This window comes from Collinsella tanakaei (genome assembly GCF_016900375.1).
Lineage (GTDB): Bacteria > Actinomycetota > Coriobacteriia > Coriobacteriales > Coriobacteriaceae > Collinsella.
Window position 1 is genome coordinate 1 of record NZ_JACJKB010000015.1, and the last position, 57,671, is coordinate 57,671.

Below are 57,671 nucleotides of genomic sequence, written 5' to 3' on the forward strand. Positions count from 1 at the left end.
CGTTAGGCCGAACGGGATGGTCGGCGTGCCCGCGCTCAAAGCCGAAAGTTTTTCGTGCTCATTCCCGAAAGTTCGCCACGCTCAAACCCGCAACACGGAGGCTATCAAACACAGTCGCGCCGGTCGGTCTTCCTGCCGCGGTCGGCGGCGGGCCTCTGCATCTTGGAGACGGCGCCCACGACGCAGTCCAGGCCGAGCGCGTTGAGCGCCCGGCAGAGGTGGAAGCCGGTGACCCCGGACTCGTAGACCGCCCTGGGCGACTGGAACCCGAGCGCCCACTCGGCGACCGCGGCCGGGTCGTAGCCGAACGAGGCGCGCTCGCACTCACCAGTCATGGGGTTCAGGGCGAAGGCCTTGATGCTGCGGGCGTGGACGTCGAGGCCGATGGCTGTGACATAATCGGACATGGAGCCCTCCTCCGTCGCATGTGGCGCGCGGCCACGGTTGGTGGTACGACCATTGTCGCCCGACCCACGGAGCCGCGACAGGGGGAGGGCCCAATGTTCAGCTCATATCGTCTTGTGCCCCTCCCCGCCGGATGCAGCCCGGCTCCGGACCGCGCCGGCGGCGCCTGGCGAAAAGTACGACAGTGGGGGCACGTCCTAACTGTCATAAAAGGGGTCCCGAGGGACCCCTTCGTCGTGCGCAATACTTTTGGGATAGGCTATTTGATTTCGACCTCGATCTCCTTTGAGGTTGCACCTTCGAGACCGATGACCTCACCCGTGAACTTACCCGACGCATCGACGCCGATGCGCGCGATGCGCGTATTACCGGCCTCGAGCTCGATAGTCTCCTCGCAGGAACCCGAACCCTCGAACAGCGTCTCCACGTCGCCTTCGGGCGTGATGGACACGAGCTTGAAGTCGCCGTCCTCGATCTCGGCATCGCAGTTGAGCGTCACGCTGCCACCCGCCTCAGAATCAAAGTTCCACACGACGTACTTGCCCGTGAAGCCCTGGAAGCTCTGGCTCGTCGTTTCGCCGCCGCCCTGATCGCCGGTAAACGCCTCGTGGGTGTAGTTTGAAGTCTGCTCAGCGATGAGCTCGTCGTTGTCCCAATACTCGGCGTACTCGGAATTCGCAGCACCGCCGCATCCGGCAAGCGCCAAAGCAACCAAACCCGTGCAGATAACCGGAATGAACTTCTTCATGTCGACTCCGTTCCGATTATGCGATGGATTATTCCGCCGCGACACCATAGTAGCGGCAAACAAAGGCCGAACTTCCGCAAGAGGCGCCATCGGGCATCTGACGGCACGAACGAGCGTCACGCGCCCCTATCGCAACCGCTTACCGAGCGGATGGGACATACCGCGGAATTGTCGCGCGCAATCGATCTACGCCGCTGCAACCGGAGCCTGAAGCAGCTTGATCAGCCGCACGAGCGTGCCTTGCGCATCCGTGCGCCGACGGACCTCGACGCTATCCACCAGCATGCGCATGAGCCTGATGCCGCGCCCGCGCTCCTCGGACTCGTCGGGCTCCTCATCCGGCGCGATCTCGTAGCCGCAGCCGTTGTCGCGCACCTCCACCACCACGCGGTCGGGGTACGCGATGACCATCATCATGCAGCCCACCGCCCCGTTCGCATGGTCGTAAGCATTCGACAGCGCCTCGCCGGCAGCGAGCGCCATGTCGAAGCGGTCGCTGTCGCTCATAGGCAGCGTCGACACCATGTCCGCGATGCGGTGGCGGTAGTACCCCAGGTGCTCGATGCCCTGGCGCACCGAAAAGCTCTTGCTCCACAGGGGCATCGCCCCGGGCTTGAGCACCGGCACGGGAGGACGGGTGGCGGCGGTCACGTGGAGCACCTCGAGCAGGCGCGCGATCTGCAGTGTGCGCGTCACATCGGCAGACGTGTTGACCAGCGAGAGCAGGCCGCCGTTCTGGCTCAGATGGCGGGCACGCGATATCAGGCACGCAAGTCCCGAGGAATCGATGAACGTCACGTGCTGACAGTTCACCATCACGCGATACACACCCGACGCGACCAGGTTGTCAATCTGGTCGCGCAGCTCGCCCACCGTCGAGATATCGATGTCGTGGGCCGGGGAGATCACCGCTATGTCGTTCCACTCGTTCATACGCTCATGGTTCCCTGTCCGCGCCGCTCTATTCACACGCCCCGTTGCCCGCCGGCGCATGCGCCGCCTCACCGGCGACCGGCAGCCTCATCGCGCCTCGCCCGCCCTGTCGAAGCGCAGGGCGACCAAGGCGATATCGTCGTCGAGCGCCGATCCGCTGAAGGTGTCGAGTGCCGAGAGCACTGAATCGCACAGCCCCTCGACGCCCTTTGACGAAGCCTGGAGCAGCACGTCGAACAGGCGGCGCTCGCCGAAGAACTCGCGACCGGCATTGCGCGCCTCCACGGCGCCGTCGGTGTACATGAACAGGATGTCGCCCTCGCTGAACGCGAAGCTTCCCCCTTCGTACGCCATCGTCTCGAACGCGCCCACCACGCCCGACTGCACCGTGAGCAGCTCGATCTCTGCAGGAGCCCCCTCTTCGGCATCTCCCCGACCTGCTCGCGCAGGGTGAATGAGCGCCGTCGGGGGATGGCCCGCCGAGCAGTATTCCGCCGTGCCCGTGCGCAGGTCGATCTTCGCCACGAACATGGTGGCGAACGTCTCGACACGCGAGAAGCTCATGAGCATGCTGTTGAGGGAGCGCACCATGGCGGCCGGCGCCGCGCCTTCCCAAGCGTAGGCCGTGAGCGCCGTCTTGACGAGGGCCGACATCGAGGCGGCCTCGACGCCCTTGCCCGACACGTCGCCCAAGATCATGACCGCACGATCGTCGGGCAGGCGAATGAGCGTGTAGAAGTCTCCTCCCACGAGCGCCTGGCGCGTCGCCGAGGAGTAGAGCGAGTCGGTCGTGATGCCCGGGACGCTTCCCAGGTCGTTGCGCAGGCCGATCTGCAGCGTCTGGGCGATGCGCCGCTCGGAGCTCGCCTTGCGCATGCCGCGCATCATGATCTCGAAGTCGTGTGCAAGACGCACGAGATAGTCGTACTCGATATCATCGATGGGCTCCTGCGTGCTATCGCGCAGCAGCAGCACCATGCGCGGAATCTGGTCCGCGGTGTCCGTCGCATCGGCCGCCTCGCCCTCGCCGTCCTCGGCGCCCGGCATGCTCTTGCGCATGTCGAAGAACACGCCCTGGCTGGGCATACCGCGCGAGGCGAGCCACTCCCCCGCCCATGTCGTCTGGTCCACGCGCACGAGACGCACGGTCGTCAAGTCGTCCGGAGAGCACGACCACGCGCTCTGCCCGTGCGCGAACTGCATGGCAGCCATCGGATCCACACGGGCCGCGGGAGCGGTTGTCGAGAAGAACATGTCCTCGATAGATCCGGGCAGGCACACCCGGCTGCCGCCCTCGAAGTCGATGACGTAGCAGCCGCGGTCGGGGTCGTGCAGCACGGCGCAGGTGCGACATTGCAGCATGCGGTGCGCCTCGTTGGACACGGCCCGCCAAACCGCCCCATGGTCGTCGGTCTGGCCGTACATGAACTCGCGCATGCGGTTGAGCGACCGAGTGAGCTCCTCGGTGCGCTGCGCGCGCAGGCTGCTTACCAGGCTCACCAGCTCGATCGACAGGTAGTCGCAGATCACCTCGAGCACGCGGGCGTCGAGCGGCCGGGGTCGGCGTGGACGCTTCCAGCCAAGCTCGAGGATGCCCAGCACCTGCGTGCCGAAGAACACCGGAACGGCGATGAGCGTACGGTAGGGCGGCACGTTCTCCACGCGCAGGCGCGTGCTCACGTGCGTATCGATATCAAAGAAGACGCTCGATTCGATGCCCTTCCCATAGGCCGCCGGCACAATCGTCAGGCTGCACGAGCGCTGCTCGCGCAAAACGTAGGTCGGGATGCCCGAGCCGTACGGGATGAACTCGGGCACGTAATCGCGCGCAAGCCCGTAGCTGATGCCGCGGAGCTTGAAGCCGCCGCTTTCAGAGAAGTAGATCGACGAGCCGTCGGCGTCGAGCGCCTCCACGATCTTGTTCAGCACAGCGTCGAGCAGCGAGGGCAGGTCCTTCGACCCCGCAGCGGTCATGATGACCGAGAGCGTGCCCGACAGGCGGCGGTTCACCGCCTGGAGCTCCGAGAAGAGCCGCCGCGTCTGGCGGTCGCGAGCGTGTTGCTCCTCGAGGCTGTTGATGACCACGAGCATGCGGTCCGCGGTTCCCCGCTCGTCGTCCATAGACAGCGTACGGGGCGACACCCGCTGAGCGCGCACGCGAACCGGGATGAACGAGCCGTCGGGCAGCTTGAGCTGACAGACGCTATCCGTACCGTCGAGCCCGAAGGGAGGCAGATGGTCCCCGGAGCGCTCGAAGCGCTCGCTGTAGACGAGGTCCTTGATGTCGGCGCCCACGATATCCTCGCGCGACGCGGCGGCGAGCGCGATCAGCTGATGATTGACGTGCAGCACCGTGCCGTCGATATCGCACAGGGCGACCGCGTCGCTCGTAAGCTCGACGAGACGTGCCAGCTCGGCAAATCGCTCGCTTGCCATGGATTCCATCGCAGCACCTCCGTAGCCGTCGCCCGGACCTCGTGTCTGGCATCGTCTGAAGTATATCCAACTTGTACGCGCTCGGCGAAGCGGCAACCGCGCGCAAAAACCGACGGCGCCGTCATCGCTCGGGAATTGTGCCCGCGGGTTTTGACCACTGGGGCTCCCTCGCGTGGACCAAACCCACGGATACAACAAGGAGCCATCGAGGGGCGTGCCGTATCGAAGATATTCGCCGCAGCCCCAATAGGTATGAAAAAAGCCTCCCGATTGGGAGGCCCTTGGTTCCGATGGTGTCGGAGGCGGGACTTGAACCCGCAAGTCCGAGAAATGGACACTAGCACCTCAAGCTAGCGCGTCTGCCAATTCCGCCACTCCGACTTGCCTTTCAGCGAGAAAGATATTAACCCAGGCCGACCTCTCGATGCAAGCACTTTTTTCAAAAACTTTTGGACAGGTGCAGGAGTATCGCATTTTCCCTGCTCAGGGAGGGCGCAGCTCGCAAACCTCCGCCATGCCTACGCAAGCTCCGCCTCATAGAAGTGCGCGTAGCCCAACGGATCGATCAGCAGCTTTGCGATCCTCCGCGTGCCGACGACGGCATGGGCCCCGAAGATATACGGGATCACCGGCATGTCCGCCGCGATGATGCCCTCCGCGGTGCGCAGGCGCTCCAGCCGCTCGGCGTTGCTCGCAATGGAGCGCGCCTCGTCGATCAGCTCGTCCACGCGCTCGTTGGCATACCGCGCGTAGTTATGCCCCCCGATCGACGAGGAGTGGAACAGCGGGAACAGCACGTTGTCCATAACGGGGACATCGGGCTCCCAATCGATGCGCGCCAGCTCGAAGGTGCCCGCCTGCAAACGGTCGTACAGGTCCTCGAAGACCACCTCCTCGAGCTCGCAGGAGATGCCCACGCCCTCAAGGTCGGAGGCGATCTCCTCCATCGCCTTCTGGTGCCCGCTGTCCGAGCTGTACAGCAGCGTGAGGGAGATATCGCGCTCCCCTCCCGCCTGCTTGGGATACGCAGCGTCGAGCAGCTGGTTGGCGTTCGTCAGATTATGAGCCGCGGCCGACCACCCCTCTTCGCGATATCCCGGCACATCGGGCGGCACGATGCCGTACGCGGGCATCCGCACGTCGCGAAAGACGCGCTTCGACAGCCCGTCGCGATCGATCGCCATCGAGATCGCGCGGCGGACATCAGGGTTATCGAGCGGGCCGACCTCCGTGTTGCACACCAGATACGAAACGATGGGCTCGGTGCCCAGCACCGTATGGCGATTGATGCCCAGCTGCAGGCGCTCGTCGTCGCTCGACTTCCAACTTGCCGCATTCGTGTCGACGTTCTCGATCGGGCAGGCGGACACCGTCAGGTCGCCCGACTCAAACGCACGGAACGAGTCGGTCACGCTCTCCTGAAACCTCATGCGCACGCGACCGACCGTCGCCGGCGTGGGGGCGTAGTCCTCGAAGCGGATGAGGTCCAAGGTGTCCTTATCCGGCGAGAGCGCGCCGTCGACCATGAACGGGCCGTTGCCCACGGGATACAGGCCGAACGTCTCGGAATCGTCCTCGGCCTGAGCGGGCACAGGGGAAAGACGCGGGTCGGCAACGACGCACGGGAAGTCCGCATACGGAGCGGAAAGCTGGACCACGAGCGTGTGCTCGTCGGGGCAGCTCACGCCTGAAAGGCTGGCTGCAGAGCCATCTCGCACCGCCTCGTAACCCTCCACGAGCGCCAGCAGATGCTCGCGGGACGGAACACTCCATACGCTCGCCGCCCCGCTGTCGGGGCTCACCAAGCGGTCCCATGCCCGCTTGAAATCGATGGCGCGCACCGGCTGGCCGTCGTGGAACGTCGCCTCCTTGAGGGTGAAGGTGAAGGTCCGCTGGTCTTCAGACACCAGATAGCTTTCGGCGGCAAGGCAGGTGAGCGCACCGGTCTCGAAATCAAAACGCGTAAGCGCATCGAACACCTGGAACACAATCTGCGCGGCGGCGGGGTCGGACGCGCCATACGGATCGAGGCATACGGGGCGCTCGATTCCTACATCGACCGTCGTGGCATCGAGCGGATCTTGACCCAAGGCCTCAGAGCCCTCCGGAGCGGCCGCATCCATCGAGCAGCCCGCCAAGACGAGCGACCCGAGCGACGCCGCCGAGGCGCACACGAACGACCTTCTATCGAGCAGACGAGCATCCAGAGCCATAGCGAACCCTCTCATAAGCCTCAGACGATTCCAGGGGCCGTGCAGGCCCCGCAAACGGGAAGAATGCGCACCCCTGATATCCGCCCATCATTGTCCCGCATGCGCACGCATCCAGACACCAGAACATCGAGGCACTGCTTTTCCATATAGGAAAAAAGAAGGGACCGTCCCGAAAAGGACGGTCCCTGAAACGCATATGCTGCGCAAGAGTTTAACGCAGAGGCCTAGAGCTCGATGGAAGTCTCCCTGATGGGGAACTTCTCCGCGAAGTGGCAGGCGCAGAAGTGACCGGGAGCGACTTCCTTGAAGTCGGGCTGCTGAGAGCCGCAGATCTCCTTGGCGATCGGGCAGCGCGTATGGAAGCGGCAGCCGCTCGGCGGGTCGATCGGCGAAGGCGGATCGCCGGCGAGGATGATGCGGGCACGCGTCTTCTGCACGTCCGGATCGGGCACCGGCACAGCCGAGAGCAGCGACTGGGTGTAGGGGTGGTGCGGCTCGGTGTAGAGCGTCTTCCAGTCGGAGAGCTCGACCATCTTGCCGAGGTACATGACGGCCACGCGGTCGGAGATGTGCTGCACGACGGAAAGGTCGTGCGCGATGAACAGGTAGGCGGTGCCGTACTTGTCCTGAAGGTCCTTCAGCAGGTTCAGAACCTGAGCCTGAATGGACACGTCGAGGGCCGAGACGGGCTCGTCGCAGATGATCAGCTTCGGTTTCAACGCGAAGGCGCGGGCGATGCCGATACGCTGGCGCTGACCGCCGGAGAACTCGTGCGGGTAGCGGTTGATGTGCTCCGGGTTCAGGCCAACGACATCGAGCAGCTCGCGCACGGTCTTCATGCGCTCTTCCTTCGTGCCCACGTTGTGGATGGTCATCGGCTCGGAGATGATCTCGCCGATGGTCATACGCGGGTTCAGACTCGCATAAGGGTCCTGGAAGATGAACTGCATCTCGCGGCGCAGGTCCTTGAGCTCATGCTTGCTCATCTTCGAGACGTCCTTGCCCTCGAAGAAGACCTTGCCCGCGGTGGGGTTCGTCAGGCGCATGATGGTGCGACCGGTCGTGGACTTGCCGCAGCCAGACTCGCCCACGAGACCGAAGGTCTCGCCGGCGTGGATCTCGAACGAGACGTCGTTCACGGCGGAGACGACGCGCTTGGAGAAACGGCCCGCGAGCATGCCCGCCTCGGCCGGGAACTCCTTGGTCAGGTGCTCAACCTTGAGCAGGGGCGCACCGGTGGTGTTGGAGGCCATTTACGCCTCACCTCCCGTGGGCTTGGTTTCGATCGTGTCGGGCGTGCCCGTGGCGATGTTGCCGCGAGAGCGCGACGTATCGGGCGCGAACTTGAGGAACTCGGGGTCGTCGGCAAAGTGGCAAGCCGAATAGTGCCCGGTCTCGGTGGTCATGTGCACCGGCTCCTTCTCGTGGCAGATGTCCACGGCATACGGGCAGCGCGGGGCGAAGGGGCAGCCGGCGGGCAGGTTCACGAGCGACGGCGGGTTGCCGTGAATCGGCGTGAGCGGCTTCTTCTCGTCGATCGCCTGCTCTGGGATGGAGCGGATGAGGCCCCAGGTATACGGATGACGGCTGTCGTAGAAGATCTCGTCGGCGGTGCCGAACTCGACCGGGCGGCCGGCGTACATGACCATGATCTTGTCGGCCATATCGGCGACGACGCCCAGGTCGTGGGTGATCATGATGATGGCGTTGCCGTTCTTCTCCTGCATCTCCTGCATGAGCTCGATGATCTGAGCCTGGATAGTCACGTCGAGAGCCGTGGTGGGCTCGTCGGCGATGAGGATGTCCGGGTCGCAGGCGAGCGCCATGGCGATCATAGCGCGCTGACGCATGCCACCGGAGAACTGATGCGGATACTCGTTCACGCGCTTCTCGGGATTGGGGATGCCAACCAAGCGAAGCAGCTCGACGGCGCGGTCAAGCGCCTCCTTCTTAGAGTAGCCGCGATGCAGGCGCAGGCCCTCGCCCACCTGACGACCGATCTTGTAGACCGGGTTCAGGGAGGTCATGGGATCCTGGAAGATCATCGCGATGTCGTTGCCGCGGATGTGCTGCATCTGCTCCTCGGTCATATCGAGCAGCGACTCGCCACGGTAGTAGACGTGGCCGCCCTCGATCTTGCCCGGGGGCATGTCGATGAGGCCCATGATGGTCATCGCGGTCACGGACTTGCCGGAACCGGACTCGCCCACCACGCCGAGGGTCTCGCCGCGGTCGAGCGTGTAGGACACGCCGTTCACCGCGTGGACGATGCCGTCCTCGGTATGGAAGAACATCTTGAGATTATCGACCTCGAGCAGATGGCGGCCCTCAGGAATGGGCTTTTCCTTGAGGTCGGTGTGGTTCGTAGTCTTCTTCGCCATTATGCATCCTTCATCTTGACATCGAGCGCGTCGCGCAGGCCGTCACCCAGCAGCGTGAACGCAAGCACCGTCGAAAGAATCGCCAGACCGGGCATGATCATGAGCCACGGGGCGGTCATGAGGTACGCCTGGCCGTCCTGGATCATGATGCCCCAGGAGGGGTTGGGCGGCTGGACGCCCATGCCGAGGAACGAGATGGAGGCCTCGGTCAGGATGGCGGAGCCGATGTTCATCGTGGCGTAGACGACGATGGAGGCAACGGAGTTCGGGAAGATGTGGCGGGCGATGATGCGCGCGTCGGAGGCGCCCATGGCGCGGGCGGCGTCCACGTAGTCGCTCTCCTTGACGGAGAGGATGGCGGAGCGGAACACGCGGGCGATCGACGGCCAGCCGAGGATACCGATTGCCACGAACACGTTCGTGATGCTCTGGCCCAGCGCCGCGATGAGGCACAGGACGAACAGGACGTACGGGAACGCGAGGAAGATGTCGGCAGCACGCATGATGATGGTGTCGAAGATGCCGCCGTAGTAGGCCGCAAGCGCGCCCATGATCAGGCCGATGACGGTCGAGATCGCGGTGGCGAGCAGGCCGATGGTCAGCGAGATGCGGGCGCCGTAGATGACGCGCACGAGGATGTCGCGGCCCGTGACGTCCGTGCCGAACGGGTGCTCGAGCGACGGGGGCAGCAGCGACGAGGTGGCCATGGCGGTCGTGTCGGCAGCCGTCGGGGAGCCGAGCCACTGCTGGGCCCACAGGTCGGCCGTGATGGCGACGAGCGCCACGAACACGATCCAGATGGCGGCGATGATGGCCAGCTTGTTCTGGCGCAGACGCTTCCAGGCGTCACCCCACAGGGTACGCGACGCGGCGCCGGACACGGCGGCGTCGGTCTTGGGCGCCTCGGCGACGGCAGCAGCCGCACCGGCACCCTGAGTGGAAAACGGGTACTTCATGTTGCGCCTCCTTATTTCTCGCTCTTGCTGCCAAGCCTGATGCGAGGATCAAGGAAGGCGTAGCTGATATCGACAAGCAGGTTGATCACCATGACGACGACGATGATAATCGTGACGCCGCCCATGACGAGCGGCCAGTCGCGCGACGAGATGGCGCGGTAGATCTCGGAGCCGACACCGGGCCAGTTGAAGACGGTCTCGGTGAGGATGGCGCCGGCCATCATGGCACCGAAGTCGATGCCGATGTAGGTGACAACCGGGATGAGCGCGTTCTTGAGCGCATGGTGGATGATGATGGAGCGACGGGACAGGCCCTTGGCCTTGGCCGTGCGGATGTAGTCCTGGTTCAGGACGTCAAGCAGCTGCGAGCGCATGATGCGCGCGGTGTAGGCGGTGGACACGGCTGCGAGCGTGAACGCCGGGAGGATGTAGTGCATCCAGTCCTGGTAGGGAGAGTTGGGACCGCCGGCACCGGAGATGGGCATCGAGAACGCCCCGCCGGTCAGGTCCTTGATCCAGATGCCGAATATCAGCTGCAAGATCATGCCGAGCCAGAACGCCGGGACCGCAACGAGGACCGAGGTGACGAGCGTCACCATGATGTCCCAGAACGAGTAGCGCTTGACTGCGGAGATGAGGCCCGCGCCGATACCCATGATCGCCTCGAGGCAGATGGCGCATGCCGCGAGCTGGATGGTATAGGGGTACTTCTCGGCGAAGATGTCGGTCACCGGGCGCTTCTTGGAATACGAGGTGCCGAGGTCGCCATGGAACAGGTCGTCCATGTAGCGGGCGTACTGCTCCCAGATGGGAACGGGAATGGTCTCGCCGTTCTCATCGTAGATGGGCTGCCCCTTCTCGTTGCCGTAGATCATGTTGTTCTCGACCTCGAGCTGAAGGCGCGTCTGCTCGGGCACGGAGCGCCCGCCGGTGATCATCGAAATAGGATCGCCGGGAACGATTGCCTTCATGGCGAACAGAATGATCGTTACGCCGATGAAGACAGGGATGAATTGAAGCACGCGCTTCAATATGTATTTCCCCATGATTCTCTCCCCTATTGGTTGGACACAAAAAAGGGGCGCCTGCCCCGGAAGGACAGGCGCCCCACACAGACATAGCCGCTAGTGTAGCACTAATCTGCGGTCTTCACCGAATATCTTAGGCCTCGACGAGCTGAGCCTTGGAGAGGTCAGCCTTCTTCTGCGGGTCGAGGTACAGGGTGGCGACGTTGGCACCACCGACAGCGGTGTGGGTGTAGAACATCAGCGGGATGACCGGCATGTCCTGACCGATGGTCTTGTTGACCTCCTGCAGGGCAGCCTTGCGCTCGGCGTCATCGACGGTGGAGCGGGCAGCCATGAGGGCCTCGTCGACCGCGGTGTTGCTGTAGCCGGCGCGGTTGTCGCCATTGCCGGTGTAGAACAGCGGGTACAGGAAGTTGTCCATGATCGGGTAGTCGGCAACCCAGCCCAGACGGCCGAACTGGTAGTCGAGCTTCTGGTAGCGATCGAGGACGGTAGCCCAGTCGGGGGTGTCGGCGACGCAGGTGATGCCCACGGCGGCGAGGTCGGAGATGATGGAGTCCATAACCTCCTTGTGGCCACCATCCTGGTTGGAGGTGATGGTCAGCTCGAGACCGCGGTTGCCGTCGGCGTCAGCGGGATAGTACTCGTCGAGGATGGCCTTGGCGGCGTCGACATCGTACTTGGAGAACTCCCACGCGCCCTCCTCGTAACCGTCGATTCCGGGCGGGACGATGTTGTCGGCCGGGGTGCGCGAACCGTGGAACAGGGTGTCGCAGATGGCCTGACGGTTGATCGCCATGGAGACGGCGTGACGCAGGTTGATGTCGGTGAACGGACCGTCAACAACGTTGCAGGTCAGGTAGTAGGTGGAGGGCTCGGTGCCGTTGAGGAACTGGTGGCCCGGGGTGATGGTGTAGCCATCCTCAGAGGTGCCGTACTCCTCGGCAGCGGTGGCGAGGGAGGCCACGGGGACGTCGGAGACGTCGAGGTTGCCGGCCTGGAACTCCTTGTAGGCGGTCTCCACGTCCTTCTGGATCATGAAGTTGACGCCGTCGAGGATGGCCTTGTCGCCATAGTAGTCATCGAAGCGCACGATGTTGATGTACTGGCCGTCGACCCACTCGCCGTCCATCTTGAACGGACCGTTGCCCACGGGAGCCAGGCCGAACTCGGTCTGGGACATCTCCTTGGCGCAATCGGGGATAGGCGCCAGAGCGGGGTGGGAAGCGACATAGGGGAAGTCAGCGTAGCTGTAGGAGAGCTTGACGACGAGGGTGGAGTCGTCGGGGCAGGTGATGCCCGTCATCTCCTCGGCCTCACCGGCGGCGAGGGCGTCGTAGCCCTCGATCATGGCCAGGTGGTAACCGATGACCGAGGGGCTCTCGGTGTTGGTGTTGGGGTTGACGATGCGCTCCCAGCCGTACTTCCAGTTGGCAGCCTTGACGTCGGTGCCGTCGTGGAACTTAGCGGCCTTCAGGTGGAAGGTGAACTCGGTGGCGTCGTCGTTGACGTCGTAGCTCTCGCAAGCGAGGCACTCGAGCTTGCCCTCCTCGAAGTTGTACTGGGTCAGCGAGTCGAACAGCTGGAAGCCGACCTGCGTGCCCTGATCCTCCTGCAGGTTGAACGGTTCGATGCACACCGGGTTGTTGATGTAGTAACGAAGCGTGCCGCCGGAAGCGGAGCCACCAGCAGAAGCGCTACCGGCAGCGGTGTCGGTGCCACCCTTCTGGCCGCAGCCAGCGAGAGCAGCGAGGACGCCCGTAGCCAGAGCACCGCCGACGAAGGCGCGACGGCCAACCGGCTTGTTCAGGAATTCAGCCATTCCATCCTCCTTAATACAGAACCTGTGCGAGCCGAGCGGCTCGCCCACGTGACGAGGCGCGATCTGAAGTCCAGGCTGACTGACCTCGATCGTCGCGACGTTGCGTACTACCTTAACCTAACTTGAGCGCGCTAAAGCGCTCTATTTTGAGTAAAGAGCGCTTTTTTCTTTATCTGATGAAAGCGATTCCACGGTAATTATTCCGGTCCCATGCATAACCGCTGCGTAATTGCGCCGTTCTTTGATGCGTTAGAATTCCTGACGCGGCGCCGTTTCCGACCGATTTAAAACAGAAACTGTACGGATTGTTTACACTCACGCAACAATTCCGACAAGATGGTGCCAGGTCCAAACTTGTCGCTTCACAAAACAGGGGCCGCTGTGGCGACCCCTGACAAAAACGCTTGGTTTTGCAGCGTTGTCCGCTTAGATGCCCACGATGCCCTGCGGGAAGAAGAACATGGCGAGCACGACGCAGACGGCGAACACGATGGCGACGACGACGGTCAGCTTGTCGAGGTTCTGCTCCATGATGCCGGTGGCGGCAGAAGCGTTATAGAGCGAGCTGGCGATCATGTCGGAGACGCCGGTGCCCTTGCCGGAGTGCATGAGGACGAGCGCAACAAGCGCGATGGTGGACAGCGCCCACACGATGAAGAGGATAATCTGGAACGGACCCATAGGATGAGACTCCTTTGTTGTACGTACGAACAGGCAATATGGTACCACACCGCAGGCCGACCCACCCAATCGCCACACCGACAAGATGGGGCCAGATTCATTCTTGTCGCTTCGACAGGGCGCGCCTGATGGACGAGACGCCTATCCCCGTAAGCATCTCGATCTGCCTCCACGACAATCCGATTGCCCGCAGCTTTGCAAGCGCCTCCACGCGCTCCTCCTGAGGCATCGATTTGATTTCCAGCGGCGAGATTTCTCCAAGGGCATCCTTAGCCGCCTTCCGGACATCCCTATCGGAAATCCGTCTCCCTGTTCGGAGGTAATTCACGGCATGCGCCCCGCTGCGACTGAATTCCAGAAAGCCTTCCACGCCCCCAAGCATCTCAAGCAAGACGGACACATCCGAAATGGCAAACGGGCTGTTGCCGACATATTCCCCGAAGCTGTTCCACTCGTATTCATCAGCAGCGGCAATTCCCGCGCGCACGGGATTATCGTGGACATATCGCGCTGTTTGCAGCAGCTGCTCCTCCGACGTTATGGCAACGCTGTGGAACCTTCCTTGATAGACCGACCCCACATGGCCGGTCTTTGCATTGAAATGCCGCGCGTAGGCACCCGCGAAGTCGTGAACCATATCGCTCAGCTTCGCCTGGGGATCATCGATCACAACGTGAACATGGTTGCTCATCAGGCACCACACGATAATGCGCCCGCCTGCGCTGCGAACGGACTCCGCCATCAGATGAAGATACTTCCTCCGATCCGCATCGTCCTCGAACAGGATCTGCCGTCCGTTTCCCCGCAGCGTCACGTGGTAGTAGCCTGTGGGAGAAATCTCGCGCTGAACCCTCGACATATCCGGTACCTCCCAATGACAAGAATGGACGTGGCGCCATCTTGTCGTACCCAGAATATCCGCAGGTGAAGTGGCGTTTTTATGTGTTGGGTTCAGGTAAGGATCGCGATAGACAAGATTGTACCTGGCCCCATCTTGTCGAAAAAAGAAGCCCCGACCCGAAATGGGCCGGGGCTTTGCAAACCCGAAGGGGCTATGCGGTGAGGATTACTCCTCGACAGCCAGCACGCGGCCGGTCATCTCGGCGGAGGGCTCGAGGCCCGCCAGCGTGAGCATCGTCGGGGCGATGTCGGACAGGCGACCGTCCTCGATGCCGGTGAGCTTGGCTACAGGATCGACCACGATGAACGGAACGCGGTTCGTCGTGTGGGCCGTGAACGGGTGCTTATCACCCTCGGCGTCGACGTCGAACATGTGGTCCGCGTTGCCGTGATCGGCGGTGATCAGCGCGAAGCCGCCCTTGGCGAGAATCGCCGGGATCACCTTGGACAGACCGTCGTCAACAGCCTCGACGGCCTTCACGGCCGCGTCGAACACGCCGGTGTGGCCGACCATGTCGCAGTTGGCGTAGTTGACGATGTAGAAGTCAGCGCGGTCCTCGTTGATGGCCTCGACGAGCTTCTCGGTAACCTCGGGCTCGCTCATCTCGGGCTGCAGGTCGTAGGTGGCAACCTTCGGCGAGGGCACGAGCACGCGCTCCTCCCCCTCCTTGGGCTCCTCCACGCCGCCATTCAGGAAGAACGTCACGTGGGCGTACTTCTCCGTCTCGGCGGTGTGCAGCTGCTTGAGACCGTTCTGGGCGATGACGTCGGCAAGCACGTTCTGCGGGAACGTCTTGGGGAAGGCCACCTCGACGTTGGTGAACGTGTCGTCGTACTCGGTCATGGACACGAAGTGCGAGAGCTTCGGGGCGACCTTGCGCTCGAAGCCGTCGAAATCGTCCTCGGTGAAGGCGCGGGTCATCTCGCGCGCACGGTCGGGACGGAAGTTGAAGAACACCATCGCGTCGCCGTCATGCACGCCCTCGTTGTGGCAGGCGAACGGCTCGACGAACTCGTCGCCGCGCTCATCCTTCTCGTAGTAGGCCTTGACGCCCTCGACGGGGTCGCACTCGGTCTCGGAGGGAAGGGTAATCACGTCGTAGGCGCGCTCGACGCGCTCCCAACGGTTGTCGCGGTCCATGGCCCAGTAGCGGCCGGAGACCGTGGCGATGCGGGCGTTGACGCCGGCAAAGGTCGACAGCGCCTCGAGGTTCTCCTTCAGGGTCTGGATGTAGCCGGCACCGGAGTGAGGGTCGACATCGCGACCGTCCATGAAGCAGTGGAAACGGATGCGCTTGACGCCGTGGATGGCGGCGATGGCGGCGAGGTTCTCGCCATGGCGCTGCATGGAGTGCACGCCGCCCGGGGACACGAGGCCCAGCAGGTGCAGGGTGCGGCCGTTCTTGGCCACATCGTCCATGGCGCGCGCAAGCGTCTCGTTCTCCTGGATGGAGCCGTCCTTGATGGAGTTGTTAATACGGGAGAGCTCCTGGAACACGATGCGGCCGGCACCGATGTTCAGATGGCCCACCTCGGAGTTACCCATCTGGCCGTCGGGCAGGCCCACGTCCTCGCCGGAAGCGCCCAGCGTGGTGTGGGGATACTGCTCGTACAGGCTGTCGAGGAACGGCGTGTTGGCAGCGGCAACGGCGTTATCGGCACCCTCGGGCGCCAGGCCGCAGCCGTCCATGATGACCAGAAGTGCAGGAAGATGCTTGGTCACTGTCTACTCCCCCGCCTTCTCGACCATGGCCGCGAAGCTCTCGGCGACCAGGGAGGCGCCGCCCACGAGCGCACCGTCGACATCCTCCTTCTCGAGGAAGCCAGCGATGTTCTCGGGCTTGGCGGAGCCGCCGTACAGAACGCGGATGCCCGCAGCGGTCTCCTCTCCGAAGATCTCGACGAGCGTGGCGCGGATGGCGCCGCAGACCTCCTGGGCGTCATCGGCCGTGGCGGTCTTGCCGGTGCCGATGGCCCAGATGGGCTCGTAGGCGATCACGTACTTGGACGGATCGGAGATCTCGAGGCCCTCAGTGTCCTTCTTGATCTGGTCGACGACGAACTCGACATGCTTGCCGGCCTCGCGAACCTCAAGGGACTCGCCGCAGCAGCTGATGGGCACGATGCCCGCAGCCATGAGCGCCTTGGCCTTCTTGTTGATGTCCTCGTCGGTCTCGTGGAAGTAATCGCGACGCTCGGAGTGACCGATGATGCAGTACTCGGCGTTCACGGACTTCAGCATGGCGCAGGAGGTCTCGCCGGTGTAGGCGCCCTTCTCCTCCCAGTACACGTTCTGGCCGCCCAGCTTGATGCTGGAGCCCTCGAGCTTATGCGAGGTGCAGGCCAGATCGATGGTCGGCGGGCAGACGACGACCTCGACGCCATTGACGGGAACCTTCTCGACGAGACCCTCGGCCAGCTCCTTGGCGGCGGGGACGTCGTTGTTCATCTTCCAGTTGCCTGCGATCAGGCGAACGCGGTTACTCGGCATCGTTCAGAGCCTCCACTCCAGGAAGGGCCTTACCCTCGACGAGCTCCATGGAAGCGCCACCGCCGGTGGAGATCCAGCTCATCTTGTCGGCCAGGTTGAACTTGTTGATAGCGGCCACGGAGTCGCCGCCACCGATGATGGACGTGCAGTCGGAGTCGGCCACGGCGCGGGCGACAGCCTCGGTACCATGAGCGAACTGATCCATCTCGAACACGCCCATGGGGCCGTTCCAGAACACGGTCTTGGCACCGGCGATGGCCTCGGCGTACAGAGCCTCGGTCTTGGGGCCGATGTCCATGCCCATGCGGTCATCGGGAATCTTGTCGGAGTCGACGACCTCGCCCACAGCGTCCTCGCCGAAGTGGTCGGCAACGATGTTGTCGATCGGGAGCAGGATCTTGACGCCCTTGTCCTCGGCCTTCTTCAGCATCTCGCCAGCGCGCTCGACCCAGTCCTCCTCCTTGAGGGAGGTGCCGACGGTGTAGCCCTTGGCCAGGAAGAAGGTGTAGGCCATGCCGCCGCCGATGATCAGGGTGTCAGCGGAGTCGATGAGGTGATCGAGGACGCCGATCTTGGAGGACACCTTGGAGCCGCCGACGATGGCGACGAAGGGGCGCTCGGGCTCGGCGAAGATGCCGGTCAGGGTGTCGACCTCCTTCTCGAGCAGGAAGCCGGCGACCGCAGGCAGGTACTCGGCCGGGCCGACCACGGAGCCCTGGGCGCGGTGAGCGGTGCCGAAGGCATCGAGCACGAAGATGTCGCCGTAGGACGCGAGGGTCTTGGCGATCTCGGGGTCGTTCTTCTTCTCGCGCTTGTCGAAGCGGACGTTCTCGAGCACGAGGATGTCGCCGGGCTCCAGGGCGGCAACGGCCTCGGCGGCCTTCTCGCCGTAGGTGTCGTCGACGAACTTGACCTCATAGCCCGTGAGCTCGGCGAGCTTGTCGGCAGCCGGCTTCAGGGAGAGCTCGGGCTCGGGACCGTCGCCCTTGGGGCGGCCGAGGTGGCTCATGAGGATGATCTTGGCGTTGTGCTCCTTGAGGTACTGGATGGTGGGGATGGCGGCACGGACGCGGGTGTCGTCGGTCACGACGCCATCCTTCAGGGGCACGTTGAAGTCAACGCGCATGAGAACGCGCTTGCCGTCGACATCGATGTCGCGAACGGTCTTCTTGGTGAAAGCCATGTGCATCTACCTTTCGTAACGCTTGCGCCACGAGGGCGCAATGAAAACGAGGGCGCGACCCTGGGGCATATGCCTTGAGGCCGCGCCCTCTCACATCAAGACGCTAAAAGCTCGATCCCGAGGATGGGACTAGCCGATGAACTTCTCGAAGTACTTGATGGTACGGACCATCTGAGAGGTGTAGGAGTTCTCGTTGTCGTACCAAGAGGTGACCTGAACGAGGGTCTGGCCGTTGCCAAGGTCGGCGCACATGGTCTGGGTGGCGTCGAAGATGGAGCCGTGGGTCTCGCCGATGATGTCGGTGGAGACGATGTCGTCCTCGTTGTAGGCGAAGGTCTCGGAGATGGTGGCGGCGTAGGCCTTCATGGCGGCGTTGACCTCGTCGGCGGTGACGGTCTTGTCAACGACGGCGTAGAGGTTGGTCAGCGAGCCGGTCGGGGTCGGGACGCGCTGGGCGGCACCGATGAGCTTGCCGTTGAGCTCGGGGAGAACCAGGCCGATGGCCTTGGCGGCACCCGTGCTGTTGGGGACGATGTTGACGGCGCAGGCGCGGCTGCGGCGCTTGTTGCCCTTGCGCTGCGGGCCGTCGAGCGGCATCTGGTCGCCGGTCCAGGCGTGGATGGTGGTCATGATGCCGGACACGATGGGAGCGAAGTCGTTCAGACCCTTGGCCATCGGGGCGAGGCAGTTGGTGGTGCAGGAGGCGGCGGAGATGATGTCGTCCTCAGCGGTCAGCTGCTCGTGGTTGACGTTGTAAACGATGGTGGGCAGGTCGTTGCCAGCGGGAGCGGAGATGACGACCTTCTTGGCACCAGCGTTGATGTGGGCCTGAGCCTTCTCCTTGGAGGTGTAGAAGCCGGTGCACTCGAGCACGACGTCGACACCGAGCTCGCCCCACGGGAGGTTGTTGGCGTCGGCCTCCTTGTAGATGGTGATCTCCTTGCCGTCAACGGTGATGGAGTTCTCACCAGCGACGACCTCGTGGTCACGAGAGTAGTTGCCCTGCGTGGAGTCGTACTTCAGGAGGTACGCGAGCATATCGGGGGAGGTGAGGTCGTTGATAGCGACGATCTCGGAACCCTCGTGGCCGAACATCTGGCGGAACGCGAGACGACCGATGCGGCCAAAGCCGTTAATCGCAACCTTTACTGCCATGCTTGTCTCCTTTCGCGAGGCCCCCGCAGGTTCCCTTGCCTGCCGCTGAGGCCTACAAACAAACCTCTTGTAATATTACCGGTTTTCCGCCTTTAATTTCACGACAATGCACTCATATTTGAGATTTTTGCCCTCTTGATTCGTTTCAAAACCCCAGCGTAGGGGCCTTTGAATCGTTTCAATCGTTCAATTTCGCAGCTTCCACGAGCTTTTCCAAACGAAGCACGCGGTGGTACAGCGCCGATTTGCTCAGCGGTGGATCCGCCACCTCTCCGAGGTCCCTGAGCGACAGATCGGGATAGGCGCGGCGCAGCTCGCAAAACGAGCTGAGAGCCTCGGGGATATGGTCGATCAGGCCCAGCCGCTCCACCTCGTCGATGAGCTCGAGCTGCTTCTGGGCGGCACCCGCGCTGCGCCCCTGGTTGGCAAGCTCCGCGTTTACGCGCCGGTTCACCTCGTTTTTGACCGATTTGACCGCACGGGCCTCCTCGATCTCCGCAACGGAGCGCTTGGCGCCCACGAGCCGCAGAAGGCGCAGGATGTCGTCGGCGCTCTTGACGTAGACGGCGAACGCTCCGCGCCGGCGGTTCACGCGCGCCCTCACACCCACCTGACCGATCAGGTCGGCAAGGCCCTGCGCGAGGTCCTCCCCCTGCACGGTGATCTCCAGATGGAAATCCCCGCGCGGGTCGGCAACGAACCCGCCGGCGATGAGCGCTCCGCGGATATAGGCGAGCCGACAGCAATCGCGCGCCACCACGTGATGGGGCACGCCGCGGACAAGCGCCCCGCTGCGGTCGAGGATGCCCAGCAAAACGAGGGCCTTCTCCAGGTCGGGTTGGTCGGGCAGGGCGATCAGGTAGTTGCGAACGCGGTGCAGCACGCTGCGCCGGACGGTGAACTCCGTCTTGAGCTTGAGGATCTGGTGCGTGAGGCCGATCATAGTGCGCGCGACGGCGCCGGTCTCGGTTGCCACCTGCAGGCGGTAATGGCCCCTACCGGCAAGGCTCAGGGTGCCGCAGACGCGGGTCAGCGCGGCGAGCGTCGCCAGGTTGCAGTACTCGCACGTAGGCGCACAGCGTGCAAGCTCATCGCGGACCTCCGCGGTAAACGACATGGCGGCTCACTTCCCTTGATGGCTCGCGTCAAACAGTGCAGATGCGGTTGCGATACCGCGCTAGTGGGCGTCGCCCTCGGCCGTGAGGTTCGCGCGATGCAGGTCGCGATGCGAGATGCTCACGTGGTAGTGCTGGCGCTCTAGGTAGCGCGCCGTCGCCTCGGCGATGGCCACGCTGCGGTGCTGGCCACCCGTGCACCCGATGGCAATCGAGAGCTGCGGCTTTCCCTCGGCAACATAGCCGGGCATCACCGCGTCGAGCAGACGGTACCATGCGTCCAAGAACTCCTTGGTCTTGGGATGATCGAGCACGAAGGTCGAAACCTTCTCGTCGAGACCGGTGAGCTTGCGCATCTCGGGGTCGTAGAAGGGGTTCGGCAGGAAGCGCACGTCGATCATGAGGTCGGCCTCGACCGGCATGCCGTGCTTGAAGCCGAATGAGAACACCTGGACATCCATGAGCTGCTGGTCGGTGAGCTCCGAGAACGCATAGCGCAGGCGGTTGCGCAGCGCGCTCGTGCGCAGGCGGCTTGTATCGATAATCATATCCGCGCGGTCGCGGATGCTCGCGAGCTGCACGCGCTCGCGCTGGATGGCATCGGCAGTGGTCTCCCCCGCCATGGCAAGCGGATGGCGCCGCCTGTTCTCGTTGTAACGGCGAATGAGAACCTCATCCGACGCCTCGAGAAAGACGATCTTGCAGCTCATCTCGTGATTGAGCAGGTCCTGGATGGCGTCGAGCAGCTCGTCGAACAGGCCCTGGCTGCGCAGGTCGCACGTCACGGCAAGATGGCGGCCAATTCCCGCGTTGATGCCCACGAGCTCGGCGAGCTGCAAGATCAGGCGCGGCGGCAGATTGTCGATGCAGAAGTAGCCCATATCCTCGAACACGTGCATGGCCTGGGTGCGGCCGGAGCCGCTCATACCCGTGATGACGACGATGTCGGGCACGCGGTCGGCGAGCTCGGCTGCGGTTATGGTGCTGTCTTCGTTCGCGGGCATGCGGATCCCCTCTCTGCAGCGTCTTGGCTACGCAACCCAGTATACCCGCGCGCCCGGACATCTCCGCCTCCAAACCGATGGCGAACACACGCGCCGCAACCGGTTCACAAGAAGAAGGGCCCGCCCCCGGAGAGGACGGACCCTGCTGCAACGTTTGCCCAAACGTGATAACTTAGGCCTCGAGCTCAGCCTTGAACCAGCTCGTGAGGCTCGTGGGATGCGTGATGGCAGTTCCCACGACGACCGCCCAGGCGCCGGCATCGATAGCGGCGCGGGCCTCGGCGGGCGTGTGCACACGGCCCTCGCAGACCACGGGGAAGCCGGGGAACTCCTCGGCCGCCTGGCGCAGCAGCGGCAGGTCAGGGCCATCGGCCATCGTGCAGTCGATGGCGGCCACGCCGTGGCTGAGCGTCGTGGAAACGATGTCGAAACCGAGGTCGACCGCACGGCGGATATCGTCGATGGTCATGCAGTCGGCCATGGTGAGCACGCCCTCCGCCTTCAGCGGCTTGAGCGTATCGGCAACCGTCTTGCCGTCGGGACGCGGACGGTCGGTGGCGTCGATGGCCACGATATCGGCACCGGCGGACACGCAGGCGCGCGCATGGCGAAGCGTCGGGGTGATGTAGACGCCCTCATGGCCGTCCTTCCACAGGCCGATGACAGGGATCTCGCAGCGCCCCTTGATGGCGGCGATGTCGGAGAGACCCTGGCAGCGGATGGCGGCGGCGCCACCGAGCTCGCAGGCGCGAGACATCTGGGCCATCGTCTCGGGATGGCGCAGCGGCTCGCCGGGATACGCCTGCACGCTCACGATGAGCTTGCCCTTAAGCGATTGGATCAACGGATCGATAGCCATATCGTCCTCCTAGCAAACAAGAAATCATGAAGTCGAGGAAACCGAATTCGACGAATCCAACAAAGACGACGTCTTCCCCGGAAGCTCAACGACGGAGACGGCTTTTCCAGGTGCCCGAGATTCGCCTGAAAGAGGAGGGCGCACGCCTAGCGTGCGGCGCCCGACGATTGAAGGCGAAGGTCGGGTGCCTGGGAAAGCCGCAGGGATCGAAAGGCCTACAACGGAGACGGCTTTTCCAGGTGCCGCAGATTGCCCTGAAAGAGGAGGGCATAGGCCTTCGCGCCATGCCCGACGATTGAAGGGCAAGGTGCGGTGCCTGGGAAAGCCGAAGGGATCAGTCAACCTCAATATAAGCGGAGCGCATAAAGTGCTCCGCCGCGCCGATGAGCGGCGCGTCGCCGCCCAGCTCACCGCCGATGATCGGGGTCTTCGCCACGGGAGGCATCGCCTGCTCGGCAAAGGCCGCGGCCACGGCATCCGACCAGTCGGGGCCGCACTGGGCCACCGAGCCGGACAGGATCACGCAGGCGGGGTCGAGCATGTTGCACATGCTGCCCATGACCTCGCCGAGCGCGCGGCCGGCGCGCTCCTCGGCGCCCTTGGCCGCCTCGTCGCCCGCAGCCGCGCGGCGATCGATCTCGGCGCCATCCATCGGCTTGCCGTCGTAGGTCTCGTCTCCCCCGCGGCGGATGTACTCGCGGATGATGCCCGGGCCAGCGCCGATCGGCTCGAGATGGGCCGTCGCGCCGCAGGAGCAGGGCACGCCGACAGCCGCCGGGCAGCAGACATGGCCGATGTGGCCCGCCTCGTCGTGAGCGCCGAGCATGATGTGCCCGTGCTCGACGAATGCTCCGCCGATACCGGTGCCGACAGCCACCACCAGGCAGCTCGAGGCATCGCGGCCGCCGCCCCAACGCGCCTCGCCCAGCGCATGGGCGTGCACGTCGTTCAGGACGCGGCACGGAAGCCCGCAGGCAGCCGTGACCTCGGCGGCAAGATGTGTGCCGCCCCAGCCAGGCATGAGCTCGTTGGCAAAGGTGATGTCACCCGTGCGGGGATCGACCACACCTGCGGAGGAGATGCCCACGCCGACCGGCGCCTCATCGGCGCGCTCGATGGCCGCGCGCACGGCGGCGATCACGCGCGAGAGCACGTGCTCGCCGCCCTGGGCGGCCTCGGTGGGCATCTTCTCGACCTTGTCTGCGCGCGGAGCGCCATCGCCCAAGGTCACGATTCCACAGGCGATCTTGGTTCCCCCGATATCGACGGCAACGATAGTCGTGCGCTCCATGGCAGACTCCTTCACTCGAATTTAGAACTCTTACGCATCCAGCAGGCCGTTGTCGACCAGCACCTTGCGGATGGCCTCGACGTTATCGCCCTTCAGACGATGGACCGGGCGCGGCATCTGGTTGGTCTCGAAGACGCCGAGCAGCTGCAGGGCGGTCTTGAAGGCGCCGACGCCGGCACCGAAGCCCTGGACGCCCGTGGTCACCGCGGTGATCTCCATGATGCGGGCAAGACGATCCTGCTCTGCCTTGACGGTGGTCCAGTCGCCCTCCTGCGCAGCCTTCCACTGGCGCACGTAGCCCCAGGGCTCGACGTTGGCGAGGCCGGGCACGGAGCCATCGGCACCGGAGAGGTAGGCGCCGTCGACGACGACCTCGTGACCGGTCAGGATCGACATCGGGTGGCCGGCGTCCTCGTTCTTGAGCACGAGGTAGCGGAACGAGATGTCGTCGCCCGAGGAATCCTTCACGCCGGCAAGGACGCCGTCCTTGCCCAGGCGAACGAGCATGTCGGTGTTGAGCTTGTTGTGGACGCAGACCGGGATGTCATAGGCGAACAGCGGCAGGTCGAGCGCGTCGTGCAGGCAGCGGAAACTCCACTCGATCTCGTCGATGCCCTGCAGCGCGTAGAACGGGCAGGTGGCGACGAGCGCGTCGACGCCCATCTGCTGGGCGCGCTTGCCGTGCTCGATCATGCGCTCGGTCTCGGTGTCGATGATGCCGGCGAGCACGGGCACGCGGCCGTCGACGAACTTGACGGTGTTCTCGATGACGGCGGCACGGCGGGCGTCGGTGGAGAACACGACCTCGCTCGAGGAGCCGAGGATGAACAGGCCGTCAACACCAGCGTCGATCATGCGGTTGATGCTGCGCTCCATCGACACGAGGTCGAGTGTACGGTCCTGCTTCAGCGGGACGACGACGGGCGGGATGACACCGGTGAATTTCTTATCAGCCACTTGTGGTAACACTCCTTCAAATAGTGGTGATGTGGTCGGGGCGTCGGCACCCCGAACCCTATGGCGATTGCCCCTGTGGGCGCACCCATGGTAGCGCGCCGCCACGACGGCGGTGCGCACGCGCGCAGCTCCATAACCTTAACGTCTGGCGGCTGTCGACAAGGGATGCGCGAGAGCAGGGGCGCTCTCAAAAGGCGCGTCCGAGAAACCTCGGACGCGCCTGTGGAAACTCTGTCGCGTTACTGCCCGAGCTTCGGGTGGAGCAGCGACGGCGCGGCGGCTAGGAGCATCTTGGTGTAGGCGTCCTGCGGGTCCTCGAAGACCTGCTTGGCGGGGCCCTGCTCCATGATCTGACCGTGGTTCATGACGATGATGCGGTCGGAGATGTAGCGCTCCGTCTGGATATCGTGGCTGATGAAGACCATCGCCAGGCCGAGATCCTTCTTGAGGTCCGTGAGCAGGTTCAGAATCTGCGCGCGGACGGAGACGTCGAGCGCCGAGGTAGGCTCGTCGGCGATGATGACATCGGGCTTCAGCGAGAGCGCACGCGCGATGGCGACGCGCTGGCGCTGGCCGCCGGAGAGCTGGCCGGGCAGCGCGTACATCGCCGAGGACGGAAGGCCGACGATGCCGAGAAGCTCGCGGACGCGGTCCTCGCGCTCCTCCTCGCTGCCGACCTTGTGCACGATCAGCGGATCGAGCAGCTGGTCGTGAACGGACATGCGCGGATTCAGAGCCGTCGCGGGGTTCTGGAAGACCACGGAGACGACACGGCCGATCTTCTTGCGCAGGTCGGCGGTGCGCTTGGTCACGTCCTCGCCCTTGAAGTACACGTGGCCGTCGGTCGGCGACTGCAGGCCGCACATGACGTTTGCCGTCGTGGACTTGCCGCAGCCGGACTCGCCCACGATACCGATGGTCTCGCCGGGCATCAGCTTGAGCGTCAGACCGTTCACGGCGTGCACGAGGTTGGGATGGAACAGCGAACCGGTGCGCGACTTGAACGTAACCGAGATGTTGTCAAGGAAGATGATGGGTGTCTGCTCGGCCATCTACCTCACCTCCAGTCGAGAAACGAGGCCGCACTTTGCCAGCTCCGCATCCGGGATCTCGGAGACGAAGTGGTGATCGGCGCCGGGGACGGGCTTCAGGATGGGATGGACGTCGAGGCCAACCGTAGGATGGCTCGAGCGCGGCGCGAAGCGGTCGCCCTTGGGGAAGTCCGCCGGGCTCGGGACCGAGCCGGGAACCTGGTGCAGGCGGCTGCCGTCGTGCGCCTCGATGGAGAGCACGGCGCCGAGCAGGCCCTGAGTGTACTCGTGAATCGGGTTGGTGAGCAGTTCCTTGGTGGGAGCGGACTCGACAACCTGACCGGCATACATGACGGTGATCTCGGAGGCGACCTCGGCGACGAGCGCCAGGTCGTGCGACACGAAGATCATCGCGAAGCCGAGCTTCTTCTGCAGGTCGTTCAGAAGCTTGATGACCTGCTTCTGGACGGTCACGTCAAGAGCCGTGGTGGGCTCGTCGCAGATCACGAGCGACGGGTCGCGGGTAAGGGCCATAGCGATGATGACGCGCTGGCACTGACCGCCGGACAGCTCGTGCGGATAGCTCTCGAGCGTACGCTTGGGATCGAGGCCCACGAGCTCGAGCAGCTCCTCGGCGCTGCGGGTGCCGCCGCGGCTGGTGAGCTGCTTCATCTGCGCGGAGATGAGCATCGAGGGGTTGAGCGACGACAGAGAGTCCTGATAGACCATCGCGAGCTCGTGGCCGAGCAGCTTGCGGTGCTCTTCCTTCGAGAGCTTGAGCAGGTCCTGGCCCTTGTAGAGGATCTCGCCGGAGATGCGGGCGGAATCGGGCAGCAGGTTCATGATGGTCTTGGTGGTGATGGACTTGCCGCAGCCGGACTCGCCCACGAGCGCCATGCACTGGCCGGGGCGCACGTCGAACGAGACGTTGTCGACGACGTGGACGTCGCCGTGGCGCGGGAAGCCGATGGAGAGGTTCTTGACCTGAAGGATCGGCTTGACGTCGTAATCGGGCACGCGGCGGTCGGTACGCGCGAGCTCGACCTCGCGCAGGGCGCCGAGGCGACGGGCCAGGGAGTCAGCCTGCTCCTTGTAGGCGCGGACGGGGTCGGCGACGAGCAGGTCGGCCTCGCGACGGCTCTCGGAGTTCTCGTTGGAGACGGGAGCGGACGGGGCGGCGGCCATGGCGTCGGTAAGGCCCTCGGACAGGATGTTCAGCGCAAGGCAGGTGATCATGATCGCGATGCCCGGGAACAGCGCCTGCCACCAACGGCCGGCAAGCACGCCGGCGCGGGCGTCGGCGAGGATGTTGCCCCACGTGGCGGTCGGCTCGGTGATGCCGGCGCCGATGAAGGTGAGGGAGGCCTCGAAGATGATGGCGTCGGCGACGAGCGTCACGGTGAACACCATGATGGGCGCGATGCAGTTGCGCAGCACGTGCTTCATGAGGATCCACGGAGCCTGGGCACCGGAGACGATGACCGCGCGGACGTAGTCCTCACCGTACTCGGACACGATGTTGGCGCGCACGATACGGGCGATCTGCGGCGTGTACATGAAGCCGATGGAGAAGATGATGGCGGGCACGGAGTTGCCCAGGATCAGCACGAGGACCGCGGCGAGGGCGATGCCCGGGATGGACATGATGACGTCCAGCACGCGCATGATGACCTCGGAGATCCACTTGCGGGACACGGCGGCAAGAGCACCGATGACCGAGCCGAAGATCAGGGCGAACAGGGTTGCGCCGAAGCCGATGACCAGCGAGTACTGGCCGCCGTAGAGCATACGCGACAGGATGTCGCGGCCCTTGTCGTCGGTGCCGAACAGGAAGTCACCGCTGGGCGCCTGGCGCGCGGTGAAGATCTCCGTCGGGCTGTGGGGAGCGATGAGCGGAGCCAGCACGGCCAGCAGCGCGACGACCAGAAGCAGGACGAGCGAGATCTTGCTCGACATGCTCATCTTCTTGAGGCCGCCAAGCTTCAGGCCCTTGGCGGCAGCCTGCTCAAGCTTGGCAGTCTGCCCTTCACGAATCTTAGCCATGGCCTACACCGTCCTAATACGCGGGTTGATGAGCAGGTAGAGCATATCAACCACGATGTTGATGATGACGAACGCGAGAGCGACCACGACGACGACGCCCTGGACGAGGTTGACCTCGTTGCCCTGGATGCCGTTCAGGATGGCCGTGCCCATGCCGGGGAGGTTGAAGATGACCTCGATGACGACGGCGCCGCCCATGAGGTAACCGATCTTCAGGCCGAGCGTGGTGACGGGCGTGATCAGGGCGTTGCGCAGCACGTTCTTGGCGATGACGACGTTCTCGGGGATGCCGCTGCCGCGAGCCGTCTGCACGTAGTCCTTATCGAGCTCCTCGACCATGGCGGTACGCACGATACGCGTCATCTGGCCGGTCAGCGGGAAGGCGAGCGCCACGGCGGGCATGAACATACGGGCCATGTAGCCAGCCGGATTGGTGAAGAAGTTGGGCAGCGGACCGGAGGCGGGCAGCACGCCCAGATACGAGGAGAACACGAGGATGAGCAGGACCGCCAGCCAGAACGACGGGGTGGCGATGCCCGCGATGGATATGACGCGGATCAGCTGATCCGGCCACCTATCGCGGTACAGGGCTGCGATCACGCCGAGGATGAACGACACGATGGCGCCCAGGATGAGGCCGATGAACGTGAGCTGCATCGTGACGGGCAGCGCCTTGGCGATGCGCTCGGCGACCGGCGTCTGCGAGGCGCCGTAGGTGCCCAGGTCGCCCTGGACGAGGCCGGCGATGTAGTTGACGTAGCGGACGGGCGTCGGGTCGTTCAGACCGTGCTCCTCCATGTACTGCTCGATGGCTTCCTGCGAAGCGCCCTCGCCCAGCGCGTTGCGCGCGGGGACGCTCGGGTCGGTGAACGACATGAGGAAGAACACGAGCAGGGTCACGCCCAGCGCCATGATGGGCAGCGCGATGACGCGCCTGCCGACAAGGCGAAGAAGATTATTCATTCCCTCTCCCTTCTTGTGCCTTGAGCGAAGGGGCCCGACCACGCGAGCGTGTTCGGGCCCCGCACGTGACGATTAACGTAGTGAGAACCGAGCTGTCATAAGGGTTCTCAGGCAACCGGGTCTTAGGCGGTGACGGTCGCGCAATCGATGAACGACATACCGGTCGTGCCGATGCCGGCGAAGCCGGTGATCGAGACGCCCTCGCCGTTGGGGGTGTCGCCCCAGTAGCCGGTAGCGGTCTGGACCTGGAGGACCGGATACAGGACGCACTGCTCGGCGATGAAGTCGAAGCACTGGTTCCAGGTCTCCTGCTGCTCGTCACCCTCCTGGGTAAGAGCCTTGTTCATGAGCTCGGTGAGCTGAGCCCACTCAGCGGAGTCGGACCAGCGGGCACGGGACTGCATCCACACGTTGTCGCCGTACCACCAGTTCATGAGCAGGTCGGGGTCGGCGCCGAAGCAGGACGGGTCACCGGGGGCCAGCAGCAGGTCGTACTCGCCGCCGCCGTCGATGTAGGTGTAGGTGTTGGCAGAGGTCTGCTCGTTGATGGTGACGGTGAAGCCGAGGGCGTCGAGGTCCTCCTTGACCTGGGTGGCCATAGCGGTGACCTGCTCGTTGTCGGTGACGCAGAGCTCGATCTCGCCGGGGGTCACGCCGGCCTCCTCGAGCAGGCTCTTGGCCTTGTCGGCGTCGTACTCGTAGACGACGGAGGCCTCATGGTAGTTGGGGAAGTTCTCCGGCAGGTAGCAGGTCGGCTTGGCGGCGAGGCCGGCGAACGCGTTCGTGATCATCTGATCGTAGTTGAGCGCGTACATGACGGCCTGGCGGGCCTTGGCGTTGTCCCACGGAGCCTTCTTGGTGTTGAACATCATGAAGCGGGTGCCGAAGCCCTGGACGGTGTCGACGTTGCAGCCGGAGGCCTCGAGCTGCTCGATGGCGTCAGCGGTGGCCATCTCCATGACGAGCGTGGTGCCCTCCTGCTGAGCGGTGATACGGGCGGTGGCGTCGACGAGGATGTCGTAGTGGATCTTCTCGTCCTTGGCGGGGTGATCGCCGTTGTACTCGGGGTTCGGGACCATCTCGACGACGTCGTCGGAGATCGTCTCGTACATCCACGGACCGGAGCCGATGGGCTTGGCGGTCATATCCTCGGTGGTGGAGGAGGCGGGAACCACGCGGATGATGGCCAGGCGCTCCTTGAGCAGCGAGAAGTTCGGGATGGTGGTCTTGACGGTGACGGTGGTGTCGTCCTTCTTCTCGATGGACGCGATGGGGGTCAGCATCGGGATGTAGATGTTGCCCTCGGCGGTGCAGCGGGCGAAGGACTCGATGATGTCCTCAGGCGTGACGGGGTTGCCATCGGAGAAGGCGGCACCCTCGCGCAGCGTGATGTCGTAGGTGGTGTCGTCGACCTGGGTCGGATCGCCGGTGGCCAGCTCCGGGAAGGTGCTGTAGTCATGGTAGTCGATGCCGTAGAGGCCCTCGACGACATGCCAGTTGGTGCCCAGCGAGAGAGCGGAGGACGTGCTGGAGGGGTCATAGTTCTGCGTCGCGTAAGCGGAACCGGCGGTGATGGTGCCGCCACCCTCGGTGCCGCCGGAGGCGGCGGTGCCGGAACCAGCCGCGGTGTCGTCGCCACCGCCGCCGCAGCCGGCCAGGCCGAGGCCCGCAACCGTCGCGGTAGCCCCGGTGACTCCCAGGAACGCGCGGCGCGACAGGCTCTTGTTCTTGATATCCATGAGCACTCCAATCATTGTGCCCGCGCTACCGTCTCGCGACAGCAGCGCGCTTATACTAGACGCATTTCACGATAACGTGGAAACCGTTTCGCAACATCCACGCGGCGGCGAACGGCCAAAGCGACGCGCAGCCGGTTTTTTCGACCGTTTACGTTTTTCTTGACCTTTGCTTAATTTGGTGGTAACCACCATACCAGTTAGGACCATGCCGTCTACGCTGCGCCGTTTCGCCCTGTGGTCCATACCATCCCAACAAGCCACCCCCTCATTCAGCAGGCGCGAAACCGTTCGTCATGAACCCATGGTAGCCATGTGGCGTATGGGCAAAATGGATTCGCTTGTCCGTTTTGTCTTTTTTTATGATATGGAAATCTGTGCGACATGAAGCGGCGGGTCGAACATGGCCCGTCGCTTCATCTGTTCGCTTGAAATGTCGCTTCGGTCTGAAGCGACCCTACTCTTCCGGCACGGGGTTCTGCCGCTCGGCCTCCCAGGCGCGCAGCGTGTCGTAAACCGCCTGCGCCACCTGCTCGGGCACGCCCTTGACCTCGGCGATCTCCTCCGCGCTCGCGGCGCGCAGCCGCTTCATCGAGCCGAAGTGCCTCATGATCGCCCGCTTGCGCGTGGGGCCCACGCCCTCGACCTCGTCGAGCACGGACACCGTCATGGCCTTGTCGCGCAGCTCGCGATGGAAGGTGATGGCAAAGCGGTGCGACTCGTCGCGCACCTGCTTGATAAGGTAGAGCGACGCAGAGCCGTTCGGCAGCACGACCGGTGTGTCGTCCCAGGGGACGAACACCTCCTCGTCGGCCTTCGCGAGGCCGCATACCGGGATGTCGAGGCCGAGCTGCTCAAGCTGGTTCATGGCCGCCGTCAGCTGCGGCTTGCCGCCATCGACCACGAGCAGGTCCGGGCGGCTTCCGAAGCGCTCGTCGGCCATGCGCTCCGGCGCGTAGCGACGCCCGAGCACCTCGGACATCGACAGGAAGTCATTCGCCTCGGTAAGCGGCGTCTTGATCTTGAACCGGCGGTACTGGCTCTTGTCGGGCTTTCCGTTCGTGAACACCACCATCGAGGCGACCGTGAAGCGGCCGTGGATGGTCGAGATGTCGAAGCACTCGATGCGCATCGGAGGCGCATCGAGCGCAAGGGCGCTCTCGAGCTGCAGCAGCGCCTGGTTCGTGCGGTCGTCGGCGTAGCCGGTGCGCATCATGTAGCGCATGAGCGAATGGCGCGCGTTGCGCTCGCACGTCTCGAGCAGATGGCGCTTCTCGCCGCGCTGAGGACGGTGCAGCATGCACTTTCGCCCGCGCTTCTCGGTAAGCCACGCCCCGATGAGCTCGGCATCCTCGAGGTCGACCGCAACGTCCACCTCGGCGGGGATGTCGGCAGTCTCGTCGTAATAGCGCTTGACGAAGCCGCCGACGAGCTCCTCCTCCGAAACGTCGAGACCCTTATCCAAGATGAAATCGCAGGTGCGGACCGTCCTGCCCTCGCGCACCACGAACACGCAGGCGCCCGCGATGGTCTCCTCGCGGTAGAAGCCGATGAGGTCGATGTCCACGCTCGTGGGGAACACGACCTGCTGGCGGTCGTCGAGCCCGTTGATGACCTCGAGGCGGCGCTTGATGCGCCCGGCTCGCTCGAAGTCGAGGTCGGCGGCGGCCTCCGCCATCTCGTCGGTGAGCTCCCCCACCAGCTCGCGGCGCTGACCGGAAAGGAAGCGCTCCACCCGGCGCACGTTCACGGCGTACTTCTCGGGCGAGACCATGCCGGCGCACACGCCCGGGCCGCGGCCGACATGGTAGTCGAAGCACGGCCGGCCCTTCTGCGCGCACACGAGGCCGATGATATCGGCGTCGTCGGGGCGCTTTGCCAGAAGGCGGCGGACGCGCTTCCACTCCGCGCAGGTGGCCGAGCAGATCGGCGTCACCTTGCGCAGGGTGTCGATGGTCTCGCGCGCGGCGCGCGCATCGGTATAGGGACCGAAGTAGCGCGTGCCCGGCTTGTGCTTCTCGCGGGTGTACTTGATGGCGGGAAACAAGTCGCCATGCGTGACGGCGATATAGGGATAGCTCTTATCGTCCTTGTAGTCGACGTTGAAATACGGGTGGTACTGCCCGATGAGGTTGCGCTCGAGCACGAGCGCCTCGTGCTCGTTGTCGACCACGATGTAGTCGAAGCTCGCCACGATCTGCATCATGAGCGGGATCTTCTCGCGGTCGTCGGTGAGCTGCACGTACTGCTTCATGCGGGCGCGCAGGTTCTTCGCCTTGCCCACGTAGATGACCTCGCCGGCGGCATCCTTCCACAGATAGCATCCCGGGCTGGTGGGCACCTGGGAAACCTGCTCGGCGATCGAGGGGGCGCGCCCCTCCCCCTCCTCGGACACATGGCGTGCCGCGGCGCGCGTGTCGAGCGGCGACACGGGAACGCTCGAGCCGGGAAGGCCCGCATGCGACAGCGGACGCGGCATGTTAGTGCGTGTCCGCGCGGCGCACGTCGCCCACGTAGCGCTTGAACTTCTCGATCTGGTTGTACAGGCGCACGGCGGCCCAGAAGCGATGGGCAAGCGTGTCGGCCGACGAGCCGAACGGCGAGCCGCTGCGGTGGCTGCGGTAGTATCCCAGCACGCGCTCGCGCAGGGCGGCGTCGGGCACGCTGCGCTCGATCACGCGGCGCGGAACGAGCGTGAACAGGCGGTCGGCATAGGCCTCCTGATAGGGAATCTCGCGGTGCAGCACGAACTGGTCGACTATGAGGGCGGCGAAGTTCACGCCGCCGAGCGCCATGTAGTAGGTGTTGGCACCCGGACGGGCATTCACCTCGAAAAACTTGTACTTCCCGTCGCGCTCATCGTACTTGGCGTCGAAGTTGGCGAAGCCCACGTAGCCGGTATGCTCGCAGAAGCGCTTGGCATCCTCGACCACCTGGTCGTGGCGCTCCAGCAGGATCGTCACCGGGTTGCCGATGCGCGCAGGCGAGTGATCCTGCAGGACCACCGTGCCGCCCGACACCGCGCGCACGCGGCCCCGGTCATCGGAAAACGTGGTGAGCGAGCAGATCGCGGCATCGTCGCCGGGGATGAAATCCTGCACGACGAGCTCGCGGTCGTAGCCGGCATCGCGCAGCAGGTTGAAGACGCGCGTGAGCTCGGCGGGCTCGTGCACCTCGTAGATCTTCTCCTTGCCGGGGAAGTCCATGAGGTCGTAGCGAGCCGAGTTCGACGGCTTGGCGATCACCGGGTACGTAAACGAATCGGCGTCGATCTCGATGCTCGGATCGGAGCAGTCGAACGTGCGCGTAGCGGGGTACGGGATGCCCAGCTGATCGCAGATGGCGTAGAAGCGCCCCTTCTGCGTGATCTCGTCGAACAGCTCGAAGTCGTTGTACGGCACGACGAACCAGCGCGAGAGCTCCTCCTTGTTCTTGGAGATGATGCGCACATGCCAGTCGGCGCTGCCCAGCAGCACGGCGACCTTGCCCGCTGCCACGAGCTCTGCGCCCAGGCGGCGCAGCAGGGCCACGATGGCCTCCTCGCCCTCGCCCATGGCGGCGTCGATGCGGTAGTCGGTGAAGCGGCTCGCAGACGTCACGCGGACGTCCACGGAGGAGTACACGACCGTACGGATGCCGTAGGCCTCATAGAAGCAGCGGCCATAGGAGTACGCAAGGATCTCGCCGCCCAGCACCACGGGCACCAGACGGTCGGCGATCTCGCTTTCGGTGATGGCGGGGACCTCGGAGACGACGCTCACGGCTAGTCCTCCTTCCGGCTGCGCAGACGGGAGCGCAGGCTCTTCGCCTTCACGAGGGCACCGTAGAACGCGCCCTTGATGGGAACATCGCGATCGGGGGCGATGGTGACCACGCCCTCCTTGGCGAACTTCGTCTTGAACTCGTTGAGGTTCATGGTCTCGGGCGCGAACTCGCTGCCGATGCCCATGAGGTCGTACTCGGTGCAGCCGAGCTCGGCGACGTGCTGGCACTCGAAGAACATGAGCGCATCGGCCACGCGTAGGCGGCCGGTCCCCTGGGCGGTCGCGGCGTAGTAGCGCGTCGCGCGCGTCCCCGAGATGGTGACGAGCGACCAGGCGACGAGCACACCCTCGTTGCGCGCAGCGTACACGCGGCAGTGCTCCGGGCCCAGGATGCTCACCATGCTCTGGAAATCGGACATCGGCGCGGGCGTGAAGCCGTCACGAGCACCGGTCTCGCACATGATGGTGTAGTACTCCTCGAACGAAGCGGCGGCGCGCTCCGTCTCGTCGGCCATCTCGCAGGGGCACTCGCGCAGGGCCTTGCGCACATCGCGGCGGCCGCGCGGCTTCATCCGCGAGAGGATGGCGTCGTCGCCGCCGGTGACGTCGATGATGACGGTGGTATCGTAAGGCAGCGTCGACAGGCAGGGGCGCGTCGCGGAAAGCTCGTGCTTCACCGCGAGGCGCATGAACACCTGGCGCTTATCGCGGCCGCGCACGAACGAGACGAGGGCCTCCATGGCCTTTGCCTCCTGCTCGGCGGTGGGTTCGCTCGCCCACACGGGAGCATGGTGCGCGCGCAGATAGCGGTAGCCATGGGTCTCGTACTGGACGAACGAGACGAAGGCGAGCGCCTCGTCCCCCTCGCTCACCACAGCGTATCCCCACGGGGAGCGCCCGGGGATCGTGGCCTCGAGCTCCTGCCACACCGGCAGCTGCTCGATAGGCACCGGGACGTCGAGTCCGGCTATACCCAGCTCGTATTCCTTGCGCGAGAGCTCATGAACCTGCATCGCGTCGTGCTCCGTCTTCTATCGTCGAGTCGTTACCAGCAGATTATGGTATCGCAGCGGACGCGGCCTCATCGACGCTCCACGTCCATTCTATGAAGAGACCACGCTCCGCACGATATCGGCCACGGCGCGCGCGGCCTCGGCGCCCTGGTCGGTGGGAAGCGTCGCCACCGTCTCGACGATGCGCATGCACGACGGGATGCCGCTCTTGTCGGCGGGAACGCGGTAGGCGGCCTCGTCCAGCACGCCCGGACCCAGGTAGGGGCGGTACCACGTGGAGGTGTAGTAGCCGGCAACGCAGGCCTGCTCGGTGATGCGGTCGGCCGTCGCGCGATCGCGCACGAGGATGGGGAACTTGAGCAGCGGTTGAGCCGGGTCGGCGCACGCGCTCGAGAACAGCTCGACGCCGGGCACGTCGGCCAAGGCCTCGGCGTAGGCCGCCGTCGCCTCGGTGCGCAGGCGCATGTCGCCGTCGAGCTCGGAAAAGGCGTCGATGACGCGGGAGCACATCTCGGCGCTCGGGCGCATCGGCTCGCGCGACACCTTGCCGCGCCGCTCGTCGTCGGACACCGCGGGCTCGAACAGGCCCACCGCGGTCAGGCCGCGGCGCAGGGCACGCGCGCAGGCAAGCGGCAGGTGGTTGTACACGCGGTTCCAGAATACGAAGGTGCGCGTGAGCGAGGTCAGGTGCGCTCCCGCGACGGGCAGCGTCGCCAAGCGCTCACGGATGCGCGCCGTGACAGCGGAAAACGGAGAGGCCGGGTTGACCCAGATCGCGCCGCCGAACTGCGTGTGGAGCATCTTCTCGACACCGAACGAATGGACGGAGATGTCGGCGACGGGCCTGCCGCCCGCGTCGCACGCCATGCGTGCCAGGCCGTGGGCGCAGTCCTCGATCACGCAGGCCCCCGCCTCATGCGCGATGCGCACGAGCAGCGCGCTGTCGCGCTCGTCGATGATGCCGTAGGTGTGCTGGAGCATCACGACGCGGGCGTCCGCGGGCAGGCGCAGCTTCTCGGGGCAGATGGACGCCGCGCAGCGCGAGACCTCCGCATAGACCGGCGTGAGGCCGGCGGCGATGATGGGGTCGACGGCGGTGCAGCAGGTGAGCAGCTGCGTCACCGCGCTGCCCTCCCCCAGCCCAGCGCGAATCTCCTCGCAGGCGACCAGCATGCCGTGGCGCGCCTTGTACGTCAAAAACCAGTCGGCGGGATCGGTTCCCGTGCGCTGCGCCATGATGGTGGCGATGCGCTCCTCCTCGGGCGTGCGATTCATATGTCTGCCTCCTTCAGGTCAGAACGGGCACTGCGCGCTCGCGCTAGCGGCGCGTGAAGCGCGCGACCATCGAGCTGATGAACGACACCTCGGGGAGCTTCATCTTGATGGCGACCCCGAACGTCACGATGAGTGCCGGGATGCCGCCCGCCATCGCGTACAGCAGGGAGCGGACCATGCCGCCGCCGGCAAGCGGGCCGAACGCCGCCTGCAGGCCGGTCAGGATGAGCCAGCCCACCCCGGCGCCCGCGGCGCCGAGCGCAAGCGCGCGCACGCCGGCCACCGCCATGGAGGTAAACCCGATGTGCCCGAGCTCATGGCGCAAAAACAGCAGGGTCACGAGGTCGATCGACACGAAGAAGAACGTCGAGCTGAAGCCGACCACGTTGAAGCCGAACACGGGCGTGAACACGAGGCAGATGATGATCTGGATCGCACCGGCGATGCACTCCGCCACCGCGAAGAGCTTCATCTTGCGCAGCGACGAGCAGGCCTTCTGCAGGTAGGTGCACACGCCGTAGCCCGGAAGCGAGATGGACAGCCACACGATGTACGTTGCGAGGATGTCGACGTCCCCGGCCGACATCTGACCGCCCTTGAGCATATTCGCCAGGCAGGGCGAGAAGACCATCAGGTACAGCGCGAAGGGCACGAGCAGAAAGAGGATCTGCCCCGACCCGCGCGAAAGGCCGCCCACGAATTCCTTGAAGCGGCCACCCGCCACGAACGACGAGAGCTCGGTGAACATGGCCGTCGTGATGGGGATGGCGAACACCGAATACGGCAGGATGTACCAGATACGCGCGTAGTAGGTGATGGAGGCGCCGCTCGGGTTGACCGAGAGGGCGCACGAGCTCTGGACCGACGTCGTGGCGAACGAGACGATCGTCACGACGAGGGTGGGGATGCCGATCGAAAGCGTCTCGCGGATGAGCGGATCGTGGATATCGATACGCGGCGTCAGGTGCACGCCGTGCCGCTTGAGCGCCGGCACCTGCATGAGCACCTGCACGAGCACGCCGAGCGGATTGGAGATGGCGAGCACGAGGATGCCCGCCGTGGGGTTGGTGTCGGCGAGCATGCCGTACAGGAAGAACGCCGCCGTGATGACGATGTTGTTGGCGATGGGCGCCGCCGTCGACCAGAAGTAGTCGCGCTCGGCGTTGAGGATACTCGAGATGACCGACGACAGGGCGTACAGCACGACCTCGATCGCGAAGAAACGGAAGAAGTAGGTGGCGAGGTCGAAATCGAACTCCGACGACGCGTTGAACGCCTGGGTCCAGATGATCTGGCCCGCGAAGATGAAGGATATGACCGAAAGCGCGCCCATGAGCAGCGTGACGAGCGAAAGCAGGTTCGACGCGTAGGCGCAGGCGCCCACGCGGCCCGCCTTCTTCTTCGTGGACACGTACACCGGCAGAAACGCGGTGACGAGCATGCCGCCCATCACGAGCTCGTACAGGGCATTGGGCAGGTTGTTGGCGACGGTGAACGCGCTCGCCACGAGCGTGGTGCCCATGCCGTAGGCCTGCGCCCACGTGCGGAAGAAGCCGGTGATGCGGCTCACGATGACAAGACCACTCATGAGGGCGGCGGAGCGCCCCACGTCGGCCTCGCTCGCCTCGTCCTCATCGTCGGCAGGAACGGCCTTAGGCTCGGAAGCACCGGCCCCCTTCGCCTGCGGGGGCAGCTCGGTCTCGATGGCCTCGGGCGACGACCCGGCGAAGACGTCGGCATCCCAGCCGTCGGTCGACTGGGCGTCAGCGAGCGCGAACTGGGCCGTCTCGTCGGGACGGACGGAGTTGTAGCCGGCAGCTGCTGGCGACGCGTACTGCTCGGCTGCCATGAGGGCCGCCGTCTCCTCGTCGGTGGGAAGTGGCGATGCCACGAAGTCGGCTTCGTCCAGCGTCGCTATCCTGCCAGGATCGATTCCGGCAGACAGCAGGAACGCCGTGGTCTCATCGGGGGCGGCGCGATGTCCGTCGGAGATGGCGGCGGGCACGCGCTCCCCCGCCTCTCCGACACGCTCAGGCGCCTGCTGCTCAGCAGGTACTTCCTGCTGCTTGAAGTGCGCGCCGCGCGGACGGCGTTCGTACTCCTCGTCGCTCATTCGTTCTTTACGCCCTTTCTGCACAGATGGAGGCGACCGTCGCGCCCGTATGCGCGATGAGGTCGTCTGGGGCAAGCTTCAATTGTATGCCGCGCTTGCCCCCCGAGATGAAAATCTGCTCATAGCGCATGCAACGACCATCGATGAGCGTCGGGAAGCGCTTCTTCATCCCGACCGGCGAGCAGCCGCCGCGCACATAGCCCGTCGTGGGGAGCAGGTCCCGTACGTGCATCATCGCCAACGACTTACAGCCCGCGGCGCGGGCTGCCGCCTTGAGATCGAGCTCCTCCGCAACGGGGATGCAGCACACGACGTGGCTGCCGTCGGGCGCCTGCGTCACCAGCGTCTTGAAGCCCTGACCGGGATCCTCCCCCAGCTGCTCGGACACATGGATGCCCGACAGGTCGCTTTCGTCGACCTCGTAGGTCAGGACCTCGAACGAAACGCCCGCGCGCTCGAGCTCGCGCATGGCATTCGTCTTCTGCACCTTCTCCTTGCGGGCCATGGCTATCCTCCCTGCATAGCATACGGCCCCGGAGCGTTACGCTCCGGGGCCGCTGAAATCACTTCCGCACGTCGACGGACTAGACGATCGGGCCACCGCCGATGAAGCCGCCGATGTAGTCGAGCGTACGGTAACCGACGCCCGAACCCGGGATGGAGTCGATCATCTCTCCACCGCCGATGTAGATGCCCACGTGGCCGCACCAACGGCCACCGGTGGCGAAGAACACCAGGTCGCCGTACTGCAGCTGGCTCACATCGGTCGTGATATAGGCGACCTTGCCGTAGAGCGACTCGGGGCTGTTGGACCAGGGGCCGAGACCGAGCGCGTAGTCGATCAGGCCGGAGCACGTGAACCAAGAGGTGCTGGTCGAGCCGGTCCAGTTGTAGCCGGTGTAGGAATAGCCGGAGCCGATCACCGACTGGGCGCGGGCGACCAGGTTGCTGGCGCTCGACGTCGGGCCGCTCGGGGTGATGCTGCCGCCGGAACCGGAGCCGGAATCGGAATCGTCCTCGTAGTCGTCCTCATAGCTGTCGTCGTAGTCGCTGCCGGAGTCGGAAGACGGCTCGTCGGCCTCGTCGGAGCCGGTGCTGGTGTCCTCGGCGGGCGCCTGCTCGTCGGTCGACTCGGAACCGCCGTTCTCGGTGGTCGTCTCGCCCTGCTCGCCCTGCTGCTCCTGCTCGGCCTGGGCGGCCTGCTGGGCAGCGAGCTCGGCGGCGCGGGCCTCGGCGGCTGCGCGGGCAGCCTCCTCCTCGGCGGCGATCTGCGCCTTCAGCTCATCGGAGAGCTGGTCGTAGTAGCTTTGGGCCTCGTTCGCGGCTGCCATGGCGGCCTCGGTCTTGACCTGCTGGTCGGCGACGAGCTGCTCCTGCTGGGTCTTCTGCTCCTCGAGGGCCTTGCGGTTCTCCTCGAGCGACTCCTTGAGCTCACGGGCGTTCGTGATGACGCTCTGCTTGTGCTGAGCGGCCTTATCGGCGTAGTGCAGGTTCGAGATGAGGTTGGTGAAGCTGCCGGAGTTGAGCAGCACCGAGACGATACTCGCGCTGCCGCCCGACTTGTACTGGGAGCTCACCAGATCGCCCAGCTCCTCCTGGTAGGCGGCGAGCTGGACCTCCTCCTCGGCGATCTGAGCCGTGGTCTGCTCGATCTGGGCGTTGGTGTCGTTCAGGTTGGAGGTGACGGTGGCGAGGTCGTTGCCGGCCTGCTCAGCCTGGGAATACAGGGAGTACAGCTGCTCCGACACGCTGTCGAGCTGCTGCTGGAGCTCGGCCGAGGTCTCTGCCAGGGCCGGCGCGGGGCAGAGGCCCGCGGTGAGCGCGAGGCCGAGTCCCAACGTGGGGATGGCGAAGAGGCTACGTTTGAAGTGCGCCATAGATTACATCTCCTAACGGTGCGCGCCGCGAGGCGGAGCGCTCGTATCGGTCTTCGTCCCGCTCTGCGGGAGATCAAAGGTAGAGCCATTCTAACAGCCCGCGTCGTTCGAACCCAACCGATTCATCCCCCCTCCATAGGTCTTTAAGCTTCAACCTGAGCTTAAAGGGAGGCGATCTCATGTTGTCTGTGCCGCATGTTACCTGCGGGTTTAGTCCTCTTCGGACATTGCGGACACCCTGTTCGCATGCTTCTTCCCGCTTCGCGGAAACCGACCGCAACGGTCGTCGAGAGGTATGGATTTGCTCACGAGCGGCTTACCCGACGGTGTCCGTCTTGTCGAATTCGAACGTGCTTTTCCAAAATACGGGGCCGCCCGAAGAGGACGGTCCCGTATCGGTAGCAAACATATGTCGAGGGGATGCGCTACGCCATCTGCCCCGCCTGGCGGGCGCGGTCGCGCTCCAGGATGGGCCCCAGGAACCTGCCCGTATAGCTCTCCTTGCAGGCAGCCACCTGCTCGGGCGTGCCCGACACCACGATGGTGCCGCCGCCGTTACCGCCCTCGGGACCGAGGTCGATGATGCGGTCGGCGACCTTGATGACATCGAGGTTGTGCTCGATGACGAGCACGGTGTTGCCGGCGTCCACCAGGCGCTGCAGCACGTCGATGAGCTGGCGGACGTCCTCGAAGTGCAGGCCCGTCGTGGGCTCGTCGAGAATATAGAACGTGCGGCCGGTCTGCTTGCGGTGAAGCTCCTTGGCGAGCTTCACGCGCTGCGCCTCGCCTCCCGAAAGCGTCGTGGCCGGCTGGCCCAGGCGCACGTAGCCCAGGCCCACGTCGTAGAGGGTCTGCAGCTTACGCTTGATCTGCGGGATGTTCCCGAAGAAGGCGAGCGCCTCGGTTACGGACATATCGAGCACGTCCGAGATGGACTTGCCGCGATAGAGCACCTCGAGCGTCTCGCGGTTGTATCGCTTGCCCCCGCAGACCTCACAGGGAACGTAGATATCGGGAAGGAAGTGCATCTCGATCTTGATCTGGCCGTCGCCCTTGCACGCCTCGCAGCGTCCTCCCGGCACGTTGAACGAGAAGCGGCCGGGCGAGTAGCCGCGCGCCTTGGACTCGGGCACGCTCGCGAACAGCGCGCGCAGGTCGTCCCACAGGCCGATGTAGGTCGCCGGGTTCGAGCGCGGCGTGCGGCCGATGGGCGACTGGTCGATATCGATGACCTTATCGATCTCCTCGATGCCCTCAATGGCGCGATACGGCCCCACGGGGCGCGCCGAATGGTGGATGGCGTTGGTGAGCGCCGGCGCGATCGTATCGGTGACCAGACTCGACTTGCCCGAGCCCGACACGCCCGTCACCACGGTAAAGGTGCCGAACTCGATCTTTGCCGTCACGTTCTTGAGGTTGTTGGCCTTCGCCCCGCGCACCACGAGCGCGCCGCGCCCGGGCTTGCGGCGCTCGTCGGGCAGGCGCACCATGCGCTTGCCCGTGAGGTACTGGCCGGTCAGCGATGCCGGACAGGCCATGATGTCGTCCGGCGCGCCGGCACACACGACCTCGCCGCCGTTCTCGCCCGCACCGGGGCCCATGTCGACCACGAAGTCGGCCGCGCGGATGGTGTCCTCGTCGTGCTCGACCACGATGACCGTGTTGCCGAGGTCGCGCAGGCGCTCGAGCGTGGCAATAAGGCGCTCGTTGTCGCGCTGGTGCAGGCCGATGGAGGGCTCGTCGAGAATATAGAGCACGCCCATGAGGCCCGCGCCGATCTGCGTGGCCAGGCGGATGCGCTGTGCCTCGCCGCCCGAGAGCGTGGCCGAGGCGCGGTCGAGCGTGAGGTAGTCCAGGCCCACATCCACCAGGAAGCGCAGGCGCTCCATGATCTCCTTGACGATGCGGCCGCCGATGAACTGCTGGCGCTCGGTGAGCTCGAGCGCCCCGAAGAACTCGAGGGACTCGCGGCAGCTCATGCAGCACACGTCGTAGATGGACTTGTCCCCCACCGTGACGGCCAGCATCTCGGGGCGCAAGCGGGCACCATGGCAAGCGCGGCAGGGCTCCTCGCGGATGTAGCGCTCGAGGCGCGCCTTGGTGTTCTCGTTCGTCGTCTCGATATAGCGTTCGTACAGGATGTTGCGCACGCCGGAGTACTTCGTGAACCAATGCGTGTCGCGGCCATCCTGCGTGTGGTAGTCGACGCGCATCTTCTTGTCGCCCAGGCCGTCGAGGAAGATCTTCTTCACGCGCGCGGGAAGGTCTTTCCAGGGCGTGGCGGGATCGACCTTGAGGTGCTTGGCGAGCGCACGGAAGATCTGGGGATAGTAGTTGGACTTGCCGAAGAAGCTGCCGAACACGCCCTCGTCGATGGAGAGGTTCGGATCCTCGATGAGCGCTTCGGCATCCACAACCTTCTTGAAGCCCAGACCGTCGCACTCGGGGCAGGCGCCATAGGGCGCGTTGAACGAGAAGTCGCGCGGCTGGAGGTCGTCGATGGAGTGGCCGTGCTCGGGGCAGGCGAGGGCGAGCGAGTACGTCAGCACATCGCCCGGCGTGCCCTCGGGCGCGTCGCGGTCGGGCAGCAGGTAGACGGCGACACGGCCATGCGCGAGTTTGGTGGCCTGCTCGACCGCCTCGGCGATACGGCCCACACTGCCCTCGCGGATGACGATGCGGTCCACCACGACCTCGATGGTGTGGCGGAACTTCTTATCGAGCTCGATGGGATCGTCCAAGCTGCGGACATCGCCGTCGATGCGGACACGCGAGAAGCCCTCGCGGCGCAGGTCGTCGAGGAGCTTGGCGAACTCGCCCTTGCGGTCGGAAACCACCGGCGCGAGCACGAGGGCGCGCCGCCCCGCACCCGCCTCCATGATCTTGTCGGCAACCTGGTCGGTCGTCTGGCGCTCGATCACGCGGCCGCACTCGGGGCAGTGCGGCGTGCCCACGCGCGCAAAGAGCAGGCGCAGGTAGTCGTAGATCTCGGTGACCGTACCCACCGTGGAGCGCGGATTCTTGCTCGTCGTCTTCTGGTCGATGGACACGGCCGGCGACAGGCCGTCGATCGAATCGAGGTCCGGCTTGTCCATCTGGCCCAGGAACTGGCGGGCGTAGCTGGACAGGCTCTCCACGTAGCGGCGCTGACCCTCGGCGTAGATCGTGTCGAAGGCGAGGCTCGACTTGCCCGAACCCGACAGGCCGGTGATCACGACGAGCTTGTCGCGCGGAATCTCGACGTCGATGTCGCGCAGGTTGTGCTCGCGCGCACCGCGGATGACGATAGAGGAATCTGACATGGGTGCCCTTTCGGTTATGCCAGCGGTATGCATGCTGTCGACCAAGTCTAACCCCAAACAGAACGGACACGTGTTCGTCTGCAAGCGCGCCACGGGATATCCAATCCTTGTTCGATATGTGCCGCATTTGACTGCGCAGGTGGGTCGTGGGATTCTTTATTTATCTGTAAACGTATGGTAAAGAGCCCCATGACCGAAATCCTTCCCCTGACATTCGCCATCATCCCCCTTGCCGCGGCGATCGCCCTCGTCGTGTTCACCATCGCGATGATCGTCCACACGCGCCGCGAGGGGCGCCGCGTCACGCCGGGCGCCATCCTGTGGCCCGTGCCCTTCATCGCGATGCTCGCGGGCATGGCGTGGATGTGCTCCGCGGAGATGTGCATCTTCGAGCCGACCCTGCTCGTCATCTTCTCGCTGGCGGTCGAGGCGCTCGGCGCGCTCACGCTCGCGCGCACCTATATCGTGACGTGGCTCGACCAGCTCGACCCGGCCAGCGGCCGGGTGATGCGCCCCGTCCGCGACGTCGGCATCCTCGCCGCCGCCTCCGTGCTGTCGGTCTGGTCGCTCGAGCGCGCCTGGAACGCCTCGTACGCGAGCATCCCCATCCTCTACTTCGGCACGGCGGTCTTCCTCGTATTCGCCGTCATGCTCGCCCTGTACTTCTTCGGCCAGCGCTCCGGCGTGCTCCCGGCGCTGGTCGTCCTCACCTGCTGCGGGTTCGGCGTCGCCCAGTACTTCATCGAGCAGTTCAAGTCCGCCGCCATCCTGCCGAGCGACCTGCTCGCCCTCGAGACCGCGGCCGCCGTGAGCGGCGGGTACACCTACCAGATCGACGCTGCGGTCACGGAATCGATCATCGCCGCCTGCGTGGCGCTCGCCCTGCTCTCCTTCGTGTGGCCCGGCCGCCCGCGCGATGCGCGGCGCGGGGCCATCGGCGTGGCCGCCAACCTCTGCTGCGGAGGCGCCATCGTCGTCGCGCTCGCATCGGCCTACAACGGCGTGCGCATCGAGGAGGCGCTCGAGTTCACCTACGACCGCTGGTGGCCCATCTCCACCTACCAGGCGACCGGCTTCATCCCCTCGTTCATCGCCGTGGCTCAGGACCTCCCCATCCCCGAGCCCGAGGACTACAGCGACGAGGCGGCAACCGACTCCCAGGCCGAACTCGTCGCCCAGTACGACGCGACCCTGGCCACCTCTCCCGAGCGCGTTGCCGCCGAGCAGCAGTTCGCCGAGGTCCAGCCCACCGTTATCGCCATCATGAACGAGAGCTTCTCCGACCTCTCCGTGTACGAGGGGCTGCGCAACGCCGGCTACAACGGCCCGTCGTTCTACAACTCGCTGGGCGATACCCTGCAGCGCGGCACGCTCATGGTGTCGACCAACGGCGGCGGCACCGCCAACACGGAGTTCGAGTTCCTCACGGACAACTCGATCGCCTTCGTCGGCAACGGCAAGTACCCCTATCAGCTCTATAACTTCTCCGATGTGGACAGCCTGCCCAAGCAGCTCGCCGCCGCCGGCTACCGCGCGCGGGCCATCCACCCCATGCCGCCCAACAACTGGAACCGCTCGCTCGTTTACCGTCAGCTCGGCTTCGAGGACTTCATCTCGAAGGATGAGTTCGCAGATGCGCCCCGCTACCACTCCGGCGCGACCGACCGCGCGACCTACGAGAAGGTTCTCGAGCTTCTGGCTGAGGACGGCAACCCGCAGTTCGTCTTCGACGTCACCATGCAGAACCATAGCGGCTACGACGCCGGCTCCGTTCCCGAGGGCGACATGACGTCCTACGCTCCTGAAGGCGTCGGCGACCAGACGCTGCTCAGCCAGCTCAACACCTATCTCGCCTGCATCGAGGCGTCCGACAGCGACCTCTCGTGGTTCATCGAGCAGCTGCGCGGTCTCGACCGCCCCATCGTCCTCGTGTTCTTCGGCGACCACCAGCCCAATTTCACGACGGCCCTGAACGATACGCTCCATCCGGGCGAGGACACCCTCACCCACCAGTGGCGCCTGTTCGAATCGACCTATTTCGTCTGGGCGAACTACGACGTCGCCGGCAACGACCAGGTGAGCCTGCAGGCCGAGCTCAGCGCCAACGAGCTCGCGGCGCAGATGATGTACCTGATCGGCGCTCCGCTGAGCGACTACCAGAAGGCGCTGCTTGCCAGCCGCTCGCAGATCACGTCCATCAGCGCAAACGGCTACCGCGGCGCCGACGGCCTGTGCTACGAGCTGGAGGCGAACAGCCCCTACGCCTCGCTCGTCGACGACCTGCGCAGCATCCAGTACCTGAACTTCGCCCGCAACATCCGCTAGGCGCGAATCCTACAGGAGCTCACGGCGGATCGCGGCAGCCGCCCGGGCAACAAGCGCATGCCCCGCCGCGTCGCCCGCGCGCGACGCCACGCCGGCAACGAGCTGCTCGCCCTCGCAGAGCGCGGGGAAGAAAAAGGTGCATTCCTGCGGGGCATCCGCCACCGACACCGGGATACGAAGCCTTCGGCAGCGCTCGGCGACCATATGGTTGACCGCACGGTTATCCGTCGCGGCCACCACAAGGGCGCACCCCGCCTCGTCACCGGCAGCGTAGGCGCGCCGGCACACCGTGATTCCCTCGCCTTCGAGGTCTTCGGCCTGCGGATCGATAACGGACACCATCGCATCGAAGCGCGCGAGGGCGCGGGCGCGGCGCTCCCCCACCTTGCCGCAGCCCACCACGAGGCATCGCGCTCCCGAAAGGTCGACGAACAGCGGGAACCGCGCGTGCTCGTTCCGCGTCATCGGCAAGGCGGGCACGCCGCACTCGACGACCTGCGCATTCTCGAGATGCGAGGCGGCGAGCCGCTGCACCTCGGGCCACGCACCGAGCCCCATGGCAACCGTGCGGACGGCGTATCCCGCCGCCTCGAACCTGCTGCGCCAGCTCGCGCTCCCAACGCCTAGGATATCGCGCTCGGCATGGCCGGCAGAGGCGATCATGAGCGGTGCGAGCAGAAGCTCGCACCCGGCCTTCGAGTGCGCCTCGACAACGCGGATCACCTTGTCGAACGGCGGCTCTCCACGCAGCAGCCCGATGTGGATATCGGAGCGTCCGAGCGCATCGAGCGCACCCTGCAGAGCCAGGTAGGCGAGCTGCCCCACCCCGGAAGCTCCGTGGCCCACCAGCACGATTGGACAGCCGGGCTCAAGGGGCAGGTGCGCGTCGATGGCCCGGGCGAGCACGTGGGCATCGGACGCCGACGACAGGAGGGGCGCCGAAAGCCGCACGGTATCGAACAGGGGCGCCTTCGCCGTCACGGCTCTCCGAAGCCCAGCGTAGGCGGTGCCATCCACGAGATGCGTCGAGACGACCGTAACGTCGCGGACTCCCGCGTCCCACAGCTCCTCGAGGGCAGAGGCGGGATCGAGCACGCATTCCCCGCGCTCGGCAAGCGCACTTCGGGCGCGTGCGCTCGTATAGGCCTCGCGCACCGGGGCGCCGGCGTTGCCGGCATCGGCGCGAAACGCCGAGACGACGGCCGATACCAAGGGCTCCACGAAGCATCGACGCGCCTCGTCGCGCGATGTCCCGTATGCTGTGACCAGCAATCCTCGCATCATCCGCCCGTGCCCTTCACTCCGCAATCTCCGCACAACCGTTGCCCTTATGATACCGTCGCCGCGCTGCGGGCAGGCATCGGGCGTGCAGCCGGGACGCCGGCTCATTTCGGGCCGATTGCCGCCGATCCCCGCCCGCGCGCACGGGGACGAGTCGGCGTAAACTGCATCTCGTTACCCGAAGACAGCAGAGGAGATACCCATGGAGCAGCGCAACAATCTGCCAACGTTCGGCGCGGCATCCTTCGAGGCGGTCGCCACACCCGAGCAGGTGCAGCAGCTTGCAGAGCTTGCCGGCGCGATCTGGCGCGAATACTGGCCGGCGACGATCGGCGCGGCGCAGACCGAGTACATGATCGAGCACTTCCAGAGCCTGCCCGCCATCGAGCGCGACATGGCCGAGCACGGCTACGAATACTGGTTCGTGCGCGCCGCGGACGACGGGCGCATCGTGGGTTATACGGGCGGCCATGTGGAGCCCGAGACGAACCGGTTCTTCGTGAGCAAGATCTACCTGCTGGCATCGGAGCGCGGCAAGCACTTCGCCAGCGCCGTCATCGCGTTTTACGAGGACCTCTGCCGCACGCGCGGCCTTCGCGCCATGTACCTCACGGTCAACAAGCACAACGAGCTCGGCATCCGCGCCTATGTCGCCAAGGGCTTCGAGACCATCGACGCCGTCGAGACGGACATCGGCAGCGGATTCATCATGGACGACTACATCATGGAGAAGGCCGTCTAAGGCCGCCCGCCCCGCCTGCGCTTCCCCGCCGCACGCTCCCCACCTCGAGGCGGGGATATGCTCTCTGAAAGGCCTATCATGGATGCATACGCCCGCACAGGACGCGACCGCGTCCCATGCAAGAGAGGGGATATGCGCATGAAGTACCTTATCGTCGGAGGCGTCGCCGCCGGCACCAAGGCGGCAGCGAAGATCAAGCGCTGCGACCGCACTGCAGACGTGCTGGTGATCTCGAAGAGCCACGACATCTCGTATGCCGGCTGCGGCCTTCCCTATTACGTGGGTGGCGATATCGAGACCCGCGAGGAGCTCATCGTCAACACCCCCGCGGCCTACGCCGGCCTCACCGGCGTCGAGGTCCAAACCGGGCAGGAGGCAATCGCGCTCGACGCCGCGGCGAAGACCGTGACCGTCCGCTCCGAAGACGGCTCCGAGCGCGCCGAGACCTACGACAAGCTCGTCATCGCCACGGGGGCGTCGCCCTTCGTGCCGAACGTGGAGGGCATCGACCTTCCCGGCGTCTTCTGCCTGCGCACGCCGGATGACGCCACCGCCATCCGCTCCTACCAGAAGGATGCCTCCTGCCGCCGCGCCGTCGTCTGCGGCGCGGGCTTCATCGGCCTCGAGGTCGCCGAGAACCTGCTCGCCCAGGGCCTGCAGGTCACCGTCATCGACGCCATGCCCCAGATCCTGCCCGGCGTCTTCGACCCCGAGATGGCCGACTTCGCGCGCCGCCAGCTCAAGGCCGCCGGCATGCGCGTGCTCACCGGCACCTCGTTGACGGGCATCGCTGGCACCGAGCGCGCCGAGGGCGTGCAGACGGCGACCGGAACCATCCCCGCCGACATCGTCGTGGTCGCCATCGGCATCCAGCCCAACACGGCTTGGCTCGAGGGCTCGGGCATCGCCCTGACGAAGGGCACTATCGACACCGATGAGTTCTGCGCCACGAATCTCGCAGACGTCTACGCCGCCGGCGACTGCGCCATGGTCCGCAACGCCATCACCGGCAAGCCGGCCTGGAGCCCCATGGGCTCGACGGCGAACATCGCCGGCCGCGCGCTCGCCCGCACCCTCACCGGAACGCCCACCGCGTACCCGGGCGTCCTCGGCACCGGCGTGGTGCGCCTGCTGCCCACGCTGAACGGCGGCCGCACCGGTCTCACCGAGGCTGCAGCCCGTGCGGAGGGCCTCGACCCCGCGTCCATCGTCGCCGTCCTCGACGACAAGGCGCATTACTACCCCGGCTCGTCGAGCTTCTTCATCAAGCTCATCGCCGACCGCGCCAGCCACCGCCTGCTGGGCGTCCAGGTGCTCGGAGCGGGTGCCGTGGACAAGGTTGTTGACGTTATCGTCGAGGCGCTCTACAGCAAGCTTAAGGTCGAGGACCTCGACCTCATGGACTTCGCCTACGCGCCGCCGTTCTCGACGGCGATCCACCCGGTCGTGACGGCCGCCTACATCCTCGAGAACAAGCTCGCGGGTGCCCTCGAGACCTTCACGCCCGCCCAGTACGCCGCCGGCGAGGCGAAGGACTACACCGTCATCGATGCCCTACCCGCCCCCACCATCCCCGGCGCCGAATGGGTCGACCTCGCGAAGGTCGTAGGCGAGCTCCCCGGCCACGCCAAGGATGAGAAGCTCCTGCTTGTGTGCGCCAAGGGCAAGCGCGGCTACTTCATGCAGAACCGCCTGAAGGCCGCCGGCTACACCAACACGCGCGTGCTCGAGGGCGGCATGACCTTCAACGAGGTCAAGGTGCCGCGTCCGGCGGGCAAAAAGCTGCCAGCCGCCGAGATCAAGCGCCTGAAGGGCCTGGGGTGCCTTCAGGACAAGCGCTGCGACGACGTGTTCAACATCCGCGTCATCACCCGCAACGGCAAGCTGACGAGCGCCGAGCAGAAGACCGTGGCCGACGCCGCCGAGCGGTTCGGCTCCGGTGAGGTCACCATGACCACGCGCCTGACGCTCGAGATTCAGGGCGTGAAGTACGACAACATCGACGCGTGCATCGCCTTCCTGCAGGACGCGGGCCTCGACGCCGGCGGCACCGGCTCCAAGGTGCGCCCCGTGGTGAGCTGCAAGGGCACCACCTGCCAGTACGGCCTCATCGACACCTTCGGCCTCTCCGAGAAGCTGCACCAGCGCTTCTACGTGGGCTACCACGGCGTCGAGCTGCCGCACAAGTTCAAGATCGCCGTCGGCGGCTGCCCCAACATGTGCGTCAAGCCCGACCTCAACGACCTGGGCATCGTGGGCCAGCGCGTGCCGCAGATCGATCTCGACAAGTGCCGCGCCTGCAAGGTCTGCCAGGTCGTGAAGGCCTGCCCCATGGGCGACGCGCAGGTGGGCCCGGACGGCAAGATCACCATCGCCGAGGAGCTCTGCAACCACTGCGGCCGCTGCATCGGCTCCTGCCCATTCGATGCGGTGAGCGAGAGCCTTGTGGGCTACAAGGTCTACATCGGCGGGCGCTGGGGCAAGAAGACCGCCCACGGCCAGGCACTGGACAAGATCTTCACCACCGAGGACGAGGTCATGGACGTCGTCGAGCGCGCCATCCTGTTCTTCCGCGACGAGGGTATCTCCGGTGAGCGCTTCGCCGACACCCTGGCGCGCCTGGGATTCGACTACGTGCAGGACAAGCTGCTCTCGGCCCCCATCGACAAGGAGGCCATCCTCAACAAGAACGTGGTGGGCGGCGCCACCTGCTAGTACAAGAACCGACGCCGCAGCGCATGCGCCCGATGAAAGTTTGGGGCCTGTCCCCGAACTTTCATCAGATGGGTACAATGAAGCCGTGTCAACCATCGATGCCCAGCCGCGGCGCCCGTCGCGCATGCCGCTGGGCGCAAATCCCGAAAGGACTTCCCATGGCCTCTTGTGAACACGCACAGGCCGCCGGCGGCCAGACCGCCCCGATGCAGTTCGAGGAGAACAACCTTTCCGAGGTCAAGCGCGTCATCGCCGTGCTTTCCGGCAAGGGCGGCGTCGGCAAGTCGCTCGTCACCGGCTCGCTCGCCGTTGAGCTCGCCCGCGGCGGCGCGAAGGTCGGCATCCTGGATGCCGACATCACCGGCCCCTCCATCCCCCGCATGTTCGGCATGGGCGACCGCCGCGCGCACGGGTTGGGCAAGCTGCTGCTCCCCGAGATCTCCGCGACCGGCATCAAGGTGATGTCGTCCAACCTGCTGCTGCAAAACGAGACTGACCCTGTGCTCTGGCGCGGCCCGGTCATCGCCGGCGCCATCAAGCAGTTCTGGAGCGATACATCTTGGGGCCCGCTCGACTATCTGCTCGTCGACATGCCCCCGGGCACCGGCGACGTCGCGCTCACCGTGTTCCAATCGCTGCCGGTCGATGGCATCGTCGTCGTCACGAGCCCACAGGACCTGGTGTCGATGATCGTCGCCAAGGCCGTGAACATGGCCGACAAGATGAACGTACCCATCCTCGGCATCGTCGAGAACATGAGCTACGTGCAGTGCCCCGACTGCGGTCGCTCCATCGAGATCTTCGGCGCGAGCAAGCTCGACCAGGTCGCCGAGACCTATCACCTGAACGTCCTCGACCGCTTGCCCATCGACCCGGCGCTCGCCGCCGCCTGCGATGCCGGCACGATCGAGACGGAGCTTCAGGCAGGCACCCTGCCCCTGGCTCTCGCAGCCGCTAAGGCCGTCGAGCCTCATGAGGGCGACGATGCCGAGGACCAGGCGTAAGTGACCAGTCGCCCCACATACGACGTAGCGATCATCGGCGGCGGCGCCTCAGGGCTCGCCGCCGCCGTTTCTGCAGCGCGCACGGGAAGAAGCGTCGTCATCATCGAGCGCGACGTCGAGATCGGCCTGCCCATCCTGGCGACCGGAAACGGGCGCTGCAACCTGTCCAATACGGACCTCGACCCCGCGCGCTACCGCCATCCCGACATCGTGCGCGCCGTCATGGGTGAGCATCCGGAAGCGGAGCTCGCAGCGTTTTTCGATTCGCTCGGCCTTATGACCTGCGAGATCGACGGGCGCCTGTACCCTTACAGCAAGCGCGCCGACTCCGTGCGCGAGGTCCTGCTCATAGCGGCGCTTCGCGCCGGCGCCCAAACACTTACCTGCGCCGAGGTCGAGCGCGCGACGTACGATGCCGGCGAGGGCATCTGGCATCTTGAGGTCTCAAAACCTGCCAAGCCCCTACCGATGCCGAAAAAGCCCCACGATTTCAAGGCGCTCATCCGCGCACAGCGCAAAGAGCTTCGCCGTGCGGAACGCGTAAGCGAGACCCTCTCGGCCCGCCGCGTCGTCATCGCCTGCGGCGGCGCGTCGGAGCGCATGGCCGTGCTGTTCCACCTGCCGCATATCCCCGAGAAGCCCGTGCTGTGCCCTGTGGCCTGTCAGCCCCCAGACGACCGCCACGTTCCCTTGCGCCCCTTCGCGCTCGAGCAGCTCGACGGCTTGCGCGTCGACTGCCGGCTTTCCCTTATTCGCAACGGTGCGACCATGTGGAGCGAGGACGGCGAGGTCCTCTTCCGCTCGTATGGCATCTCGGGCATCGTCGTGTTCGACCTCTCGCGGCGCTGCTCCGCCGGCGATATCGTGGAGGTCGATCTGTTCCCCGCCTATGGCGAAGATGAGCTCACCGAGCTTTTCGAGGCGCGCGCCGCCGTCTTCGGCAATCCCGCGCGGATGGCCGGCACCTGGTTTTGCGGGGTGCTCGACAGCAGCCTTGACGCGCATATCGCCACCCTCGCCGAACCGATCGGCCACACCTGCGGCACGTACGCGCATCTCGCCAAGCACCTCGCCTTCGAAGTGAGCGGCACCACCGAGCACGCAAGCGCGCAGGTGCGCCGCGGCGGCATCCCCTTTGACGCCGTCGAGCTGCCCTCGCTCGCGATCAAGCCCGACATCGCACCCGCGCTCTCCATCTGCGGGGAGGCGCTCGATATGGACGCCGACTGCGGCGGATTCAACCTTGCCTGGGCATGGCTCTCGGGCATCAGGGCGGCAACCTTGGGAAGCACCACGCACTGAAAGGCCCATCATGCTCGAGATCAGCCAGATTCCCGTCACGCTCGACAACGGAGCCACCGAAGAGGGATGCCTAGATGCCTGCCGCCAGGCGGCGCGACGCGTGCTCGGATGCAAGCCCTCCGACATCGCGCACATCGAGCTCCATCGCAAATCGGTCGATGCGCGGAAGAAGCGCGACGTGCACTTCGTTCTGAGCGCACGTCTCCGGCTCCGCAGCGAGCAGGCCGAGCGCACGGCCCTTGCCCGCGTCCCATCGCGCGACGCCGCGCACGTTCGCCCGGTCGACGACGAACCGACGAGCTTCCCGGCACCCCTGCACGCCTCGCTGCGCCCCGCCAAGCGGCCGGTCGTGGTCGGTGCGGGCTGCGCCGGCCTGTTCTGTGCGCTCACGTTGGCGGAAGCGGGCCTGGCGCCCCTCCTTATCGAACGCGGAGACGACGCAGCCACGCGCACCGAGACGATTGAGCGCTTCTGCCGAACCCGCATACTCGACCCGGAGAGCAATATCCAGTTCGGGCTTGGCGGCGCGGGCACCTTTTCCGACGGTAAGCTCAATACCGGAACGAAAAATCCCGCGCATCGGCTCATCCTGAAGACGATGGTCGACGCTGGCGCCCCGCGCGACATCCTCTGGGATGCAAAGCCGCACGTCGGCTCCGACATCCTTCCCACCGTTGTCACCCACATCGTGCGCCGCATCGAGCAGCTTGGCGGCGAGGTCCGCTTCGGCTGCAAGCTCGTGGATATCGAGCGATCCGATCAGGGATCGCCCGTCGCCATTCATGTCGAGCGACGCAGCCAAGGAGCCCACGCGTCGTCAGAGCGCATCCCCGTCACCCATCTTGTGCTCGCCTGCGGCCATTCGGCTCGCGACGTTTTCCGCCTTCTCTGCGATCGCGGCTTCTCCGTCGAACGCAAGACCTTCGCCATGGGCGTGCGCATCGAGCACCTGCAGGCAGATATCGATCGTGCGCAATACGGATCTGCCGCCGGGCATCCTGCGCTCGGCGCCGCCCCGTACAAGCTCGTCACCCATCTGCCGAACGGCCGCAACGTCTTCACCTTCTGCATGTGCCCCGGCGGCGAGGTCGTGGCCGCGGCAAGCGAAGAAGGCGGCGTGGTCGTCAACGGGGCGAGCCTCTATGCGCGCGCCGGCCGAAACGCCAACGCCGCCCTGCTGGTCAACGTGAACCCCGACGACCTGCTAGGCGCCGATCCGCTTGCCGGCATCGACCTCCAACGGCGTTGCGAGCAACGCGCATTCGAGCTCGGTGGCGGTAACTACCGCGCGCCCGCTCAGCTCGTGGGAGATTTCCTCTCCGGCCGCCCCAGCACCGCCGGGGGCCGCATCGAGCCCACCTATCCCCTTGGAGTCACCTGGACCGCTCTCGACCAGGCGCTGCCCTCCCATATCATCGAAACGCTCCGCGCCGGCATCCCCGCTCTCGGTCGCAAGCTGCGCGGCTACGACGACCCGGAGGCGGTCCTCACCGGCGTGGAATCGCGCTCGAGCTCGCCCGTTACCGTCGTGCGCGACCGCTCCTGCACCGCGCTCGGCGCGCCGGGTCTCTTCCCCTGCGGCGAGGGTGCGGGATACGCCGGTGGCATCATGAGCGCGGCGACCGATGGCATCCGCTGCGCCCAGGCGCTCATCGACAGCCTTTCAAGCTAACCTGGGTCGATGCCGGGAACAGTCCTTCCGGCGTGGCAGATCGACAAGAAAAAAGGCGGGACCGAAGTCCCGCCTCGACATGCAAGCCAAAACGCCTTGTTGCCGCTATGCGACGGCAGCGCCCTTATCCTTCTTGCGCAACGCGCGGATAGGCGCCCAGATGGACTCGTCGATGGAGCCGACACCATGAAGCGCCACGGCACCATACACGAAGCCCCATGCGGCGATGAAGAGCGTGAGCGACGTCAGACCCTGCGCGGCGCCCTCGCCTGCGAAGTTCATGATGTTGATGAACGACACGATCCACGTGGCGGCGGCGACGCACAGCTCCACGAACCAGTGGCCCGCGTCGACGCGATCCATGTGCAGCGCGATGAACATCACGAAGAACGCGAGGAAGATACCCACGAACGCCCAGGTCTGCGAATACACGCTGATGTCGTAGGGGAAGAACAGCTCCCAGAAGCCGAAGACGAACATGAAGAGACTCATGAGCACCTCGACCCACGAAAGCACCCATCCGCTGCGAGACACGAACGACGCGATGCCCGTCAGGACACCGAGGACGATCGCGCACCACGGGAGCATCGAGAGGATGCCCGCCAGGCCGTCATGCGGCGTGATCATGAACATGCCCAGACCGCCCCACGAAGGCGTCACGTAGTTGTACGCGGCCATGCCGAAGCAGAACACGGCCATGATGACCAGGTTCCACTTCACCAGCAGCAGCTGCTCCTTCAGGCAATCGAGCTTTGCACGCGTCTGCTTTCTCATTGCTCCCCCTTAGCCGACACGAATCTATCGGGCAGATTCCATCGAAGTGAAATCCATACCATGCCGCAGTGATTATAGCACCGCATTCGCCCTTGAACGACCAGCTGACTCAGGGAAGCTTCTGCCGCGTAGGCGAGCGCGCATCAGTGCTTGAAACGCGCCCCCTGGCGCTTGCGGCCGCCACCGAATTTCGAGCCGCGCCGCGCATCCTTACGCAGGCGCTCGATGACCTCCTGCTCGGTTCCGCCTTCCACGATCGCCTTGAGGTGAACGAGCGCATCGCGCAGGCGAGCAGCCTCCTCGAAGTCCATGGCCTCCGACGCGCTGCGCATGTCCTCCTCCATCGTGGCGATGATGCGCGCGACCTCCTCGGAAGGCAGCGATGCCAGCTCCGCAGCAAGGCGCTCTCCCGTGCTTTCTTCCTCGGCGGCTTCGGCTCCGGCCGCCTCGCTTCCTGCCGGCGTGAAGAACGCGCCATGGCCGAGCGAGTCGCCGCGGCTGCGATCCTTCTTCCCCACCGTCTCCGTCGCCTCGGCGATAAAGCTCGAGATGTCGTTGATCGCCTTGCGCACGGTCTTCGGCTCGATGCCGTGCTCCTCGTTGTAGGCCATCTGGATACCGCGGCGGCGGTTCGTCTCGTCGATCGCCTCGCGCATGGAGTCGGTGATGGTGTCGGCGTACATGATGACCTCGCCGTCGGCGTTACGCGCCGCACGGCCGATCGTCTGGATGAGGGAGCGCCTGTTGCGCAGGAAGCCCTCCTTGTCGGCGTCGAGGATCGCGACGAGCGAGACCTCGGGCAGATCCAGGCCCTCGCGCAGCAGGTTGATGCCCACCAGCACGTCGATCTTGCCCTGGCGCAGATCGCGCAGGATCTCGACGCGGTCGAGGGTAGCCGTGTCGGAATGCATGTAGTTGACCTTGATGCCTGCGTCGAGCAGGTGGTCCGTCAGGTCCTCCGCCATACGCTTCGTGAGCGTCGTCACGAGCACGCGTTCCTTGCGCGCCGTGCGCACGCGGATCTCGTCCAGCAGGTCGTCGATCTGCCCGCGAACCGGACGCACGTCGATCTTGGGATCGAGCAGGCCCGTGGGACGGATGATCTGCTCGACGTTGTTCTGGCTCACGCGAAGCTCGTAATCGCCCGGCGTCGCGCTCACGTAGATGAACTGGGGAATGCGGGCCTCGAACTCATCGAAACGCAGCGGACGGTTGTCGAGCGCCGAGGGCAGGCGGAAACCGTGCTCCACAAGCGTCACCTTGCGCGAGCGGTCGCCCTCGTGCATGCCGCGGATCTGAGGGACCGTGACATGGCTCTCGTCGATGATGCAGAGCATGTCTTTCGGGAAGTAGTCGATAAGCGTGAACGGGGGTTCTCCGGGCTTTCTGCCATCCAGATGGCGCGAATAGTTCTCGATGCCCGTGCAGAAGCCCATCGTCTCGAGCATCTCGAGGTCGTAATCGGTGCGCTGCTGCAGACGCTGCGCCTCGAGCAGCTTGTCCTCGGCCTTGAGCTCGGCCACGCGCTGCTCGCATTCCTCCTCGATGGTCTTGAGCGCCTGCGTCACCTTCGGCTTCTCGGTCACGTAATGGGACGCCGGCCACACGGGGATGGCATCGTACTCGCGGAGCAGCTCGCCCGTCACCTCGTCGATCTCGGCGATGAGCTCGACCTCGTCGCCGAAGAACTCGAAGCGAAGCGGATGCTCGGCATAGGGAGGATAGACATCCACCACGTCGCCGCGCACACGGAAGGTGCCGCGTGCAAGATCGTAGTCGTTGCGGTCGTACTGGATGTCGATGAGCGCATGGATGAAGTCGTCGCGCTCGAGCGGGACCGTCTTATCGACATTCGGGGCAAGGCCGGCGTAATCCTCGGGGCTGCCGATGCCGTAGATGCACGACACCGAGGCAACGACGATCACGTCGCGGCGCGAGAGCAGCGATGCGGTCGCCTGATGGCGCAGCATCTCGACTTCCTCATTGATGGAGGAGTCCTTCTCGATATAGGTGTCGCTCGCCGGCACATAGGCTTCGGGCTGATAGTAGTCGTAGTACGAAACGAAGTACACGACGGCATTATGGGGAAAGAACTCCTTGAGCTCGCTGGCGAGCTGGGCAGCGAGCGTCTTGTTAGGAGCCATGACGAGCGTCGGCTTGCCGAGCGCCTCGATGGTCTTA

42 protein-coding genes and 1 tRNA gene (1 of these 43 running past the window's edge) are annotated in these 57,671 nt (G+C 65.1%); 6 read left to right on the forward strand and 37 right to left on the reverse strand.

The annotated features are described in order from the left end of the window. Positions 1-104: 104 nt before the first annotated feature. From H6A16_RS08910 to uvrA, 34 genes are all read right to left on the reverse strand, one after another. Positions 105-407: a transposase gene (locus H6A16_RS08910; protein WP_204618345.1), complete on the reverse strand. Its 303-nt coding sequence runs from the start codon at positions 405-407 to the stop codon at positions 105-107. A 257-nt stretch (positions 408-664) separates the two neighbouring features. After that, on the reverse strand, positions 665-1,153 hold the full coding sequence (locus H6A16_RS08915) for a hypothetical protein (RefSeq protein ID WP_204618347.1): 489 nt from the start codon (positions 1,151-1,153) through the stop codon (positions 665-667). A gap of 186 nt (positions 1,154-1,339) precedes the next feature. Next, positions 1,340-2,086, reverse strand: a complete 747-nt coding sequence (locus tag H6A16_RS08920) for an anti-sigma factor antagonist (RefSeq protein ID WP_204618349.1) — start codon at positions 2,084-2,086, stop codon at positions 1,340-1,342. Between the two features lie 87 nt (positions 2,087-2,173). After that, positions 2,174-4,531 (reverse strand): GAF domain-containing SpoIIE family protein phosphatase, encoded by a 2,358-nt coding sequence (locus H6A16_RS08925; protein ID WP_204618351.1) that lies wholly within the window; start codon positions 4,529-4,531, stop codon positions 2,174-2,176. Positions 4,532-4,813: 282 nt separating this feature from the next. After that, positions 4,814-4,903 (reverse strand) — tRNA-Leu (locus tag H6A16_RS08930). Between the two features lie 137 nt (positions 4,904-5,040). Beyond that, complete coding sequence (locus tag H6A16_RS08935) at positions 5,041-6,735, reverse strand: peptide ABC transporter substrate-binding protein (RefSeq protein WP_204618353.1); 1,695 nt, start codon at positions 6,733-6,735, stop codon at positions 5,041-5,043. 224 nt (positions 6,736-6,959) lie between these two features. Further along, positions 6,960-7,988, reverse strand: a complete 1,029-nt coding sequence (locus H6A16_RS08940) for an ABC transporter ATP-binding protein (RefSeq protein ID WP_204618355.1) — start codon at positions 7,986-7,988, stop codon at positions 6,960-6,962. Next, complete coding sequence (locus H6A16_RS08945; protein ID WP_204618357.1) at positions 7,989-9,116, reverse strand: ABC transporter ATP-binding protein; 1,128 nt, start codon at positions 9,114-9,116, stop codon at positions 7,989-7,991. Further along, on the reverse strand, positions 9,116-10,072 hold the full coding sequence (locus tag H6A16_RS08950) for an ABC transporter permease (protein ID WP_204618359.1): 957 nt from the start codon (positions 10,070-10,072) through the stop codon (positions 9,116-9,118). Before H6A16_RS08950 ends, H6A16_RS08945 begins: the two co-directional genes overlap by 1 nt. Before the next feature lie 11 nt (positions 10,073-10,083). Continuing rightward, entirely contained in the window at positions 10,084-11,118 is a 1,035-nt protein-coding gene (locus H6A16_RS08955) for an ABC transporter permease (protein ID WP_204618361.1), read from the reverse strand. Positions 11,119-11,233: 115 nt separating this feature from the next. After that, positions 11,234-12,922, reverse strand: coding sequence for a peptide ABC transporter substrate-binding protein (locus H6A16_RS08960; protein WP_204618363.1), 1,689 nt, complete (start codon positions 12,920-12,922; stop codon positions 11,234-11,236). Positions 12,923-13,348: 426 nt separating this feature from the next. Beyond that, positions 13,349-13,603 carry a preprotein translocase subunit SecG gene (secG, locus tag H6A16_RS08965; RefSeq protein ID WP_204618365.1) on the reverse strand — a complete coding sequence of 85 codons (255 nt, stop codon included), beginning with the start codon at positions 13,601-13,603 and terminating at the stop codon, positions 13,349-13,351. Positions 13,604-13,700: 97 nt separating this feature from the next. Further along, positions 13,701-14,462 (reverse strand): transposase, encoded by a 762-nt coding sequence (locus H6A16_RS08970; RefSeq protein WP_204618367.1) that lies wholly within the window; start codon positions 14,460-14,462, stop codon positions 13,701-13,703. A 207-nt stretch (positions 14,463-14,669) separates the two neighbouring features. Further along, entirely contained in the window at positions 14,670-16,226 is a 1,557-nt protein-coding gene (gpmI, locus tag H6A16_RS08975; protein WP_342589749.1) for a 2,3-bisphosphoglycerate-independent phosphoglycerate mutase, read from the reverse strand. Positions 16,227-16,229: 3 nt separating this feature from the next. Continuing rightward, the gene (tpiA, locus tag H6A16_RS08980) at positions 16,230-16,994 is read right to left on the reverse strand and encodes a triose-phosphate isomerase (RefSeq protein WP_204618369.1); all 765 of its coding nucleotides are present in this window, start codon (positions 16,992-16,994) and stop codon (positions 16,230-16,232) included. Then, positions 16,984-18,177 carry a phosphoglycerate kinase gene (locus tag H6A16_RS08985; RefSeq protein WP_204618371.1) on the reverse strand — a complete coding sequence of 398 codons (1,194 nt, stop codon included), beginning with the start codon at positions 18,175-18,177 and terminating at the stop codon, positions 16,984-16,986. The genes tpiA and H6A16_RS08985 overlap by 11 nt, the downstream gene beginning before the upstream one ends. A 129-nt stretch (positions 18,178-18,306) precedes the next feature. Continuing rightward, entirely contained in the window at positions 18,307-19,332 is a 1,026-nt protein-coding gene (gene gap / locus H6A16_RS08990) for a type I glyceraldehyde-3-phosphate dehydrogenase (protein WP_204618373.1), read from the reverse strand. 178 nt (positions 19,333-19,510) lie between these two features. Further along, the gene (gene whiA / locus H6A16_RS08995) at positions 19,511-20,449 is read right to left on the reverse strand and encodes a DNA-binding protein WhiA (RefSeq protein WP_204618375.1); all 939 of its coding nucleotides are present in this window, start codon (positions 20,447-20,449) and stop codon (positions 19,511-19,513) included. 60 nt (positions 20,450-20,509) lie between these two features. Beyond that, a complete protein-coding gene (gene rapZ, locus H6A16_RS09000) occupies positions 20,510-21,451 on the reverse strand; it encodes an RNase adapter RapZ (RefSeq protein ID WP_204618377.1) in 942 nt (313 codons plus the stop codon). A 172-nt stretch (positions 21,452-21,623) separates the two neighbouring features. Further along, positions 21,624-22,310, reverse strand: a complete 687-nt coding sequence (locus H6A16_RS09005; protein ID WP_204618379.1) for an N-acetylmannosamine-6-phosphate 2-epimerase — start codon at positions 22,308-22,310, stop codon at positions 21,624-21,626. Positions 22,311-22,644: 334 nt separating this feature from the next. Continuing rightward, the gene (locus H6A16_RS09010) at positions 22,645-23,601 is read right to left on the reverse strand and encodes an ROK family protein (RefSeq protein ID WP_204618381.1); all 957 of its coding nucleotides are present in this window, start codon (positions 23,599-23,601) and stop codon (positions 22,645-22,647) included. A gap of 30 nt (positions 23,602-23,631) precedes the next feature. Then, on the reverse strand, positions 23,632-24,558 hold the full coding sequence (locus H6A16_RS09015) for a dihydrodipicolinate synthase family protein (protein ID WP_204618383.1): 927 nt from the start codon (positions 24,556-24,558) through the stop codon (positions 23,632-23,634). Between the two features lie 239 nt (positions 24,559-24,797). Further along, a complete protein-coding gene (locus H6A16_RS09020) occupies positions 24,798-25,610 on the reverse strand; it encodes an ABC transporter ATP-binding protein (RefSeq protein WP_204618385.1) in 813 nt (270 codons plus the stop codon). Beyond that, on the reverse strand, positions 25,611-27,632 hold the full coding sequence (locus tag H6A16_RS09025; RefSeq protein WP_204618387.1) for a dipeptide/oligopeptide/nickel ABC transporter permease/ATP-binding protein: 2,022 nt from the start codon (positions 27,630-27,632) through the stop codon (positions 25,611-25,613). 3 nt (positions 27,633-27,635) lie between these two features. Further along, a complete protein-coding gene (locus tag H6A16_RS09030) occupies positions 27,636-28,595 on the reverse strand; it encodes an ABC transporter permease (protein WP_204618389.1) in 960 nt (319 codons plus the stop codon). Between the two features lie 122 nt (positions 28,596-28,717). Further along, a complete protein-coding gene (locus H6A16_RS09035) occupies positions 28,718-30,334 on the reverse strand; it encodes an ABC transporter substrate-binding protein (RefSeq protein ID WP_204618391.1) in 1,617 nt (538 codons plus the stop codon). 454 nt (positions 30,335-30,788) lie between these two features. Further along, positions 30,789-32,810 (reverse strand): excinuclease ABC subunit UvrC, encoded by a 2,022-nt coding sequence (gene uvrC / locus H6A16_RS09040; protein ID WP_204618393.1) that lies wholly within the window; start codon positions 32,808-32,810, stop codon positions 30,789-30,791. Position 32,811: 1 nt separating this feature from the next. Then, a complete protein-coding gene (locus H6A16_RS11035; protein ID WP_204618396.1) occupies positions 32,812-34,092 on the reverse strand; it encodes an ATP-grasp domain-containing protein in 1,281 nt (426 codons plus the stop codon). A gap of 2 nt (positions 34,093-34,094) precedes the next feature. Beyond that, entirely contained in the window at positions 34,095-35,108 is a 1,014-nt protein-coding gene (locus tag H6A16_RS09050) for a lipid II:glycine glycyltransferase FemX (protein ID WP_204618398.1), read from the reverse strand. Between the two features lie 90 nt (positions 35,109-35,198). Continuing rightward, positions 35,199-36,383 carry a DegT/DnrJ/EryC1/StrS family aminotransferase gene (locus tag H6A16_RS09055; protein ID WP_204618400.1) on the reverse strand — a complete coding sequence of 395 codons (1,185 nt, stop codon included), beginning with the start codon at positions 36,381-36,383 and terminating at the stop codon, positions 35,199-35,201. A gap of 43 nt (positions 36,384-36,426) precedes the next feature. Next, complete coding sequence (gene murJ, locus H6A16_RS09060) at positions 36,427-38,496, reverse strand: murein biosynthesis integral membrane protein MurJ (protein ID WP_204618402.1); 2,070 nt, start codon at positions 38,494-38,496, stop codon at positions 36,427-36,429. 7 nt (positions 38,497-38,503) lie between these two features. Continuing rightward, entirely contained in the window at positions 38,504-39,001 is a 498-nt protein-coding gene (gene ybaK / locus H6A16_RS09065; RefSeq protein ID WP_204618404.1) for a Cys-tRNA(Pro) deacylase, read from the reverse strand. A 79-nt stretch (positions 39,002-39,080) separates the two neighbouring features. Continuing rightward, entirely contained in the window at positions 39,081-40,373 is a 1,293-nt protein-coding gene (locus tag H6A16_RS09070) for an NlpC/P60 family protein (RefSeq protein ID WP_204618406.1), read from the reverse strand. Positions 40,374-40,798: 425 nt separating this feature from the next. Then, on the reverse strand, positions 40,799-43,675 hold the full coding sequence (uvrA, locus tag H6A16_RS09075; RefSeq protein WP_204618408.1) for an excinuclease ABC subunit UvrA: 2,877 nt from the start codon (positions 43,673-43,675) through the stop codon (positions 40,799-40,801). Positions 43,676-43,864: 189 nt separating this feature from the next. Here uvrA and H6A16_RS09080 point away from each other — a divergent pair, with 189 nt between their 5' ends. Continuing rightward, positions 43,865-46,000, forward strand: a complete 2,136-nt coding sequence (locus tag H6A16_RS09080; RefSeq protein WP_204618410.1) for an LTA synthase family protein — start codon at positions 43,865-43,867, stop codon at positions 45,998-46,000. A 9-nt stretch (positions 46,001-46,009) separates the two neighbouring features. Here H6A16_RS09080 and H6A16_RS09085 read toward each other — a convergent pair whose 3' ends face one another. Continuing rightward, positions 46,010-47,284, reverse strand: a complete 1,275-nt coding sequence (locus H6A16_RS09085) for a sirohydrochlorin cobaltochelatase (RefSeq protein WP_204618412.1) — start codon at positions 47,282-47,284, stop codon at positions 46,010-46,012. A 199-nt stretch (positions 47,285-47,483) separates the two neighbouring features. Here H6A16_RS09085 and H6A16_RS09090 point away from each other — a divergent pair, with 199 nt between their 5' ends. The 5 genes from H6A16_RS09090 to H6A16_RS09110 all read left to right on the forward strand — a co-directional run bounded on the left by H6A16_RS09090 (position 47,484) and on the right by H6A16_RS09110 (position 54,716). Then, entirely contained in the window at positions 47,484-48,023 is a 540-nt protein-coding gene (locus H6A16_RS09090) for a GNAT family N-acetyltransferase (protein ID WP_204618414.1), read from the forward strand. A 138-nt stretch (positions 48,024-48,161) separates the two neighbouring features. Beyond that, positions 48,162-50,738 (forward strand): FAD-dependent oxidoreductase, encoded by a 2,577-nt coding sequence (locus H6A16_RS09095; protein WP_204618416.1) that lies wholly within the window; start codon positions 48,162-48,164, stop codon positions 50,736-50,738. Between the two features lie 158 nt (positions 50,739-50,896). Continuing rightward, the gene (locus H6A16_RS09100; RefSeq protein WP_204618418.1) at positions 50,897-51,742 is read left to right on the forward strand and encodes a P-loop NTPase; all 846 of its coding nucleotides are present in this window, start codon (positions 50,897-50,899) and stop codon (positions 51,740-51,742) included. After that, positions 51,743-53,044 carry an NAD(P)/FAD-dependent oxidoreductase gene (locus H6A16_RS09105; protein ID WP_204618420.1) on the forward strand — a complete coding sequence of 434 codons (1,302 nt, stop codon included), beginning with the start codon at positions 51,743-51,745 and terminating at the stop codon, positions 53,042-53,044. Between the two features lie 10 nt (positions 53,045-53,054). Next, complete coding sequence (locus H6A16_RS09110) at positions 53,055-54,716, forward strand: FAD-dependent protein (RefSeq protein WP_204618423.1); 1,662 nt, start codon at positions 53,055-53,057, stop codon at positions 54,714-54,716. Positions 54,717-54,821: 105 nt separating this feature from the next. Here the strand turns inward: H6A16_RS09110 and H6A16_RS09115 are convergent, their stop codons facing one another. Beyond that, positions 54,822-55,490: a hypothetical protein gene (locus tag H6A16_RS09115; RefSeq protein ID WP_204618425.1), complete on the reverse strand. Its 669-nt coding sequence runs from the start codon at positions 55,488-55,490 to the stop codon at positions 54,822-54,824. 143 nt (positions 55,491-55,633) lie between these two features. Next, positions 55,634-57,671 carry the 3' portion of an excinuclease ABC subunit UvrB gene (gene uvrB, locus H6A16_RS09120; protein ID WP_204618427.1) on the reverse strand. The gene runs 209 nt beyond the window's last position, so 2,038 of the gene's 2,247 nt are visible here — the last part of the coding sequence; the start codon falls outside the window, past its right edge; its stop codon occupies positions 55,634-55,636.

Bases quoted from the DNA above. Each gene is read 5' to 3' on its own strand.
- H6A16_RS08910 (WP_204618345.1), bottom strand. From the start codon at position 407: ATGTCCGATTATGTCACAGCCATCGGCCTCGACGTCCACGCCCGCAGC.
- H6A16_RS08915 (WP_204618347.1), bottom strand. From the start codon at position 1,153: ATGAAGAAGTTCATTCCGGTTATCTGCACGGGTTTGGTTGCTTTGGCG.
- H6A16_RS08920 (WP_204618349.1), bottom strand. From the start codon at position 2,086: ATGAACGAGTGGAACGACATAGCGGTGATCTCCCCGGCCCACGACATC.
- H6A16_RS08925 (WP_204618351.1), bottom strand. From the start codon at position 4,531: ATGGAATCCATGGCAAGCGAGCGATTTGCCGAGCTGGCACGTCTCGTC.
- H6A16_RS08935 (WP_204618353.1), bottom strand. From the start codon at position 6,735: ATGGCTCTGGATGCTCGTCTGCTCGATAGAAGGTCGTTCGTGTGCGCC.
- H6A16_RS08940 (WP_204618355.1), bottom strand. From the start codon at position 7,988: ATGGCCTCCAACACCACCGGTGCGCCCCTGCTCAAGGTTGAGCACCTG.
- H6A16_RS08945 (WP_204618357.1), bottom strand. From the start codon at position 9,116: ATGGCGAAGAAGACTACGAACCACACCGACCTCAAGGAAAAGCCCATT.
- H6A16_RS08950 (WP_204618359.1), bottom strand. From the start codon at position 10,072: ATGAAGTACCCGTTTTCCACTCAGGGTGCCGGTGCGGCTGCTGCCGTC.
- H6A16_RS08955 (WP_204618361.1), bottom strand. From the start codon at position 11,118: ATGGGGAAATACATATTGAAGCGCGTGCTTCAATTCATCCCTGTCTTC.
- H6A16_RS08960 (WP_204618363.1), bottom strand. From the start codon at position 12,922: ATGGCTGAATTCCTGAACAAGCCGGTTGGCCGTCGCGCCTTCGTCGGC.
- secG (WP_204618365.1), bottom strand. From the start codon at position 13,603: ATGGGTCCGTTCCAGATTATCCTCTTCATCGTGTGGGCGCTGTCCACC.
- H6A16_RS08970 (WP_204618367.1), bottom strand. From the start codon at position 14,462: ATGTCGAGGGTTCAGCGCGAGATTTCTCCCACAGGCTACTACCACGTG.
- tpiA (WP_204618369.1), bottom strand. From the start codon at position 16,994: ATGCCGAGTAACCGCGTTCGCCTGATCGCAGGCAACTGGAAGATGAAC.
- H6A16_RS08985 (WP_204618371.1), bottom strand. From the start codon at position 18,177: ATGGCTTTCACCAAGAAGACCGTTCGCGACATCGATGTCGACGGCAAG.
- gap (WP_204618373.1), bottom strand. From the start codon at position 19,332: ATGGCAGTAAAGGTTGCGATTAACGGCTTTGGCCGCATCGGTCGTCTC.
- whiA (WP_204618375.1), bottom strand. From the start codon at position 20,449: ATGTCGTTTACCGCGGAGGTCCGCGATGAGCTTGCACGCTGTGCGCCT.
- rapZ (WP_204618377.1), bottom strand. From the start codon at position 21,451: ATGCCCGCGAACGAAGACAGCACCATAACCGCAGCCGAGCTCGCCGAC.
- H6A16_RS09005 (WP_204618379.1), bottom strand. From the start codon at position 22,310: ATGGCTATCGATCCGTTGATCCAATCGCTTAAGGGCAAGCTCATCGTG.
- H6A16_RS09010 (WP_204618381.1), bottom strand. From the start codon at position 23,601: ATGGAGCGCACGACTATCGTTGCCGTCGATATCGGGGGAACCAAGATC.
- H6A16_RS09020 (WP_204618385.1), bottom strand. From the start codon at position 25,610: ATGGCCGAGCAGACACCCATCATCTTCCTTGACAACATCTCGGTTACG.
- H6A16_RS09025 (WP_204618387.1), bottom strand. From the start codon at position 27,632: ATGGCTAAGATTCGTGAAGGGCAGACTGCCAAGCTTGAGCAGGCTGCC.
- H6A16_RS09030 (WP_204618389.1), bottom strand. From the start codon at position 28,595: ATGAATAATCTTCTTCGCCTTGTCGGCAGGCGCGTCATCGCGCTGCCC.
- H6A16_RS09035 (WP_204618391.1), bottom strand. From the start codon at position 30,334: ATGGATATCAAGAACAAGAGCCTGTCGCGCCGCGCGTTCCTGGGAGTC.
- uvrC (WP_204618393.1), bottom strand. From the start codon at position 32,810: ATGCCGCGTCCGCTGTCGCATGCGGGCCTTCCCGGCTCGAGCGTTCCC.
- H6A16_RS09050 (WP_204618398.1), bottom strand. From the start codon at position 35,108: ATGCAGGTTCATGAGCTCTCGCGCAAGGAATACGAGCTGGGTATAGCC.
- H6A16_RS09055 (WP_204618400.1), bottom strand. From the start codon at position 36,383: ATGAATCGCACGCCCGAGGAGGAGCGCATCGCCACCATCATGGCGCAG.
- murJ (WP_204618402.1), bottom strand. From the start codon at position 38,496: ATGAGCGACGAGGAGTACGAACGCCGTCCGCGCGGCGCGCACTTCAAG.
- ybaK (WP_204618404.1), bottom strand. From the start codon at position 39,001: ATGGCCCGCAAGGAGAAGGTGCAGAAGACGAATGCCATGCGCGAGCTC.
- H6A16_RS09070 (WP_204618406.1), bottom strand. From the start codon at position 40,373: ATGGCGCACTTCAAACGTAGCCTCTTCGCCATCCCCACGTTGGGACTC.
- uvrA (WP_204618408.1), bottom strand. From the start codon at position 43,675: ATGTCAGATTCCTCTATCGTCATCCGCGGTGCGCGCGAGCACAACCTG.
- H6A16_RS09080 (WP_204618410.1), top strand. From the start codon at position 43,865: ATGACCGAAATCCTTCCCCTGACATTCGCCATCATCCCCCTTGCCGCG.
- H6A16_RS09085 (WP_204618412.1), bottom strand. From the start codon at position 47,284: ATGATGCGAGGATTGCTGGTCACAGCATACGGGACATCGCGCGACGAG.
- H6A16_RS09090 (WP_204618414.1), top strand. From the start codon at position 47,484: ATGGAGCAGCGCAACAATCTGCCAACGTTCGGCGCGGCATCCTTCGAG.
- H6A16_RS09095 (WP_204618416.1), top strand. From the start codon at position 48,162: ATGAAGTACCTTATCGTCGGAGGCGTCGCCGCCGGCACCAAGGCGGCA.
- H6A16_RS09100 (WP_204618418.1), top strand. From the start codon at position 50,897: ATGGCCTCTTGTGAACACGCACAGGCCGCCGGCGGCCAGACCGCCCCG.
- H6A16_RS09110 (WP_204618423.1), top strand. From the start codon at position 53,055: ATGCTCGAGATCAGCCAGATTCCCGTCACGCTCGACAACGGAGCCACC.
- H6A16_RS09115 (WP_204618425.1), bottom strand. From the start codon at position 55,490: ATGAGAAAGCAGACGCGTGCAAAGCTCGATTGCCTGAAGGAGCAGCTG.